The organism is Vulcanisaeta sp. (assembly GCF_049966235.1).
Classification (GTDB): domain Archaea; phylum Thermoproteota; class Thermoprotei; order Thermoproteales; family Thermocladiaceae; genus Vulcanisaeta; species Vulcanisaeta moutnovskia.
The window spans coordinates 1-45,702 of record NZ_JBMFVA010000016.1 but is presented as its reverse complement, the minus strand read 5'-3'; the positions used below and the strand labels follow the sequence as shown (position 1 = coordinate 45,702).

Genomic DNA, 45,702 nt, shown 5'->3' with positions numbered 1-45,702 from the left:
GGTAGGTTATTATCTCACGCCTTTGCTCGGGTGTGATTTGTTCGATGTCTATCAACGTGCAGTCCGCCGTAGCCCTTTCAATTGAGTTACAGACAGGCAGGTATTTAAGCCTTCTGTAAATGGGTAATCACATGTACTGTAAACGATGTGGGCACGACCTATTGAGGGATAGAACACAAAACTGGCGGGCCCGGTGGGATTTGAACCCACGACCTACGGGTCTGGAGCCCGCCGCTCTGGCCTTGCTGAGCTACGGGCCCAATAATTATTTTCATGCCTTGATTTTTAAGTTTTTTGCGTTATTTGTGATATATCGTTTAGGATTTTTAATTAGGTGGTTGTTTCTTAGTCATTATGGTGAATGCACTGTCTTCTCTAATGCGTATTTTAGGTCTGGCGTTATGAATGCACTCCTCACGCCATATATGTGTATTAATATTCCAATTATTATGGCTATTATCGTGTCATATGGCCATGGTATTGGCGGATTTGCAAATACTCCAAATTGTCCGAAGAATGATAGTGGTAATACTGTGAATAATGTGGCTACGATCCACCAACCAGCCTTTATATGAATCCTCTGATCACCTGGTATATCTCTGGAAAGCCAGAGTGTTAAACCAACGGTTAGGGCTAAGATTATTACGTAGTATGACAGGAATAATACGGCATAGTGACTCAGTAGTGGTAGCTTACCGCTTTTTTCATATGGAAGAATAATTGGTTCATAAAGCATGAAGTAGGTTGTCAATGCTAATACAATCCAGTAGGTAATGCCTGCAATAATTCCCTTGGTTTTACTTACACTAAATTTTGTTGGCATTACGTACATGTAGAATATCGGGAGGCCGGCGAGTATGAATACGATAACGCCCCATAGTATGTCAAATGTTGACCAATAGACGATTAGGTATACGGAAATTGTAGCCAGTGCAGAGAAGATGGAAATTGCTGGTATCCTATAATATCTGGGAGCATTTGGTGCTAGTCTCCTAAGGGCTAATGATAATGGACCTGATACAATGAATGTTAAGTAACCAGCGCTAGTTATGAAGGTAACTATCAAGCCCCAGGCGGGGAATTTGTAGAGGAAGAAGAAGCCGATTATTAATGCAGCTATTGTACCCCACTTAGGAACTCTATGCTTATTAAGGTACAGGAACCACTCAGGAAGTTGTCCATTGGCTGCCATACCATATAATGATCTAGCGGTGCCACCCACGTAAATCCAACCTGTACCTGATGGTGAAATAACAGCATCTATTATGAATAGCACGGCGAATGCTGCGAGAATGGCAATTCCAGATAACGTGAGTAATTGATAGAGCGGACCTCTTGATAATATCGATGATGTTAAGCCACGCCAATCTCCAGGCGATACGGAAATCTTGTTCCACTCCACAGCACCTATGAATGCCGTTTCCAATAGTACATAGATAATAACCACTAGTGAGAAGCCAAGTATGGCGCCTTTAGCTATTTCCTTAGGTCTTATGACTTCGCCTGAAAATTCAACACTCTGTCTAAAGCCGAGGTATGCAAAGGCGATACCCGTAGTGGGTATTGCCAGGAAAATCGTGGAAAGTCCATATGGCATGAAGCCGCCAGGTAATCCGCCGTAATTAATTGGATGAAGTAAAAATACGAGTAATAATATTATCGTGAAGGTTGGTATCAATAACTTATACCAACCAACAGCGGTATTTGTCTTACCCATTACATGCACACCGAACCAGTTAAGCAAGAAATAGAAAATAAGTAGAACCGCAGCTACCAGGTAACCAAGTGGGCTTAGTTCCATAGTTCTGGGTATTAATAGCCCAGGTACAAGTGCTGATAAGTATGTCGTCGTTGCTAATGCTTCAGCTGGCGCAACTGCAATTACGTACAATAACGTTGTCCATGCTATCCAATAAGACGCAAATAAACCGTGGGTATATTGCGGAAATCTAACGAGACCCCCAGACCTTGGAAACATACTAGCGACTTCGGTATATGTCTCAGCAATAAAATAGACGAGTATCCCGGCAACTATCCACGAAATTATTGATGCGGGACCCACAACTGAAGCAGCAAGTAATGGTGCAAACATCCAGCCACTACCAATCATTGAGCCAATCTCTAAGTAAGCAATGTCCCAGAAATTCAAAGCCCTCCTTAATTGTGCATCATATCTTGAAGCTTTTTCTTCTCCAAAACTTGAAGTAGACATCGAAATAAATTAAAGTATAATTATTATAAAAATATTATTGATATATAACTATGAGATTAAAGGATTTTATAAAAGTAATATCTATCTGTTTTTTCTCTTAAAAATGAGAATACATTAACTTTTACTGTTCATTTTTAGTTTCATAAGCATTGGGCATCTTGAATCGAGCGTATAACCCCTGACCCTACACTTCAAGGCAATTACCTTATCACTCACTGTAACGGCTCTACAGCCATCATTTAAGGTCGTAATTGGCAATAATGACATTAAAGCTTTAGCAATTATACCCTGCGCCATCATAATTAATTCCCTATTACCCATCTCTTCGATTAATAATTCCAGCATTGTTTTACTATTCATGTAATGAAAATTATTTGGTAATAACAATAGTACAGATCTGGGAAAATTAAGACTCGGCAATACTTGTAACGGATCTAACCCTTCACTTAATGCTCTAATAGTGAGTAACTTTAAGTAGGCCTTTATGTTTTCATCGCCAAATTCGTCCAGGTTCCACTCATGCTTTAACAGTAATATGGTGTCATGGCAGATTTCATCATCATTTATATTTTTATTTACGCATAATAATGACATTATAACCAAGCCTTTAGTTGTTATTAAGTAATGGTTCTTATTGACTCTAACAATATAGCCCCACGTTATTAAGTCAGTTATTTTTCTATATATAGTCGCAATGCTTACATCCGCGTAACCTGTGAGCAATTTATATAATGATAATTCATTTACGGCACTTTGATCCCTCACTATTCGTAGAGTCATTTTTAGGAGCAATTTTAGTATTAGTAAATGAATAACATCCATATCTACCAGTTATTATTTGCTTGCTTTTTATTTTTATTTATTCAACCCGGTAACCCTGTTTTAATACTTCTTAATACTTAATACTTATTATAGAATGCCTGTCTTAGTGTTGTCCCTATTAGTCCTATCGCTGCTTTTGCGTGTGGTATTGGGAATCCGTAGAATCCATGGGTTACTCCGTTGAATCTTACGACTATTGTTGGTACGCCAGACTCGGCAAGTTTTGCGGCGTAGGTTTCTGCCGAATCTCTTAGTGGGTCATACTCCGAGGTTATTATTAGGGCTGGTGATAGGTTGCTTAGGTTGTCGATGAGTATTGGTGAGAATCTTGGGTCGAAGGCGTCGGCTGGGCTCCTTAGGTAAGCTTTGTTGAAGAATGCCATTGCCTCACGTTCTAGGAATAGTCCCGTTGAGTATTCCCTGATCGTGTATGATGCTAGATCAACTCCGACGAATGGGTTTATTAGTACTTGGTACTTAAGGCTTGGCTTTAGTCCCTGATCCCTAGCCATTATAGCTACCACAGCGGCTAAATTACCACCGGCGCTATCGCCACCGACAGCCACCTTCTCTGGGTCACCATTGATTTCCCTGGCATGCTCAAGAACCCACTTCGTCGAGTCGAAGGAGTCAATAACTGCTGCTGGGAACTTATGTTCGGGAGCCAGTCTATAATCCACGGAAACAACTACACAGTCGCAGGCAACCGCTAATTCTCTGCATAATGGGTCGTAGGTTTCAACATCGCCAAGTACGAAACCACCGCCGTGGAAGTAAACGAGTATACCGAGATCAGTGCCTTCTCTGGGAACGTAAATCCTAACCGGTATCTTAGCTTCTGTACCTGGTATCGTTATATCATATACCCTGTAGATGGGTCTTCTTGATTGCGATGCGAAGAATGCCCTAAACATTTTCCTGAACTCACTAAGGGATATCTTCGTCATTTGTGGCATTACCTTGTTTAGCTCCTCAAGGACTCTCCTAACCGCGGGGTCCAGAGGCATATTGTCAATGCGTGCTGGGTCTCTAAAGTATTTGTTCTATATAGGTATTAAATTAACGTATTAATGCTTCCATCCCCACCTCCATCTGTGTCTATGCTTAACTCCCTGTGGTGCCATTACTATTGACACTAGGGTATTTGATGCGGCATCTGAATCAAGAACTATTACTGATCCATCTTCCCTCTGGATGAGCGCTGGACCACATGGTGTGCTTATTAGCACCCTTACGATGGATCCATCCATCAGCCCTAAATCTCTAAGCCTCTCACTACTCACCTTAACAATCTTAACTATTGAATTGTTAGGTACGTTATTTATTGATAAATAATCATTACTACTCATAATGCCATCACCATGAATAGTGTCAGGTAATATGCGATGTATGCCAATGTCAATGCTAGTGTGAATTGTAAAATGGTATTTATTATGGTGAGCTTTACACTAACGATTCTACTTTCGGTAATGAGGGTTGCGATACACGGTGAATAGAAAGTTATGAATACGATTAAGGCTATGGCAGACGGCAGGGTAATAAATGACTTAATGGCATAGGCAAGCCCTCCCTCCTCAACACCGTACAATAAAGCCAATGTGCTCAGCACAACCTCCTTAAATATATAGCCATAAACAAGCGATGCGGATACCTGCCAGGGTATACCAATGGGGCCTAATAGTGGTGACATTGCATTACCTATTATTCCAAGCCAGGTCCGTTTAAGTAGTGCTGGATTTTTCAGGGCTGCTGGACCTATTATACCACCTGGCCCGGTTATTGATAGAAGCCACATTATTATTATGAACACTATTATTAAAACGCCAGCCCTCAGTATGAATTCATACGTATAGTACCAAACCTTCTTGATGAAGGATTTATGCAATGGTATTGTTAATGGAGGCAATTCATAGGCATACGGTACACCTTTACCTATGAACCTGAGGCGTATCTTTGCGGTATTTGATATCATAATTACACCAATTAATGCTACAGCGTAGGGTAATACAACAATTAGGCCCATTAAATGTGGTATTACGGCAGCTGCTATTAAAGATATTATCACGAATCTAGCGGTACACGGTATGTACGGTATCATGAGCGCTGTAAGTACCCTATCCCTAGTGCTTGGCATGGCCCTTGTGGCCGTTATAGCGGGTATGTTACAACCGGAACCAGCGATTAGGTATATTAAACCTCTCGAAGGGATGCCAATCCTTCTCAACCACCTCTCTATTGGGAAGGAAATTCTTGTAATCAAGCCTGAATCCTCAATAAATGCTATAAGAAGCGCTACTCCAAAAACGTAAGGTATGAAGTCAATTAAGGTCGCAAGACCATTCCATACCCCATCTAGAAGTAGTGATCTTAAAATATCATTACCTACGTAATACTCAACGAGACTACTGACAGGTAACGAGTCGAGGGCCGTTGATAGTAAATCTACAAGTGGTTCGAGGGCTAGGAATATTGTTTCGGCAATGGCAAATAGAATTAATAACGACAATAATGGTCCATATTTCGGATTTAGGAATAGTTCGTCATACTTACTTATGGTTACCTTAGCACTTTTTATAACAAATTTATTAACAAGTAATTTAACGGTTTTCCAACGCATCTCTGCCACGTAACTATCTATATTAGGTATTTCCTTACGCGCGTTCTCGATTATCTGCCTTATGTCATCATTTATGAGACCTCTCGTTATTGGATTACCACTGAGGATCTCTATGGCGAGCCCTCGTGATACCCTAAGATTATTAACTAAGGTATCTATATACTTCTCAAGCACATCATAATTAATTAACTTTGCATTACCCGGCCCTATTTCATGGATCCTCAATACCATGTTTTTAATATCCCTTAATCCATAACCCCTGACTGCCACTGTAGGTATTATACGTATTCCTAATACCTTCTCTAGACCATCAATGTCATATCGAATACCCCTCCTCATGGCTAGGTCCATCATATTGAGGATCAGGATTGTCGGTTTACCAAGTTCTAGGACTTGAACCAATAAGTAGAGTGTTTGTTCGGGGCTTAAGGCCGATCCAACGATAATAATACCGTCATAATCACCAAGAAGCAGCTCCCTAGCCGCTACAGCTTCATCGATCATGTCAGCCTTGAGACTATAAGTACCTGGTAGGTCTTTCATCAACACCCTTGTTCCTTTGACACTATAGCTAACTTCGTTAATTGAGACGGTAGTGCCTGGGTAATTAGCCGTTCTAATGAAGGCGCCGCTGAGCCCACTAACTAGGGTGGACTTACCGCTATTTGGAACCCCAGCAACAATTACCTTAATGGTTTTATTTCGTAATGAGTCCATCTACAGCACTATCGTATAACTTTATACTATGTTAAAAATATTTCGCGTAACCTTAATTAGGGTTACCCTAACAATAAGGTTTATAAATTCCATTAGGATAACCCTAATAGTATGCAAACACAGAGGCAGAGAACAAGCACTAAGGTATGGTTACTGGCTGGTGTTATATCAACAGCCATAGTTATAGCGATATTATCAATGCCCGAGATACTTGAGCCGCTTGCTAAATATATCGTTAGATCAATGGGTCCTTATTGGTTGTTGGCGGTTTTAATTGTCGGTGTGATACATGGCTTGAAGCCTGATGAGCATACCTGGCCGATCACGGTATCCTACGGCCTAATGCAGAGAAGCATAAAGGGTGTTGCTGCCGCCGTTTCCGTGTTTGCTGGTGCCCTGACCTTGGTATGGACGTTAATGAGCGCCTTAGTCGGAGAACTAATGGGCCTACTTAATATCTCAGTCCTTGATCCATACGTGGATATAATCGTTGGATTAACAATGATGGGTGTCGCTGCATATCTTGTTTTTGGGAAGCATGAAGATCATCATGGTGTTAGGACCGCGGATTATAAACTCATATGGATACACGGCTTAGCCGCTGCGTTTGGTGGTGATTTCTTCATTGTTCTAATATTAACTATTGCCATCGTTCCCATGATTACGGCCGAGTTATCCTTCATGGTTGGTTTTATGTTTGGATTTGGCTCGTGGCTAGCTCAGTCAATTATCGTATTAGCGATTTACAAGGGTATTGTCAAAAGTGTTGGCGATTGGAGTGTTGTTGCTGATGCCGGTAGGATTGCCCTCGGCATGCTGGGCTTATTTATGATTGGGCTTGGCATTTACTCATTCTTCACTCCCAGTGGCTAGGGAAGCATTGTTTTTAAACTAGTGCTTAGTGCCTCAGGGTGTGGTTACCACTGAAAGTATTAGACTAAGGAATTATTTGTTTAATTACCCTGTTAATAGGCCCAGGAGACTTAGATCAAATGTTCTCATTAGGAATATGATAGCAGAGACTACGCTTAAACCTGATGACTTCATAATGCCAATATTCGTTAGGGAGGATATCAGCGAACCTGAACCCATTAAGTCATTACCTGGGCAATATAGGTGGCCACTTAATGATAAGTTGATTAACTTTGTTGATCAATTGGTTAGTTCCGGCGTTAGGTCGGTTATTTTGTTTGGCATACCTGAGCATAAGGATGAGTGGGGTAGTTCGGCGTATGATGAGCATGGTATAATACAGAGAACCATTAGGTTCTTGAAGGATTCCTTTGAGGATAAGCTCATTGTAATGGCTGACGTATGTCTTTGTGAATATACAGACCATGGTCATTGCGGCATTATTAAGAAACTGCCTGATGGTAGGTACATAATTGATAATGACTCAACAATAGAGCTCTATGCAAAGACTGCAGTAACCTATGCGGAGTCTGGTGTTGATGTTGTTGCGCCGTCGGGTATGATGGATGGGCAGGTTAAGGCGATTAGGGAGGCCTTGGATAGGGCTAGCTTCAACGATGTGGTAATCATGGCTTATAGCGCTAAGTACGCGAGTTCATTCTATGGCCCATTTAGGGAGGCTGCGGCCAGTGCACCTAAGTTTGGTGATAGGCGTAGCTACCAGATGGACCCACGGAATGCGCATGAGGCCCTTAAGGAGGTTGCCATGGACATTAACGAGGGCGCCGACATAGTCATGGTCAAACCGGCAATGCTCTTTCTCGACGTTATTAGACTTGTTAAACAGAATTTTCCAGAGATACCGCTGGCTGCTTATCAGGTCAGTGGTGAGTATGCCATGCTCAAGGCAGCCATAATGAATGGTTGGCTTGATGAGAAGAAGGCTATTCTCGAGTCCTTAATCGCCATTAGGAGGGCTGGAGCAGATTTAATAATCACGTACTTTGCAAAGGATGTTGTTGCTTACCTTGATGAAATTGAGCGACTCTTTTAATCATTATTATGATCTAAAAATAAATATTTATTCAATATACTTATTTTTATTCTAGAGAAAACAATATAAATTCCTCTTAATCACAACATGACGACTGGCTATGGACCTCAATCAATTCTTGTCGGATAGGTCAAAACTAATGAAAGCTTCTGAAATCAGGGAATTATTGAAGTGGGTTACTGAAAACGTGATATCCTTTGGAGGTGGGATGCCTGACCCATCATCTTTCCCTGTTAAGGAAATAATAGAAATAACGAGAGATGTGCTATCCACAAAAGCTGAGAAGGCTCTTCAATATGGAACAACAGGTGGCATTTTAGAATTGAGGGAGGAATTGATAAGGTTCATGAAAAAGGAGGAGATTAAGATTGATGGACCTGAGAATATAATAATTACAGTTGGTAGTCAGGAGGCACTTGATATAATTGGCAGGTTATTCATTAATCCAGGGGATTACATAATAACCGAGAGCCCCACGTACTTAGCTGCCTTACAGGCTTTTAGGATTTATGGACCTAGGATAATCGGTATACCCATGGATAATAAGGGCATCAAAATAGATGCTCTCGAGGATACTATTAGGAAGATAATTGATAATGGTACTAAGCCGAAGTTTATATACGTAGTGCCTACTGGGCAGAATCCAACGGGCATTACAATGAGTATGGAAAGGAGAAAGGCATTACTAGATATAGCCAGTAGGTATGACCTATTAATAATTGAAGATGACCCATATGGCTATATCTACTTTGGTGATGACCACCCACCAGCAAGGCTTAAGGCAATGGATAGTGAGGACAGGGTGATTTACTTATCTACATTTAGTAAGATAGCCGCACCTGGACTTAGGCTTGGTTGGGTCGCGGCAAGCAGTGAGGTAATTAGGTGGTTTGAACTTGCTAAGCAGTCCATTGACCTGCACACATCAACACTTAATCAGTACATTGCTGTTGAATTACTAAGGAGAGGTATTATTGAGAGGAATATACCGAGAATAAAGGAGATCTATAGGTCGAAGAGAGACCTAATGCTTCAGGCATTGAGTGAGTACATGCCTGATGGTGTCACTTGGACCAGGCCATCGGCTGGCATGTTCATTTGGTTAACAACACCTGAGAAGATTGATACTGGTGAAATGCTTGGCATGGCTGTTAAGAAGTATGGCGTGGCTTACGTACCTGGTAAGTCATTTTACCCAAGTGAGGATAGGCATAATGATATGAGACTTAACTTCACATACCCAACACCACAGCAGATCTTTGAGGGTATAAAGAGACTAGCATTAACCATTAGGGAGTACTTGTCTCAGTAGTTTCAGTATTTTCTATGGGTTTTCATTTTGTTTCACGTGGAGTTCATCGTAATTACTGCGGGGTAATACTTCACGAATCCTTATAAGCTACTTTATAACTCCTATCTTAATGCAGAGAGGTGATTCTGAGGATAGCGCCATTGATAGGTTGGGCATTAATAAATTGGGCGATATATTAGGAACTGTTGAGAGAAGCATTAATGAAAATAGTAGATTAATATTAACGATAAGTTCAAGACTTAGTCATAATGAACTGATTAGTAAGCTCTTCATTGGATCGTACATAGTCGTTATCGATTCCTCAACAAACAATGAGATCTTGCTTAAAGTTAGTAAAGTCGAGAGCACTATCAACCCACCACTTTCAATAAGGGGTACAAACTCAACATATATTAAGGTCATTAGTGACTTCGTTATTTCACGAATTAAGAATAACGGATCCTACAGATACACAACATTACTCATAATACCTGTTAACGGCAGTTTAGTTATTTACCCAAGTGGTGATGTTATTAGGGAATTTATAGGGTTAGTAGGTAATTTAATGTTCGGTAAGACAATGATTAATGGCTATGATATACCAATAATGCTTAATGAAAGTGCATTGAGTAAGGGATTATTAATAATGGGTCAGCCAGGTTGCGGTAAGTCATTCTTCATTAAAAAATTGATTAAGGGATTACATTCAATAGGTGATTATGAAAACATAATAATACTTGATAGGACTGGTGAGTATTCAAAGGGCCTTATTGAGGATGGCATAGATGCCTCAGTATTAGTACCACTGGATCTTATGAAGTTGAGTAGGCCAATAGATATTGATGAGTTGAAGAAGTACATTGTTGATAAGTTACGTATTTTAGGCTTTCGGAGTAAGAGGGCTAGAATTACAATGAGCATGTCCAAGAATGACGGTATTGAATTTAACGTTGATTTCCAGAGGAAGGATTTTGGGAAGTTGAGTATTATGCCATTATCGATTAGGTTTAGGTGGTTCATTGAGAGAGCTATTAATTATTTAGATCCTGAGATTAAGTATGTAATTACTACGTTGATGATGGAAAATGAGAAGGCCCTTAATACGGCTCAGAGTTTCATTAGCGCCATCAAGGATCCCGAACTACTTAATACTATCGGTCGATCACCAATAAATAAAGCCATCGATCTTGCATACTCATTAAAGGATACTGGTTACTTTGATGCATTGATAAATGTAGGCGGTGATAACATTGACATCTCTATCTTTAGTCCAATAAGGATATTGAAGAATAGGGTTGCCGTAATTGATCTCCATGAATTGCCTGATTCATTAATGAATATATATGAGACCATACTCATTGAAGACATTACCAAGTGGTTCATGGGTTCTAAGGATAACAGGGTTATCATGATTGTTGATAATGCTGAAGGCCTCATGAGCAATAAGGACCTGCTGAATTCATTAATTAATAGTATGAGGATTGGCAGAACTCATGGTGTATTCTTCATAATTGCTACAAGGCTATTCTCACGGAAACTGTATAGGGAATTTGGGAATCTGGTCATTATGAGGATGAATAGTTCACTAAAGCTTAGTAATTGTTCTGAAGGTATGAACCTACTTAATGATGAGTTCATTCTCATATCTCCATGGTTAAACATTAACTGTATAAAGGGTTCAATAGCGTAATTCTTAATTATAGTTATAATCACCACCTAGTAATGGTAATAATAGCTGAATTACCACCGCTGAGAAGGATTGATAACGTAAATAATTACTTAGATATGGTGGGTAATATTGTTGATTATGTAACGCACGTAGACATACCTGACTCCACATTTGCAAATCCATCAGCCAATGCAGTACTTGTGGGTGCGTTAATTAAACGCAGGTATGGTAATGTTGAAGTTATGGCAAATGTCAGGGTGGCTGATCATAATAAGGTTGGACTTGTTGCATTAATAATGGGTGGTCTAGCAAATGGTGTTAAGGATTATTTGTTAATGAGGGGAGACTTGGGACCTGGTGTTACTGCGGTTACTGATTTAACACCAATAAGTGCCATTGATTATTTAAGAGGCGTTGAACAAATAGATGGTGCAAGGCTTGGGATCTCCATATCGAACTTTGATGAGGGTTACATAAAGGAAAGACTAAGTGCTAAACCTAACTTTGCTATGCTTCAATATACCTTATCAATGGATGATTTAATAAGGGTTATTACGGTAAATAGGGAATTCAATGTTGATGTTTATCCTCCCTTATTAATAATTACTAATAAATCATCAAGGATAATAAGCAGAATACTTAATGCTGAAGTTCCAGTAAAGCGGGACCCAATAGATGATGCTGTTAAGAGAGCTCGTGAATTATTACAGTACTTCCCCGGTATTTACCTGTCAGCGCCTGGGGATTTTGATGCGGTAATAGAGACCGCTAAGGCATTGAGGAGGTACTTATGACTCTCCCTCGCCTTCCTCCTCGCCTGGCAATTTAAGCAATGACTTTATTTGTTTCTTAGTTGGTGTCTCAGTCTTAGCTTCAAGCTTATCTTTATACATTGCTATTACTGTATCAACAATGCTAAATATAGCCCTAGCAGTATCTGAGGTGGAGTACTTCATTAGGAAGGGTTCACCTAAGTCATTTGATTCACCGATCCTTGGGTCAAGTGGTACCATGCCAAGGTACGGCACGCCATACTTATCAGCCATTTCCTTACCAATTAATCTACCAAACACATAGTAAGTCTTACCAGATTCAGGACAATAGAAACAACACATGTTCTCAATTATGCCAACTATCGGTATTTTCACCTTCCTTGAGAAATCAATAGCCTTCTGCACAATCCTCTTTGAGACATCACTTGGCGCAGTGACTATTATGCTACCTGTCATTTCATTAGCAAGGGTTTGAGCTATTGTTAATGGAGCATCACCTGTGCCCGGCGGTAAATCTATGAATAACGCGTCTAAATCGCCCCAAAGAACACTACCCAGGAAGTCCTTAATGGCTCTATCAACTAATGGGCCCCTCCAAATTACGGCAGTATCTTCGGTTGGTAATAGGAAGTCCATGGAAACTACCTTTATGCCAAATGGGCCTTCGGCAGGTATTATCTTCTCATCCTCACTAAGGTAAAGGTTAGCACCAACTAGGCCGAGTAACTTTGGTACTGTTGGACCGTAAACATCAGCATCAAGCACACCAACCCTATAACCCCTCATTGCAAAACCCAGCGCTAGACTCGCAGTAACGAAGCTCTTACCAACACCACCCTTACCACTCATTATTGCAAATTTTGTTTTAATGGTCTTCATGGTTTGCGCAATTTCACCAGTGTCTAATGGACCTGCCTTCTGCACGGATACCTTTATCTTACCCCCGCCTTGACTACCTTGTGATGACATGTGTATTACAACTACACTTGATGTATTTAAAAATCAAACTCCTTAAGTTATTATTTTAGTACTGTGATATGAAGTCCTCAACCTTCGGAATCTCCTTAGGCAACCCCTTCCTCTCCCTAATCTTCATTACCATATCAACAAGCATGTTCTCAGGAACTGGCGACCACCTTGAGAACTGAAGGCTCCAGAACACTCTACCTGCGGTGGCACTTCTCAACTCGTCGCTTAGGGTAAATGATTCAATGACGGGTATCTCACCCTTAATCGTAACCATGTACTCAGACTGCACCATATCAATAACCTTACCCCTATGCCTATTCAACACGCCAATTACTGAGCCAATGTTTTCCTGGGTCGTCTTAGCCTCTATGGAAAGCACAGGTTCAAGCAGTGTTGGTCTTGCTGCGAGTATTCCAGCCATTATGGCGTTCTTCGTTGCTGGCATTATCTGGGCTGGACCTCTATGTGCTGGATCCTCGTGAACGACGGCATCATGGAGTATTACCTTTATTCCTCTAACTGGTTCCTGAGCTAATGGGCCTGTTTGTATTGACCACCTAAAGCCCTGCACTATGTAGTCCCGAATCTCCCTAAGGTACTGAATACCTGTTGTTTTATCAACAAGGACATTAATGTACTGCTCGTCAACGGTCCAAATGCCCCTAGCCTCATCAGTATCCCAACCAGCCTTCTCCCTAAGTATCTTGGCTCTCTCCCTTGGATCCTGGTCATCAGTAACCTCACCGTATTGAATTAACCTAATGGTCTCCTCATCAAGCGGCTCAACACTTATGTATAGCCTATTGTGCTTATTTGGTGACTTGCCCTCGAAGGTAGGCGATGTAGTCCTAACGGTCTCCCTAAACCTGACCAATGGTTGTGATACTGCGAAATCAAGCCTAGTCCTCTCCTTAAGCAACCACGTGGCAATTTCGAGATGAAGTGTACCAACGCCACTAAGTAATATCTGTCCAGTCTCCTCATCAATCTTTAAGCTAAGTGTTGGATCTTCAATAGTTAACTCCTTAAGACCTTCAACAAGCTTTGCAAGGTCATTTGGATTCTTGGGTTCTATTGCGACTGTGACTACGGGCTCGCTTATATACTTCATTCTCTCAAATGGTGCAGCCACGTCCTTAATTGATGAAGCTACAATGGTCTCACCAGCCCTCGCATCATCAACACCCAATAAAGCAACTATGTTGCCAGCAGGTACCTCAGGTATCACTATTCTATTTGGACCCATGTATAGGTATGTCTGTAAGACCCTCTTGGAAGTCTTGGCATTTATTAGGTAGACCTCGTCACCCTCCCTAATAGTGCCACTAAACACCCTGCCAGTAGCTATCAAACCTGCATGTGGGTCCTTATTCATCTTACTAACAGCTATTACGGTTGGTCCATCTGGGTCAGCCTCAAGCAATGCCTTACCAAGTGGTGAGTTTATGTCACCTCTCCAAATCTTTGGTATCCTATATCTCTGAGCAACGTTTGGTGGTGGTACATGCTCAACAATCATGTTTAGGATAGCCCTATACAGTGGAAATTCCTGGGCTAATTCATCAACGTAATTCTTCTCATAGGCATCAACAATATTACTGAATTTAAGACCTGCCTTTGCAGCTTGCGGTATCGTTACTCCCCACTTATTCAGTGCCGAACCCAGCGCTACCTGACCTTTTGATGGATCAACCTTCCACTTATCCTTGAAATTCGGATCAGCATACATATCTATTAAATTATTGAAGTCCTTAACTATCTCAATAATCCTTTCCTGGATCTCATTTGGATTAAGCCTAAGCTCCTTGATTAACCTATCAATCTTATTAATAAAGAGCACAGGCCTAACCATCTCCTCCATTGCCTGCCTAACCACAGTCTCTGTCTGTGTCATGACACCCTCAACAGCATCAACGACGACTAAGGCGCCATCCATAACCCTGAGAGACCTCGTAACATGACCCGTGAAGTCAACATGCCCTGGCGTATCAACAAAGTTGATTATATATGGCTTACCCTCATACTCAAAGTATAGACTTATATTAGCAGACTTAACAGTCATTTGTCGTAATTGCTCTATCTCAACATAATCCATAGCAAGGGCCTTACCAGCAACCTTAGGGCTTAGTAAACCAGCACCCATTAGTAATGAGTCTGTTGTGGTTGTCTTACCATGATCAACATGCGCCAGGGTACCTGCATTTCTAACCTGGGCAGGATTTCGCATCATTGATAGTATATCCTCGATTTTCTTCTCGATAATCCTAACTGCCATCGATAATCAAAACCCAGCGTTAAGTAGTCCTAATAAACCTTTCTAATAACGATACGAGAAGTGACTAATACAATTCATGAAAAGTCGTCCCTGCTCTCCTTCATGTGCTTACTGCACGTGTTCATCAATGATAATAAACGATCTGAACAATTAATGTAATACCCTGGATTAATCGAATAATCACCAACTAACCTATCTAGTTCATCAATAACGAGTCTCCTTGAAACTGAGGAATAACCTCTCTTACAATCGCCCAATGAGTAGTCAATTAGTAGGTAATAAGTTGATGGGATGGCGATTTCCGTAGGTAATGATCCCAGTAACAATTCCTTAGCAACATTGAGGTGAACATTCCCATGCCTGAGGTAATGTCCACCACCAATACCCACCAAATGAGCAAATTCATGGGCAAGCACCTGCCAGCCCCAATAATTAGCACAGTTACCAAAGTCATGCTTAATATGACTAACTCCAACATGAATACTAACGGATCTGTATCTCCTAATGTACATTACATAACCATAGACACGTCTATAACCAACATTGCCATGAATATAAACACTACGTATATCCTCAGGAACCCCAAATGAATAAGCATTATTAAACATGGTAATTATAAAATTAATAATACTATTATCCTTAAAATCCTTGGTACTAAGCAGGTTAATAATGGAATGACTAATGCTATACCTAACTCCATTATTCAATACCTTGACCCACAGATCCAAAAACATGCCATTAATTTATAAGCAAAATCCTCCAGGGAGATTCAGTTCCAGGCTAATCTCCTCATTAATCGGTGGAGGTGCATATCATCACTGAGACTAAAATATTACACTATACTTATAAAGTATTATATTAAGTAACAATCATGGTAAAGTGGATTAAGTTAACTGTAATTAATGATAATAAGCCAAACTCATCACTACTGAATGATTGGGGATGGAGCATACTCATTGAGACAGATAAATGGGTGCTTCTTTATGATGCTGATACGGAACCGAGGATTATGGAGAATAACATTAAGGCCTTGGGCATAGACCTCAATAGAATCGATGCAGCCTTTCTTAGTCATTATCACGCAGATCACTACGGCGGATTTAAATATATTGGTGAAATTAGGAGAGGATTGGTTGTCTATGTTCCTGATGTGGATGACGTACTGCGTAGGTGGGGCCTCAACCCAGTTACAGTTAGGGATTCGAAGGAGGTACTTGAGGATGCCGTTACGACGGGTGTCATGAGTGGTATGGGTGTTTATGAACATTCATTAATTATTAAATTGAGCGGTTATGGTTCTGTTGTTGTAGTTGGTTGTTCCCACCCTGGCATTGACAATATCGTGAAGAGAAGCCATGAGTTGCTCGGTGATGTTTACCTGGTAATTGGTGGTTTCCACGGCCCATCTAGGCAACAACTTGATGTTGTCGCTAAGTACTCAAGGTATGTATGCCCAGCACATTGCTCTGGCGATGAGGCTAGACACTACGTGAGCGTGGCTTATAGGGATAAGTATTGCGATGTTAAGACCGGTACTGTAATTATCCTACCAATGAGTTGATTCAACTAGAATGGTTCTTAAATTAGTGGGTAATATCGTTGATTAATAATGGTTAGTAAGGACGTGATCTTCGATGAGGTTAGGAGGGTTGGTAGGGAGTGGGTGATTAGGGGTAGAGTTAGGAGTAGGTCTAGACCAAATACCTGGCATAGTGTTGAGGTTAGGATTAGGAGGTTGAGGAATGGTGAGGTTGCCATGGTTGGTAGGTGTGATTGTGAGGCGTTTACTAAGGGCCACATGGTTTGCTGGCACATGCTCCACCTGACCAATGCCTTTATTAAGAATAGGCATAGGTTGGTTAGTGGCCTTGGGTTTTCTGTTAATTAGTGATTGAAAGAAAGATTTTTAACACAGCACTAGGTCAATAGTTGTGCTTGAACTACTATCAATAATGGTATTCATATACCTAGCAGGAAATAACTCATTGGTAACCATAAACGCAACGTTATATACACCAGCACTGCTAATGAACATAACACTTCCTGTGCAGCCCCTGAGCCCCGTAACTGTGGTAAATAGTACAGGACAATCAATACCCTACTACATATCGAATAACGAGGTATACCTATCTATGGTTAATCCAGGAAATGTAACAATAATATATACGCCATACATAAACGTCCTTAACAATGGAACACTACAAATAAGGATAAGCACTGACTACGAAACTCAAGTCTACATGGCAAGTAATGTATTGCCAACAACAATACCAAGCAATATACAGGGCTTTCAGGAAACGAGCAATGGAATTGTACTGGCACTAGCGCCAGGTAATTACGTGATAAACTTCATAACAACAGGACCTGTAATAACCACAAAGACCACAACCACACAACATGCAATGAAGACGAACATGGCGCAGTCCGCTCTTTACTCATCATTAGGCTACATAATAGTAATAATTGCGATCGTGCTGATACTATCGGTATTACTCATCATGAGACACCGGAAGTGATTAGTAAGACCCGGGTAAACGTTAATAATTGAATTACTAATTAAGGTTGTGAGCCTAAAATTACCACCATACACATTTGACGACTTCCAGATAGGCATGAAAATGAGGTCACAGGGATTAACAGTCACTGAGACCCATATCATCCAGTTTTCTGGATTAACGGGAGATTACAACCCATTACACGTTGATGATGTGTTTGCAAAAGAGACCATATTTGAGGGTAGGGTCGCCCATGGACTACTGATCCAAGCCCTCGCCGTTGGTCTATTCGCACCGTTAGTTGCTGGGACAACGATAGCATTAATTGAGGTTAGCTCGAAATTTTTAAGGCCCGTTAAGATTGGTGACACGATATACGTCGAGTCCGAGGTCGTTGATAAGAAACCAAGCGAGAAGTACAATGGTGGTATAATAACATTCAGGCATGAAGTTAAGAATCAAAGAGGAGAGACAGTAGCTACAATAGAGACGAAGCTCCTAATAGCAAGGGGATTAGCAATAAGGAAGAATGCATTAAAGGCGTAAAGCCGTAGATCACGACGAGTAGCGCTTTTAAACTGGGTCCTTTATTATCATTATTAGCCGGGTCGTCTAGCGGCCAAGGATGGCGGGCTTTGGACCCGTTGACCCCGGTTCGAATCCGGGCCCGGCTACCAGTTAGAGCATTCGTTTTTGTTCATTCTGCCTGGTGTCCTCCTTAACCTGTACTTACTCACCGTCTTTTCATGTATCTTTTTCAATACCTCATAGACCTTGTGAGCTTTAGATTCTCTTAATTCCATTCATGGTTATGTATGCGTCAAAAGCTGTTATTGTGGCCTTACTTCCTCGCATGTTGCAAATGAGTTATTTTGCGCTACTGTGTTAATTAGGTGATTAAGGGAATAGATATAGAGCTAAGCAATCATATCGCCCTGTGATTAAAGTCTCGGATATAGTACAACCACTCTACTGGATCTTCCGATTTTTTCATGGGTCATTACCCTGACATACCTACCTGCCCTACTCATTGCATCATTTAATTCCTCCTGAGTTGGTCTTCTCCAGGGTGTGCCTGGTATTGGTATTAATGGATCAATTATTAGAGTTGGGTCCTTTGCAATACCTGCTAGGTATTTCGCTATTTCCTCAATGTCATTAATATCGTTTAGCCCAGGTATTAACACGGTCTCAAAAATAACCTTAATACCACTCTCCAGTAACCGCCCCGTATTCCTTAGTACAGGTTCAAGGGGTTTGCCCGTATACTTGATGTGCTTTTTTGGATCAAGGGTCTTGATCCCAATGACGACTTCACAATCATCGCACAATTTTAACTCATTGAGTAATTCATTGTTTATTTCGTAGGCGTTGGTTAGTAATCTTATTCTTAGTTTCCTATTGCTCAACTCCTTAATTATCATAGGTAAAGCTGGATCAATTGTTGGTTCTTCGCCACCGAGAACAGCCTCCTCTAGGCCATATTTAGCTATTGCATCATTGATTATTCTCAGGAATTCATCCGTGCCTAACAATCCCTGAAACCTCAGTCTAGTCAATTCGTTATTACTTAGGTGATGATCCCATGGCGTTAGTTTCCTTATGCACCATGGACAGTGGAAATTACAACCCATGTATTGTACATAGGCTGATTTTATATCGATGTAATACGTTATGTGACTTATCCTTGTTATCACGAGATAGGATAAATAACCTACTTATAAAACTGGTGTGACAAAAATTTAAAAACTGTTTAGACACTACGGTATTAATATGGGGATTTTTAGGAAGGAGTTTACGTATAATAAGCAGGTAAATCTCAATGATGTTGTGCAGAAGTTCTCGAGTTATCTAGTTAATGATGGTTGGAGAGTGCAACAGAAGGTTGAGGGTAGTAGGGCTTTAGTGCAGGCCCAGAAGGGCGGTATATTGAGGGATCTAATTGCTGCTGATAGGGCCTTAACATTCACGTTTGAGCAATCTTCAGATAAGTTAAGGGTTACTGTTGGTGTTGGTAAGTGGTTGCAGAATCTTGCTGTAACGGCCCTTGAGACCCTCTTTCTTGGTGAATTATTCCTTGCCGTTGATGTTGCTGAGATGCTTTGGAATGAGCATGTGGAGAAAACCCTAGTTAAGAAGCTTGAGGAGATCATTCATACCTCATAGGCGCTCTTTAGCATTAAGGTTAAAATATGTCTTTATTAATGGTTTATTTGATGCTGATGACTTGCCCATCTGATTATGTGATGTGGCTTTAGGGGCTGGGCTTAGGCTGGTAATTCTACCCCTGTACTCTTTAGTACTGAAATCGCTATTTCCTTATCCTCCTGTGGTTTATTACCCGCAATGCCAATTGCAAATAATAATCCCTGTAATCTAAAGGGTACACCACCTGCTGATGTATTTAGTCTCTCGTTCCATTCGCTACCATGCTCAGTACCTGTATAGTTAGGAACTTCGTCAGATGGCAATTTAAAGGCTGCGGCGGTCCATGCTCTGTCACGAGAAACCTCCAAATAACCGTATGATGCATCATCCATTCTATATATTAATACTGGCCATCCCCATTCATCAACTATTGTTATGACTACTGGGTGTAACTTCTTCTCCATGACGTGATTGATCACGGCGTCTGCTACCTTCCTTAATGACCTAAGTCTATCCTCGCCAATGAAGTCTATGTGATCCTCCCTATAAAATGTACTTAACCCTGCCTGCGCTATTGCCTCATCCTCCTCAGCAGAGCCGCCACTATGCCCTATACCGCCAATAACCCTATTGCCTGAGATCACGGGCACTGAGCCGGGAATTATTGTGAGCCTACCATTGTACTTAACATTGAGTCTCCAACCCTGCCCCCTCGTGATAACCTCAAGAACCCTAGCCGATGTCTTCATTGTTGCTGCTGTCCAGGCCTTGTCAATTGCAATATCAAAGGTTGCAGGTAAGCCATTGTCCCTACGTTCAGCCGCAATCACATGACCACCCTCATCAACCACGGCGAAGCTGCCTGGTAATACCCTATTGTCCTGGGCATATTTAATCATTGCATCAATCATCTTCCTAGCAATATCGAGGGTTAAGAACCTTGGTGCGCTCATGACGATACACCCCTCCTAGCCCTTGGGTCAAAGCCCTTTTTAGGCTCGAGCCTAAGCCCTGACTGCATCAACAATTCAACAACTTTCTTACCAAGCATTGGTGATGCAGATACACCGGCAGGTCCAAGCACTATGTTGACCCAGTTAGGTACGTAGTCGGGTATGTCAACCACGAAGTCATGCCAACCAGTATCCGCGTTTGTATACGCCATGAAGCCTATGAACGACTTAACCACATGTCTTTCAAAGGGTATTTCCGGGAATAATTCCTTGGCAACCTTAATATTGTGATTAACAGCCTCCTCATGAACAGCCCTATTGCTCCTATATGTGAGTTCTAGGTAAATACCTGATCTGGCGAGCCCATATATGTTAGGTAGTACGGCCTTTACATGGGGTAGGTCTTCCATCCTAGGTAATACGTGTACCTCATGACTTATTAATTTACCAACCTCTTCATCGAAGTCTGTTAATGTACCCTTCAACGGAACTATTGAGAAATTCCTCGCGCCAACCATCTCGGCAATTCTATCGACCTCAATACCAGAAGCATTAATGACGAAGGCTGACTTAATGATTAATCCCTGCTTCGTATAGATACTATACGTTATACCCTGCCTTTCAACCTTAGTAACCTCCTGTTTAAGTAAGAACTCAACACCGTTAGCCTTAGCATTCTCAGCAAGAGCCTTGGCAACCTTAACTGGGTCTGTAATGCATAGGTTTGGGTCATGTAGTGCGCCCAGGGCGTTTGGCATAATGTACGGCTCCATATCCAGAAGCCGTTTTCTATCCACAAACTCGAGTGGTTGAAAGCTACCTTCAGGAATATAATAAGGCGCATTTGGCTCAAGTGAGGACTTAAACGCCCTTGAGTAAAGCCTTAGGTACCTCTTGAAATCGGCCTTATCCCTAATTAGCCAAAGACCACCAATTCTCTTCAATGGAAAATTCAACTCTTCAGCGAGTTTCGGCCAAAGTGGTATGCTCTTAATATTCAATTCAGCATGGAGTGTACCTGGCCTGAATGACAAAGAATCACCACCCTGGCAGACCAAGTTATGGTTTGTTGATGTACTTTCTAGACCAATATCATCATGCATATCAATAACAACAACATTAACATTATATTGAGACAATTCACGAGCTATGGACACACCGGCAATACCACCACCAATAATGGCAATATCAAAATTAAGTGGTTCTGGCATATGTATTTGTGCTTATTATGGTTATTAAATAATGCGAATAAAGGAACTATATATTTAATGAAGCTCACACACCGGAATAAACTAAGTACTTAATGCCGTTAAACACAACCTCCTTTGTGGAGTTCCTTATTTCATCAAGAGTCGACATATCCAGGTTATTCCTCTTAATAACATCCATTATCTGATCGATAGTCATTGGTTGAATCTTAAGAATACTTAGCAAACTATTTACTGGATCATCCCTATCTATATGAAACTCCCCTCTCTCAATATAATCTATTATGAATATCCTATTACTATTCACATACCTCGAAAGCACCCTAGCGAGGTTCATTAATACATCGGATGTTGGTGGCTTAACCCAGGACTCAGCGGGTGGTCTTGTGGGCACCATCATGTAGACTCTATCCGGTCTGTACCTACTTAGGGCATCACCAATACGTTCTATTTCATCCTCATTATCATTCACCCCCTGCACAAGCATTATCTCAGTCCATATCTGCCCACTAAACACCTCACGGAATCTCTCAATACCCTCTACGAACCTATCGAAGGTTATTTCCCTATGCGGTCTATTGATTAGCCTAAACGTTTTCTCGTTCCCTGCATCTGTACTAACCTTAACCACGTCTAATTCACTTAACCAAGCCCTGATTCCTTCATCAATTAACTTAGCCCCATTAGTCAGTATTGCCAATGGCTTATCCTGATTATTCCTAGCCCATTGTATTAGCTTTCCAAGTCCAGCATATAGTGTTGGTTCTCCATCACCAATAAATGTTAAATAATCATAATTCCTGGTCCTCGTAGCTATCTCTAACTCCTTAATTATATCCTCTGGTGGATAAAACATTCTTAAGTTATTTATTACATGCCTAGTCCTACCGAGTTGGCAGTATATGCAGTTGAAATTGCAGTACTTAAGCGGGACAATGTTGACGCCCAATGATCTGCCTAATCTACGTGAAGGTACAGGCCCAAAGACGTAACGAGACATTTAACATCCAGGGTACTAGCATCGTATTTATTAAAATACTTTATTAAATGTTGTATTTCTATTTCTAATAAATTAGTAATTGAATATAAAAATAAAAATTAATTAATAAAACCTCTTTCTATACCTGTATACATAGTAAAGTATCACATATTGGAGAGAATAATGGTATTATATGTATAATATTCAGTTATTAGAAAGGGGATTCACTAATTAATGATTATTGCTTAAAGAGTTTTCGTAAGTTTTTAGGATAGTTCTCTAGGTTAAAATACCGTGATTAGTCAAAAAGTTGAGTACTCAAGGAGAATCTATCAAGAGGCTATGGTACAGTGCCTAAAGCCATGGTACACCGATGATTGCCATAAATGTAGATCAGAATTTAATAGGTGCATGTCTATTTATCTATCATCATTAAATTAAGGGAATACTTAAAACATATTATTAAAAACCATCACGTGACATACATATTTCCAAGCAGGGAATGGGTTAACGCCCTATGCTCAAACCTTAATAATGATAAGGATTTCCTCAATGCAATTAATGGTTGGAAAATAGATGTACTACTCATTGGTAAGAACCTTAGCAATAATGTAATTAAGTACCTACAAAAAACCTATGGAGCTAATGATATTAAATACATAGGTATCCTGCTTAAATTCAACAATTCATGCAATGAGGCATCCTTCCTAGTAAATCCTAGTGTCGATTCATATCAATACGTCGTTATGGCTGACTATGATGTATGGCTTAAAGTACTTGAGAACCTAGACGATCCTATAACGGCAATGCTCAGTGTATTTAGGAAACTGGAGGTTAGGGGCAATATGGTAACGCTTGTAAGGCTTGCTGCAAACATTGTTTCACCAATGGCAAGAGTCATCATGAAGATACCAACAGAAATAATAAAATAATTTTAATTTTTAATGAACCAAGTTATTGTATTACCACCACCAATGCCACCAGCGTCTTCCACCATGCCATCCTCCGTAGAACCAACCCCAACCTGGACCCCATGGAGCGGCAGGCGGTGGGTATGGATAGCTTGTGTACCAGCTCTTGAAACTCTTGCCCAGATCTGTCAATTCCACGTACTCCTCATTACCCTCCCTAACAACCCTTATTAAACCGGCCATTTGTAGTGCGCTTATTGCATAGTCAAAGGCAGCGCCATAGAGAGGTACTTTACTTCTTAAATCGCTTATCTTAATCTTATCCGTTATTTGATTCAGTATTAACCATGTACCCCATCTTGTCGTACCGAACATTTTCTCACCAATATCGCTTCTGATATCGAATTTAAAAACCTTACTCAACAATTATTTTCATCGGTACATAATACATATGCATACATTTAAATTAAGATGATTATCCCTTCAACCCACCAATATTGAATCCCTCAAGTAATCTACCCATTATTATATAACTGAGTATCATGACTGGTAATGCAACAACAAGTGCTGATGAGGCTAACAAGCCCCAATCAACTGCCCTACTCCTTATCGCCTCTATTGCGAATATAGTAACTGTCTGTGCACCCGTTGGTGGGAAGTTGAATTGCCATGGAGTCTCCGTGAGTATTAACGGGTAAAATAGTAATTGCCAACTTATTATGAATGAGAGTATCATAGCCATGAACCAACTACTCCTGGTTATTGGCGCTATTATCCTAAATAGAATATAGGTCGAAGACGCACCCTCAACCTCGGCCAACTCCTGATACTCATTTGGCAGGTCCCTATATATATTGAAGAGGAGCCAGGCAGATAGCGTTACCGTGAATATCGGCTCAGTAAGAATTAATGCCCACCATGTATTTAAAAACCCTGAATTCATGAATAATATGTATATTGGGAATATGAAGCTCGTTGATGGTAATGAGTATAGGTATATTGTAATGAGCAATAACCAATAAATGTTCTGCTTAGACATTATGTATGAGGCCGTACCAGCCAGCACTGCTGAGATCAATGCCACGAATGCACCAACTATAAGGTTTGTGGATATGTACGGCACAGAACTCGAAAGAGCGCTCACAAAATACTTAACAGTGGGGGCTATTGGGTAAAGTATCGGTGGTGTTATGAAGTCATATATATTAGGCCTAAAGGCAAGTATAACCATCCAATAAACTGGAAATAATAAGAAAAGGAGTATTATTATTGTCGATAGCCATAGTAATGAATCATAAACCTTATCCGGAATTTTAACAACAGGAAGCCTGACATAAAACCCACTACTACGCATAACATATAGTAATGCAGCAGCTGGTAAGGTAGCCATTGCAGCAAGCAATGCAGCTGCGGCTTCACCGCCAGAGAAATTTCCAATGAAATATAACAGGTCAAATATAAGTAGGGGTAGTGTGGTTGATGAATAGCCAGGTCCCCCTTCAGTCAATACGTATGGTATATCGAAATTACCTAATTGGAGCACGAAAATGACCAAAAATGCTGTAAGCAGTATTTTGAATATGTAGGGTAATGCAACACCACTATAATACTGGGATATAGAGGCACCATCCACTTGGGAAACCTCCTTAAGCTCCTTACTTATTGATTTAAGACCACCAATAATCACCAAGTACGCGAAAGACGTGCTGCTCCATATTCCTACGATTATTACTGCCCATATTGATAGGCCAGGTATCGTAGTCATGTTTAACATCGGTATATGAAATACCTTAAAGAGATAGTAAAATGGTCCATACATGGGGTCAAAGAGTGTGTACCATATCATTGATGATGAGATAAATGGTATTGTATATGGTATAAGTATTATTAATGACATCGGTACTTGCCACCTCATGGGCAAACTATCAACCCTAATTGCCAATATCAATGCTAATAATGTTGATATTAAGGCCGTGACAGCCGCAAATAATAGGGTATTATTAAGCGCCAGGTTAAAGGTACCCGGTGGAAAATCAAGTATCAGGCCCTTTATTGATTCTGGGTTAAAGCCAACGAAGTAGAATGTTGTTATTAATGGAATTAGGCCAAAGGCTAGTATATAAATCAGGTATGGAAATAACCATGATCTCCTCGTGATGATCACCAACGATTTACTGCGAAAATTAATTTTTAATTTTTAACATTTTAGTATAACTACGTATTAGCCTGAACAGGAGCCATACGTTTGGACCAGGGCATTTACCCAAGAGGCTGCTGCAGTGTTCATTGCCTCCTGTGCACCTATTTGACCAAGTAAGTATGAGTATACCTCCTGGTTAAAGCTTGGTATTAATTCCGTATATGTTGGCGGTATGTTTGGCGGATTTGCCCATGCATTCTGAGCAGCATTATAAACAGCATCTAGTAACTCCTTATCATGCGGACTAAGAGTGCTATTACTCAGTAACATTTGAAATGCTTCCTTTGATATGGGGAACTTATGGAAGTCTACGTACTCATGTACCTGTACTTGTGGTGATACTAGGAATGCCAGGAATTCAAGGGCTAACTGCTTATGAGTCGAGTATTTACTAACGGCCAAGAAGTTTGTACCAGTCTCAGCATAGCCACCAGGTAATGGCGCTAGGCATGTATCATTATATATATTGGATGGTAAATATGATAATTGACTAACGAATAACATAGCAGCAGGCGCATATTCGGAATATAACTCAGGTAAATTATCATAAGTTACTGGGGTAACATTTGGAGGTGGTTCGTATGATACAAGTTCTTTATAGACCTCAAGCGCCTCAATACCATCAGTCGTATTAAAGTCAGGTAATGGATACGGGCAACCAGGCGCTGGTGCTCCATAAAACAATATGTTAAAGTTCGGCAAGCCTCCTATCCTTCCCTTATTGAGATTTGGGTCATTCATATACCACCAACCAAATATTGCCGGATACGCATCTATTATACCATGAGATACGTGATCATCTACCAAAACACCGTACTTAGTAATTCCATTACTCACAAGAAACTGATCAACATCAAGCACTGTTGTCCAGTTCTGCCACGTTAATGGATTAAACTCAACACCATACTCATTATAGAATTCCTGGGCCAGTGTCTGATTGTTAAATATTGAACATCTATACGCTAGCATGTAGGTTACTGTCTCATAGGCTATACCGATATACTCAATCTGACCGGTCGTTGTATTATAGAATTCACCGCCAAAGGCCTCCTGAGGAGCCATTAAGTCACTTTAATTAAATAGCGTATTCATGTATTGATTAAGTGGAAGTACATAAGGTACAAATCTTAATGATGATGTTGATGTGAATTCAATAATATCATACTCAGTAGAATGAGCCTCGAGAGCCGTTAATTCATTCGTAACATACTGACTAAACGGATATGTTATAACTTCAACATATACATTTGGATGCTCCTCATGGAATAATTGACCTGCGTATTGTATGAAATTAGCTGTAGTTCCTGAGTAGGCAACAACAACTATGGTTACAGGCTTAGGTGCGGTTACTGTCTTAACGTAATAATAAGCACCAACTGCAATTATTATCACAATTATGATACTAATTATCACCCAAACAGTGCGTGAGATACCCCTTCTCACATTGATTTAATCACTACCTTAATTATTAAGCATTTCCTTGAATCAATAAAGTTGCTATATATTAGTATAATATTAATGCATCACTTCAGTTTCTGTATATCAATTGGTGTGCACGGTACAGGTATTACTATGTTAATACCCTGGGTACCACTTAATATAGGGGATTCCACGTAATAATGCACTGGCATTAAGTACTTAACACCAGCCTCCCTAGCCACTTGAATGGCTTCACTTGTTGTTGAATGACCATGCAAATGAGACGCCTCTTCAGTACCTGGATTTCCCGAGACCTCATGTATAAGTAATGTACAATCCCTAGATAAATTCACAATACTTTTAGACGGCCTTGTATCACCACTATACGCTATACATGAACCATCAGAATCCTCAATTCTATACGCAAGTGCTGGTACTGTGTGATCAGCAGAGACAGCAGTTACTCTATAATCACGTCCTATTACCACCGTTGAAGGCTCTGGACTTGGGTCTATTGAATGAAAATCTACTGCAGATAGATACTGCGGTATACCCAACGCATTAAAGAGTCCTTGTAAATCTACATCCCTGGGACCATAAACCCTAAGTGTTATGCCCATGGATCTTGCAAACAATGCGAGTGTTGAAAGTCCCATTATATGATCCCCATGCCTATGCGTTATGAGTATTAAATCCACCTTGTTTACATCAAAACCGCAGGTCCTTAATGCCCTGTAAGTTCCCTCACCAGTATCTATCAAAATCCTTGAGTTATTAATCTCCACGAGCAGTGATACATTGCCGAGTAATGGATTTGATACCCAACCACCAATTCCGAGTGGTATAACCCTCACAGTATGCCCTAGGTATTACAATTATTAAGGAATACTTCAATATTAATTTTACATTAAAAATGCCAATTCAAGAATCGCAAATACAGCACCTATTATTGTCCACCAAGTGAATACTAGATTTAGGGCTGCAACAACGATCCCCAATGTCCTGGTCTCTGAATCGCTTGGTCGTGATAATAACAACGCACCAGCACCTATGTTCATCATAGCAAGTGCAATTATTACTAGTGTTAATGCCCACATAATTGTCGCTGTTATATTGGGTATTGGCACAAGCATTATCGAGACAATACCAAAAAGAAGAGCTGGTACTAGTAGGAATGCTCCTGTGATTAGCATTAATATGCCAGCAACCCTGGGCTCGCTCATCAAGACAGGTAATGCTAATAATTTAAATACTTAATACCCATAAATCCTCTTAATCCAATCAACAATTTCCTTAACGCCAATATCAATTGCAGGCTTAATACTTCCTAAAACTTTTCTTGTACTCTCACAATCATACTGCACATTAACATACTTAAGCAATGACCTAGCACCACTGGGTAAAAATAGACCAACAAGGCCTGGCGTTAATGGTATCCTAATCCCACTGGTACCTATATACCTAGCCATTAATTCCGCAAAGTCTCCGAGACTATACATTGTGCATTCAGTTGCATAAAGGAACGTGTTCTTATACTCCTCACTAACCGCAACCTTCTCAAGTAATTGTACTAAGTAACCCACATAAATCGCACTCACCAAACCTCTAATCTGTGGTATTAATCCAATCTTTGCCAACCTATATAAGCTTAGAAACTCGTTATGATCATTATAATAACCATAAACTAATGTCGGTCTAATAATAACATAATTAAGCCCTTCATTGCTAATTTCCTTAATCGTTCTCTCACCATCGCATTTGGACCTTTCATAGTCACTCCTTGGATTCACGTATGAATAATCACAATGATTAGGCTCCTCTCTTATGAATTTACCGATCTTCCCCGAGGCGGCTGATGCACTTATGTGTATTAATTTTATTGACTTATTAATGCTCAATATTGCCTTTGCGATATTACGGGGAATCTCTACATGGGCATTCCATAACTCATTCCATGAACCACCTAATAAACCAACGGTGTTAAATATGTAGTTGGGTTTCACATCATTAATGAGCTTCAATAGGTTTTCGTAATTACTTGGATCAAGTCTATATGGCTTTATATTTAGTTTAAGCAGGTCCTTCATCATCATGGCTTTACTTCCATGAACAGATCTATATGTTATATATACATCAAAACCCTTTTCAACTAAGTACTTAGCTAAGTTCGTTGATATGAAGCCTAGTCCAATAACTAGGGCCTTTTCCACAATGTCCTATTTATGACAGTTGGTAATTAAGTCTTTCCCTAAATAGAGAAAATATCCGATATCACTAACAAAGAAGGTTTTATAAATACTAGGTATCCGCATGTCATAATCGTATGCAGAAAGAATTGTGGGCTTCAATAAGTGAGGGTCAGAGAAGGTCTGTATTAATAAATGCGTTCCTTGGAGCGCTGCTGGGATCAATAAATGTTTCATCAGTTGTAATTGCGCTACCCGCGATACTCAGGGGTATTGGACTCGGTATTAATACGTCAATAGGCTTCATGATAATGGCATGGATAATGTTCGCATATCCATTGGTTATGGCTATAACAGTAGCTCTCATTGGTAGATTATCAGACATGTATGGTAGAGGTAGAGTATTTACAATAGGCGATGTAGTGTTTACAGTCTCATCATTGCTCCTGGGCTTAACGCCAGGCTATGGAACAATTGCAGGATTTCAGTTAGTTGCCTATAGGTTTATCCAGGGTTTGGGTGGCGCAATGATGTTCGGCAATAGCGCCGCATTAATAACTGATGTCTTTCCACCAGAACGCAGAGGTGTGGCTCAGGGCATAGTTGGTATTTCATTTAGTGCAGGTAGTGTGTTGGGTTTAGTGATTGGTGGTTTATTAGCCACAATAAATTGGAGGTGGGTATTCCTATTCAATGCACCGATAGGCATTGTAAGCATTATATGGGCATATAAAAGTGTGTACAAGTTACCCGCAGGCTTCACTAGGACTAAGATTGACTGGATCGGTGCATCATTACTAACACTGTCATTAGTATTACTGCTTATGGGATTAATGCTGTCAATGACGCCTTATGAAAATTCATCACTTGGATGGGGTAATCCAATGGTCTGGACATTACTAGGCACTGGTGGTGCCTTATTCATAGTATTATTCATCATTGAAGCCAGGATTACTGAGCCAATGCTTAGGGTTAAATTATTCAGGATTAGGCAGTTCACATACGGCGTAGTGAGCAGTTTATTCCTATTCCTAGCTCAGGGAGCCAACGTATTCGTACTATCACTACTCTTGCAGGCAATTTACCTACCACTCCATGGAATACCCTATGCAGATACACCATTGTGGGCTGGTATATACCTAATACCCAGTAGTGTAGCTAATGCAATCTTTGCCCCAATAGGTGGTAAATTATTGAATAAATTTGGTGCTAGGGTCGTATCTACACTGGGTGCGGTAATCCTCGCTGTCAGCTTTGAATTACTAACACTACTGCCAATAACGAACTTCAGCTATGTCTGGTTCGCAGTGATACTATTCATAATGGGTACAGGTTCAGGTTTATTCCAATCACCAAACCTAGTATCAATACTGAGCGCCGTGCCACCAACAGAGAGGTCAGCTGCGTCAGGTCTAAGGTCAGCAATGCAGAACATAGGTCTACTAATGAGCTTCGCAATATTCCTAACCCTAGTATTAACTGGTGCATCATCAACATTAGTTAGGTCAATATATAATGCATTAGTGAGTGCTGGCGTACCAGTAAGTGACGCAGTTAGGCTCACATCAATACCACCAGTTTATGCCCTATTCGCTGCATTTCTGGGTTATGACCCAATAAGGACCATGATAACACAGGCCAGTATTTCACTACCAGCCAATGTACTCAGTAGCATAGATCAATTATCGTTCTTTCCAAGTGCCATAGCACCAGCAATGGCTGTAGGATTTTATTACGCATACCATGCAGCGGCGATATTGGCTGTTATAGCGGCAGTATTCTCATACCTAAGGGGTAGGGAGGTATTTCACCATAATACTGTGGAGACTACACAGGTAGCAGCTATAACTAATGTGCCTGAGGGTATTAATGATCCTGATCCCAACTACAACAACAATGGTAATCCAAACATTGACATAAAGTCTGACTCGGTACTACGTAAGACCTATGCAGCATACCTACTAATGAACACTGAACTGGGCAAGACAGTACTAAGTAATATAACTAGTAAGGATTTAATCTATGCAATAGCCATTACATCAAAGTTACCGAATTGGTTCATCGAATTCATAAACAATATCAATGAATGCAACATAAATATGTCAGTGATAGAGTCATTAACGAAATACGTAAATGTACCGGATTGGTTAATGGAAGTTATTAATGGTTGGTTAAAAATTAATTCATTAAATTCAAACAATAAATAAAATTTTTACCCATTTTCAATTTTAACGTTTTAAATACATCATTTAACTAAAAAAGAATTCATAGGCGCAATGTATATGCTTTATTACCACTCCAAACTATCGCTTTACCATCCCTTAGATACTCAATTACAGTATATCCCTTATAGATTCTCTTCTCATTATTTACTTGCTTATTTTGCGATCTTTCTTTAACCATGAACATTTTCTTATCACCGAATCAATCAATGTCTCTTCTGTTAATAAATTTATATAGTGAACTGAGTTTAATCAATATATTAGCTCTTAATTACTATATAATCTATATAGTATTTAAAGAGCTAGGATAAGTTTTTATTCCGTTATTTAACGTATGCTTGAATGATTGAGAATAGGAAGGATGATCACATTAGGATTGCCTCAGAGCAAAATGTGGAGGAGGGTAACAACCTATTTAATGAAGTGCATTTTATTCATATTGCGTTACCTGAGATTGACTTTGACGAGGTTAATACTTCAATTACTATATTCAACAAGAAATTATCCTTTCCCTTCATTATTGGTGCAATGACTGGCGGTACAGAAACTGCTGAAAAAATAAACACCACACTTGCCAAGTGTGCTGAGGAGTTTAATATTGGCATGTATGTCGGTTCCCAAAGAATTGCTATTGTTAAGCCAGAAACCGCTAGGAGCTTTAGGGTTGTTGCTGAAAATGCACCAACTGCCCTTAAAATAGCAAATCTAGGAGCTCCACAGGTCTCTAGGCTTGATGAGAAGATACTCGTTGATTGGGTTTCCCAGGCCATAGACATGATTAATGCCGACGCAATAGCCATCCACCTAAACCCAGCACAGGAGGTTTTTCAGCCTGAGGGTGAGCCTTGGTTTAGGGGTGTTATTGATAAGCTTAGATTCATTAAGAAGATAGCCAATAGACCATTGATAGTTAAGGAGGTTGGTAATGGAATATCCATGGAGGTTGCTAGAATCCTTGCCTCAAGGGTTAATCCGGATGCCATTGACGTGGCAGGTATTGGCGGTACATCATTCATAAGGATAGAGAGCATAAGAGCCGGGGCGATTGATGAGGCCAATGTATTCAGTGGTTGGGGTATACCAACGGCAATAGCCATATGCGAGGTTAGGAACGTTTATGATGGGGTAATAATAGCGTCTGGTGGTATTAGGAGTGGCCTTGATGGAGCTAAGGCAATGGCTATTGGTGCAAATGCATTCTCAATGTCGAGACCACTCCTATTAGCTGCACTTAAGGGATTTGATGAAACAAAGAAGTTCATAGGTAAATTACTCAGGGAGTTTAAGATAGCAATGTTTCTCACAGGATCGAGAAATGTCAATGAACTTAACAATGCGCCTGTGGTTTTTGGTCAAACAATAATTTCCTGGCTAGGCCAGAGAAATGTTTCATGTAAGCACGTAAGTGCTAGTAAGTAATATAATCAACATGGTGATTAAGAATTAACATAAGCATTTTATAGCCGTGAATTAATTATATAATGGGATTATGGCGCTTCAGGGAGTTTCATGTCCAAAATGCGGTTCAAGGAGAATAACAATTGTTGTTTCAGATATACTGACATTTAAATGCATTGATTGTGGTTATACTTGGTCACCAAACCTACCAGCTCAGGGCTTAGTACATACTAAGGTGGGTGATATTCATTGGACTGAGATTAAGAAGATTATGGAGGATGCCATGAACTACGTCATTAAGATACTTAGCGAGAATGTTATTAGTTGTAATGACATTATTAATAAGGTGCAGGAGAAGTATGGGAATTACCTAACTTCACGCGAGATCCTTAGGACCATAATAAATGGCATTAAGAGATACCTCGAGGAGATCAGGTACAAGGACCAAAATAAGTACTCAACCCTTAGCACAGAGCTTAATAGGTGCAGAGAATTAATTAGTAGGAAGGAGTGATTTACTCAGATGGCATTGCGCTTGACCTCTTATTCTTAAGTCTGGTCTTCTTTGAGTAACCTGAGGCCCAAACTCTCCTACTCCTTGGAACTATCTGTGGACATCTCCTACCCGTACATCTTGGTGCTATGAAACCAATCTTCTGACCAGGTGGTGCAGTCCTTGAAACAGGTGTCTCACCCTTCTGATGGCTACCACCGCCATGCGGATGCGCATATGGATTCATAGCCTTACCCCTAACTAATGGGTACTTCCAAGACTTGGCAAGGGCCTTATAGTACTTGACGCCGGCCTTAAGCATGGGTTTCTCAATCCTACCGCCACCAGCCACAATACCGACGGTAGCCCTAGCCCTTGAATCAATCTCCATAACCTTACCACTGGGTAACTGAACGACTGTCGTTTCACCCTTATGTATCAGAACGACTGCATAGGTCCCGCTGGATCTAACGAATTTACCACCATCATTAGGCCTTTTCTCAATGTTATATATCATGGAACCCTCAGGAATCCTACTAAGTGGTAATATATTACCTGGCATTGGCCTTGCTGATGCGCCAATCTCAATTATTTGACCGATATACATGCCCTCAGCCGCGTAGTTCAAGAACTCCCTACCATCTTCAAGCGCTATCCTAGCCACAGGTGCATTAAGACCCGGCACATGCATTAACTCCTTAACAACGCCCCTAACAACGCCATTAAGCTCAGTCTCACCCATTGACAGGTACTTAACGGGACCCTCCCTAATCCAGCTAGGGCTTCTGAACTGCGAACCACCTCTCCCTCGTCTCTGCACTAGTATTTTCTTGCCCACGATTAATCCCGTTAATGGTGATGGATAGTGGGTTTTTAAATATTTACATTGATGGGTTATGCATAGTGAAGGAAATGAAGAATCAGGAAAAGGTAGTAATCGTTAAGAGGATAGGGTCTGATGAGTACAGCCTTGTTAAGATTGATAATGGAGATTTACATGAACTCGAGGATAGAGGTATTGGTGAGGTAAAAAATGATACCTTCGTTCTAAAGCCTATAGAGCTCATATACCTGTCCATAATTGGGTACAGGGTGATGATTAATGACAATGAGGTGGGTGTGGATGAGTTAATAAGGGAGGCGAAGAATCCGCATGTCTTAACGGTGTACCTGGATATGAGGAAGAGGGGTTACTTCATAAAACCCGTGGTTAATGGACCGGTGGACTTCCTGGTATGGGATAAGGGTAAGAGCCCGGTGAGTTCGAGCCCCAGGTACATGATTAAGATAGTCACTGAGGGGTTGGGTATACAGGTAATGGAATTACTAAATGTGCTAAAGTACAGTGAGAGTATGGGTGCGCAGTTAGTCCTTGCACTCGTGAGCTCCGAGGGGGTTATCACTTATTATAAGGCATTCACATTTAAGCCTGTTAAGGGTGGTTAATTCATGGTCACGATTAAGGACATAGAGCAGGTATTAACTATGGTTAGAAACAAGGGACTCAGGGTCATCATTAGGCTGAGAAAGTCGAGGAACATGATCGCCCTTGAGAGGGAGATTAGGGCCTTGAGCCCCGAGGGTAATTACGTGGCCTGGGCCTCGGCATTTCCAGCACCACCTCATCAAATAATTGATGCGTATGGGATAGCCTCAATAGAGATTTACTGCAGGAATGAATTAATTAAGCAGTTAAGTGATTGGAGGGAACTTGTCAAGGAGCTCCAGATACTAAACGAGTGCCATTAACCACTCTCTACGTCGTACTCCCTATTGCCTATTCTCAACTTAATGACAACACCACCCTCGCCCCTGCTCTCCACCGTACCGTCATCAAGCACTACCTCATCTCCGCCACTAACCCTCATATTAATCCTAAACAGCCTAGCGCCAATTTGTGCAAGGTCCTTATAGCGGGATGTGCATACGTTGACGCTTATCCAGGGCCACCTCCTCCTAATCTCAGTGGCTATTTTAATGCCGGCATCAATACTGCCTATGACATTACCGTCGGGCCCCGGTTTATAGCCCATGCTTATTAAATTATTTATGTTTGCAGGGCTTACGTCAAGTTCGTTTAGGTTCACAAAGCTTATCAAGCCATTATTAATGAGTAGTTCAGCAACCTTAACAATATCATTCTCGAACCGAGGCAGGGCAGGCACCTCAAGACCAAGCTCAATGTCCGCGTCCTTTAACATCTTGAGTAAACCAAGCTTACCGCTTAACTGAGCTGGGTTTATTGCGTGTATCCTAACCTCATCAATACCGCTGCCAGCCAATTTCTTAATGGCATCCTCATTAATATTGAGGACGTGGGTATACATGTGTATATGGAAGCCCCGTCCATACGTATCCTTGAGTAGTCTCACCAGTTCAACGACCCTATCAACAACCATTATTGGGTCACCACCAGTGATGGCGAGACCATTAGACCCAGCCCTATCCAGCTCATCAATTATGTCGTCCGGGAACTTGCTGATTTGCCTATCATTGATGAACATCACGTCCTTACCAAACCTATCCCTACTGACCGGGCAGTAGAAGCAGTTCAGTGGACATATTCCCGTTATGAAGAGCACACTCTTAATACCCAATTGGCACTGCCTACATCCCCTTGCAAACTCCCCAAACACTATATTGAGTCGTTTCATTACTCAGGAGGCTATAGCGTACCCCCTTATAAATGCATGTGCGTTAAGCATTTTAATGAATTTAAAGACGCAGCAACACGATGTATAAGTTTAGAAATACATTGATAGCGTTTTTAATATCCACGGCATTCACAATACCCATATTCATAGCCATGAACATAAACCAAACCGCCTATGAAGCAATAGTTGCACTATTGGGCAGCACATGGCCTCCAATAACGCCCTGGGGCTTCATAACCGCGATCTTTGCTCACCCTACGGTTGAGGATTACGTATTCGACATGCTGACCCTATGGATGATAGGCCCATACTTCGAAACCATGTTTGGAACAAGAAACTTCTGGCTAACCTTCATGCTTAGCGGTATAGCTTCCGCACTCTCGCCAATACTCTACTACGCAATGGGAACTCCAGTCCTCGTTGGCGGCTCATCAGGCGCGTTATTCGGGATAATCGGCTTCATAATAGCCACGCCACACAGGGGCGTGATACTGGCAAATCCAATAAACATAATAGCAATAATATTCCTACTATCACCACTGGCCTTCGCCTTCGGCATAGCCTACCTAGGCCACCTACTCGGTTTTATTGTGGGTATTATAATTGGTTACTTATATATAAAAAGACGCAATACTTTAGTAAATTATCTCCTATAACTTTGTTTAGTTAAGAGAACAACATAGATAATACATATATGGAAAAATATAAACGACGTCGTAGTACCTTATTAATCAGACAGCAGAGTTTACTTATGGAGATTATATGGCACCTAAAGTCTTAGACACAATAATGATTTATTATAGCAAATGTAAATCGGGTAAGGGATGTATACCCACCGAACCTGTGACTAATCCCGAGAAAAGACAGAAAGTTATTGAATTATTAAATGAGGCTATTAATCGAATCAAAGAATGGAACATCTGGAGTACTCAATGGATAGATGAAACGCTTACAATAATCATGGAAAATCTAATGGAAATATTTAAACAGTTCAAAGATAATGACAAGTATTCTAAGAAAATTATTAATGTAATTAACGAGATATCTAGATTTTTATTAAATCATTTAGGGAATGAATTTAAAGAATATTGGTTTAATAACGTAAGTAATGAAATTAAGGAATTGATCAACAATTTAACGAATAATAAATCAGAGATATTAATAAACGAGACAGGGAAGTCCTTAATGGTACATATATATGGGAAAAGAATTGGGCTTAACATTAATAAGATCTTTCCAAGTGGTAGTATAGTTGTTCAATTAATAATAAAAGGTTTAGGTGGCTTTTATATTGATGTTCCTGACGTATTCAGGAAATTAATGGGCGAGAAAGAATATAGAAAATTCGTAGAGGAGGTCCTTATTCCAATGAGACTTGGTTGGGCAGCCACTGATGAAAGTAAGCGTGAGAATAATAAACCAGCAATAGCTACAACACAGCTGTGGCAAGCATTGCTATGGCTTTTGCTATATCCAGGTAGGGTTTATGTGATTACGCCCATCATTAATATAAATAAAAGTAACATAACAATGATATGGCAGTTGAGAGCTTATGACCATGAATCACTCAAACTTACCGCTTTGAGTGATGCTATTAAGCTTGATAGTGTAGCGTTTTTGATTTTTATGCTGGCCGTAATTCTTGGCGATGGTGATGTGACCATTGAACCGCTTAATAATGGTGTTAAACCGATGATAAGACTTACCATTGGCTCTCTTGAGTTTGAGAATTGGAGATTAATTCTCAATAGACTTAAAACCATGGGTATTCAATGGAGTAAGATTGAGAGTGGTGGTAAGATTGATGTCGTAATTAGTACTAATTATGCCATTGATTTAGCTAAGTTAATAATCAGTGCTTTACCGCCATTAATGAGAGCTTTTCTCGATATTCTAGAGAATCTGGGGCTTAAAAAATGGAGTAGCTTAAAGCTAATCGCTAATATGGAATTAAATCGTCGAAAAGGTAATGCACAAATTGAGATTGCCGGTGTAAAATTTTCAGTACGCGTTACAAGATCTGCAGTGGAACTGCAGGTTTTAAGAAAGAATGAGACTGAGACAGATAAAATTATTGAGCAAGTAAAGAACATGTATGGTAAGGATTTTGATATTAGGAAAAGAAAATACAATAATAAAGTAAAAATTACAATTCCATGGGTTGAGATAATAAGACATGATGATATTAAGGTCAAGGTCGTAGTTAAACTTTATGAAATGTTAAATCGAGTTAAAGACGATAAAAGAAGAAAGTGGATAATTAATAACATACGAAAACTCACTATGAATGAATCACAACATAGTAAGTAAAGAACTTACGTATTTACTTAACGGAAAGCATTATGGCGTTGACTTATTCACATTAAGTCTCGCTTATAAGTATCCAATCGTGTTTAATGTAACGGCATACGTAACGCCACTAGCACCACCAACCTCATACCCATACCCAGCCGCGTATATTCAGTACGCCACGGTGAACCTAGGAATGAACGCTCATGAGCACTATTCATTGCCGGGAATGGACTATAAGACTGACGTACTCGAGTCCCTCAATTCCTACGGATTCATGAACCTAACGCTAGAAATCATTAATCCATACGGTGGTGCCGTAGTCACTGGAATATCCGGTAACTACGCGAGAACTAGTAAAGACTTGGCGGCAGTACATACCTACTCGTACCCAACAGGAATACCTGGCTACCTAGAGAAGTTCGGTGCATTGGCAATATCGCCAAACGCCACAGACCTAATTGGCTACTACCAATACGTAATGCTGAGACTGATGAGAATAGGCAGTGGCTGATGAATTAGTTAGGGCTCTAGAATCTCAAAATCACCAAATAATTTTAATTTGAAACCTGGTTAATTAACATATATAAAGACATTGTTGTATGAGTGTGATGGAGTATGAATAGGACATTGGTCATTATGATCATGTTAGTTGCGATATTGACAGTAATACTGATCATGCTCACGCTCATTTATGGTATACCCGTAAAAACACTAAAATTACTCTTTATTGCCTTATTACCAGAAATAGAACGAATATACACACCTACCACATGTCCCTATTACAATGGTTATTGGTTCACAAACAATTATAACATTGCCATGATATTGAGATTAGGAAACAACTCAATAACTGTTGGTAAGAACTCGATTATATACATAGGTGTTGATTACTCCTCTAAAGATACGTACATTTTCATAATAAATAAGCCAAGAGGGATATTAATATTCACGTACTTCCCAGGAATACCCTCACCAATCATAATGCCCAATGCCAGTGGCACTATAAAAATTATGATCACAAACTCAACCCTATACCTAACAGTAAATTCAAGCAAACCATTGAAACTCAACTCCTACCCGCCATACCCATCGAGTAATAACGCAAATATACACATAGACTCTCTAGCATGTGTACCGGCGCATAATGTGTATGATGGATATGTGTATGTCTACGTATTCTTCATAGAGCAACCACTAGGTTGGAGCCCAACATTAGGTATATACCTTATGTCGAACTGCACACTTTACGAACTAAGCAATTGTAACTATCACAGCGAGACTGTCTACATATACTTCAGTAGGGGTAGTTAAGGTCATTCGTGACCCCATCATCATTAGATTCAGTGGCGGCACAACCTAATCATCCTTATAAGGTAATAAATATGGTGAGTACTTAACCCTTACCAATGATTAGATCTCAGTGTTATTTAATCAATTCAGCCCTCCAGGTGATCATCACCGATCTGGTGTCCCGACAGCCATCATCACACGAGATTACTTGGGCATCAACCTTTAAACCTTTAATTACGTCACTTTAACTCTGTTGGTTCTGCGAGATTGTCCTTAACTTAATGCTTCTTACCTCCCTCATTAATGTTATAAACAGGAATATGATTACGGTCATGAAAAACAGCATTATTGCGAATAACGACGCAAGAATATGTACATTGCTTAAACCTGCCAAACCCAGGAACAGGGTTAAAATATCGATTATGAAGAATAAAATGAATGTGAATCTTAGTGTAATTAATCTCTCGATTTGTTCAACCTGGGTCGAAATTGACCAGTGAAGTATGACGAACATAAGCATCAAGGTCACTATTATGCCAGAAGATACCTGTGCGTACATTCTCTCGGCTATGATACCAGCGCCGATGAAAAATCCAGTAATAGCTGATTGTATGAGCAGCGGTACCAGGAAGTAATTTCCGAATAATTTCGTAAGGGTCTTATCATCACCTTTAATAACCGAGCTCCTAATGGCTATGATCCACAGTAATATACTGATGAAGATGAGAATTAACGAGAGGGCTTGGACATACGTAAATGATGAAGTTACGTACAAAACTGCGAAAAGGGTGAACTGTATTATTGTGATTAAGTATATGGTGTAGAATATGGGGGCCGCCGTATTAAGATCCTCCTCAGACATTAGATCTCTGTAAGTCTTTATTAGGTCAGTCTATTTTAACTTATTGTGGGCGTTTTCGTTGGTACAAGCGGCTGGCTATATGATTGGAATCCTGAGTCGTCCCTTGATTGGTATGTTCGTAATTCAGGATTGAATGCCGTTGAGCTTAACGCTTCCTTCTATAGATTCCCATTTAGGAATCAGGTGGTTTCCTGGGCTAGGAAGGGTTCTGGGCTTAGGTGGGCCGTTAAGGTTCATAGGTACATAACCCACGTTAAGAGGCTCAGGGAGGACGCCTTGAACACTTGGCATAGGTTCAGGGAATTGTTTCAGCCACTCGATCAATACGTAGATTTTTACCTATTTCAAATGCCCCCATCCTTCACCTACAATGATGAGAGTATGGAGAGGGTTAGAACATTCACCAGGGAGACAGGGCTTGGTGCCAGGCTTGCAATTGAGTTTCGCCACGAGAGCTGGTTCAACAGTGAGGATGCCATTAATGAATTAAGGGACTTAGGCATCACCGTAGTGTCTGTTGACGAGCCTGGGGTTACGTGGGTCAGGAGCACAAGCAGCATTGTTTATTTGAGGCTTCACGGTAGGACTGATTGGTATATGTATGACTATGGTGAGGATGAGCTTAGGGACCTAGCGATTAAGGCTGTTTCCCTTAATCCTAATGCGATTTATGTATTCTTCAACAATGATCACTGGATGCTTGAAAATGCCAGGAAGATGCTGGAGGTATTAAAGAGTTTAATAGGGGAGTGAGTTACCTAACCGTCCTTGACAGCATTAATAGCCCAGTGATCGTTAAGGCCACGCCGACAGCCATCATAATCACCATGCCCAAGCCCATGGGGCTTATAAAACCAACGATCATCGGCGCCCAACCACCAATCAACAGGCCCCAGTTATAGGAGACGCCCAATCCACTCGCCCTGTATTGAACGTCGAATTTATCGATTAGTACATATGGTACGAGTCCCATTGCGAAGTTCTCGATAAACGCTAATATCACTAGGTTTGTAAAGCTTGGGTATATCATTAAGGTGATTGGTGCGTAGGCAAGCGATATAATTAATGTGCCTATTATGAGCCACCTATAATTAATTGCCAGGGCCAACGGACCAGCGAGGAGCACCGCTATGACCGCTGCTATTGTTGAAATAAGCATTACACTGGGTATTATGCTAGCCTCACCAATTACCTTTAGGAAGTCTGAGTATATTAGGTATGTGGAGTAGTAAATAGTCAATAACCCACCCGTAAACAATACGCCAAGCCCAAGCCAAGCACCACCATACCTAAACAATAGTGTTAATGGGTTTGCCTTCGGCTTCGACCATAGTGGCGACTCTATTAACCTGCTCCTTATTATGAAGGCTAGTACTGCCACTATGGCTCCAGTGCCCATGTAAATCCTCCATCCATAGGCATTGAATGAGATTGGACCCATGTATGTTAGGAATAATACGTTAACAATAGTGGCTATGACAACACCTATTGGGTAACCACTCTGCACAAATGCCGAGGTTACCTCTTTCCTCCACCTACTCCACTCCATAATCATTGCAGTTCCTGGACCCCACTCACCGCCCAGGAATATTCCCTGGAGAAACCTGAAAGTTAGTAGTGCTAATGGCGCTAATGCACCAATTGTGGCGTAGATTGGCAGTAGGGCTATAATGAGAGCTGATAGGCTATAACCAAGCACTGTTGTTAGTAAACCAATCCTCCTACCAAACCTATCACCTACGTAACCCATAGCCACAGAACCCAGGGGCCTACCAACAAGTGTAGCCACAAGCGTTGATAAACCACCAAGTAATGAGAATGGACCTGGGAAGAATAACTCACCAAGTAATGGCATTATTGGCGTAACGAGAAGCGCATCATAACCATCCATTATCCAACCCAAGTATGCGCTAAACATTGCCCTAGCCCTCATTTTCTCTAGAATGTTTGTAGGATCCACGAAATACTCGTATTATTACCAACCCTATTAAGTTATACCCTGGATTAAATCGATAGTGGTGGGTATATTCGTGCAATGATCATTGAGATTATGAATATTATGAGAATCAACAATCTCACACTGAATGGTCCAGCCCATAAATTCCTAAGTTCCCTCCACCTACTCCTAACAACGGCCTCATCACCGCTGAGTAATGGACCTGCCAACCTCAATGTGCGTGGAATAAGCAGCAGAGCCACTAGGGATGTGTAGGGTAGGTAGTGCAGTATTGCCGAGACTATGATTGCCAGGTACATTAGTACTATCGATGTGTAGACGACATACTTCGTATTCTTAACACCCACAAGTAATACCAGGGTTATTTTACCAACAGCCTTACATGCATCAATCTCCAGCGCGCCCGAGCCGAGGAGTATCAACAATGTAAATAGCCCATTCGGTATGCCAACAATCAACGGTGCCGGATTCATGTAAATACCCGTCTGGACAATATATGAACCCCAGACAACGAGCGGACCCATTGCCGTCGCGGCGAGTATTTCGCCGTAGCCCCTATAGTGGAATTTCAGCGGTGGTATGCTATAGCCAATCCCAATTATTAGGCCGGCAATTGCCAGTATTAATACGGGCCAACCAACAAGAATTACCAGGTAAATACCTGCCGCAAAGGCTATTGCGAGAAATACGTAACCAACAGTAATGACGTCCTTAGGTCTCAACTTAAGGTCTATTATTGGGTGCGGCCTATGCGAGAAGCCACTAGCCCTATACAGTATGTCTACACCGCTTAAGTAGTCGTAGTAGTCATGTACTAGGTTAACACCTGCCTGAGCCAGTAGAAGGGCTATTAGGGTTATTACGTAGATCACCAAACTGAGTTTGTTGTTTAGGTACCAGGCCAATGCGGTGCCTAGAGTAACAGATGAGAATGCACTCGTAAGCGTCGTTGGACTGAATGAAACTAACCAGGTCCTAATACTCATTGACCATGAGCATCACTAGGGCATTTTAAGAATTTCCGTAGGAGGAAACCGTTATTTGCCTAGTAAGTACTGATATTTCGTGGCAATTAAGGACCTTAGATCCTTCATTAAGGTGCTGGAGGATAGGAATGAGTTAATTAGGATTAGTGAATCGCTTAGTGTTGATCTTGAGGTCGCTGCATTACTTAGGGAGCTAATGTATAGGGGTGGGCCGGCCGTAATCATCGAGAGGATTAGGGAGGGTACACTGCCAATAATTGGTAACCTCTTTGGTAAGTGGGATAGAGTGATACTTGCCATGGAGGGTAATGACCCGGAGACCGCTGTCTCGAAGCTGGTGGATTTATTGAATTTGAGGATTCCTCAGGGCTTTATTGATTCCCTGAAATCACTTAATGAGTTGAGGAGGTTCTCCCAATACTTCCCAAGGAGTGTTGGTGACGGACCAGTTAAGGAGATGGAGTGGGATCTCATTGATTTGACGAGAATACCAGCAATCAGGCAGTGGATCCATGAACCTGCCAGGTTCATTACCTTTGGAATAACGTTTGTTAAGTACGGTAATTATAGGAACTTCGGTTACTATAGGTTACAGGTGATTGGTAGGGATAAGTTCGTGATGCATTGGCAACCCTGGCGCAGGAGCGCCATGTATGGTGAACTTAATGAGAGACCTGAGGTTGCCATTGTTTTTGGTCCTGATCCCATAACCATGCTTATGGCTGGTGTCTCAATACCGCACCCATTGGATAAGTTACTGATCACCGGCGTGCTTAGGGATGAGGGTATTGAGCTAGTCAGAGGTTCCACAATCGACGTTGAATATCCAGCCAATGCCGAGTTGGTTATTGAGGGTGAATTGACCGGTGAGTACGTTAGGGAGGGACCCTTCGGTGATCATGTTGGTGTTTACTCAATAGCCAAGGAGTACCCTGTGGTTAAGGTTAAGGCTATTTACTCAAGGAGAGACCCTGTAATACCAGTCACAGTAACCGGGAAGCCGGTCCTCGAGGATGGGAATATAATAAGGTTTGGAACGAAGGTAGTAAAGTCACCGCTTAAGTTATTATTGCCAGAGCTTGTGGACCTGGAGATACCTCCTGAGGGTTTGGGGTTCGTAATAATCGTATCCATTAGGAAGAGGTATCCAGGGCATGCGAGGAGGATCATGACGGCACTATGGGGCCTAGTACCAGTACTAGGTAAGGTGGTAATAATCGTTGATGATGATATTAATGTCAGGGATTGGGGCCAGGTAATGTATGCCGTAGCCACTCACGTTAACCCATCTAGGGACATACTCATAATCGATAACTACCCAGTGGAGGAACTCGATCCATCAACACCAATACCAAACCTGGGCAGTAAGGTTGGTATTGACGCAACTAGGAAGCTTCCCGAGGAATATGGCGGTAAGGAGTATCCGATGGACGTTACAATACCAAGCGATGTTGCGGATAGGGTTAGGAAGATCGTGGACTCTATAATGGGTAAGTCAGAAAATTGACGAGAATGCATATTTATGGTTTAACTCGCTAATTAGGGCAATGAGGGCATGTATAGTTGGCCTGGGTAGGATGGGTAGGGGAATGGCAATTAACCTCGTTAACAAAGGCAACGTGGTCTACGGCTACGACGTCAATAAATCCATATACTCTACATTGAGCAGTGCTGGTGTAAAGACCGTAGATAGCTTAAGTCAATGCAGCGATACAGATTATGTATTACTTGCGCTACC

46 protein-coding genes, 2 tRNA genes and 1 pseudogene are annotated in these 45,702 nt (G+C 40.9%); 24 read left to right on the top strand and 25 right to left on the bottom strand.

Annotated elements, in window-relative coordinates; translation table 11 throughout:
- Positions 1-182: 182 nt before the first annotated feature.
- The 6 genes from ACP5L5_RS08965 to feoB all read right to left on the bottom strand — a co-directional run bounded on the left by ACP5L5_RS08965 (position 183) and on the right by feoB (position 6,368).
- A tRNA-Trp gene (locus ACP5L5_RS08965) sits at positions 183-260 on the bottom strand.
- A gap of 92 nt (positions 261-352) precedes the next feature.
- A complete protein-coding gene (locus tag ACP5L5_RS08960) occupies positions 353-2,212 on the bottom strand; it encodes an APC family permease (protein WP_428763196.1) in 1,860 nt (619 codons plus the stop codon).
- A gap of 114 nt (positions 2,213-2,326) precedes the next feature.
- Positions 2,327-2,977 carry a hypothetical protein gene (locus ACP5L5_RS08955; RefSeq protein WP_428763194.1) on the bottom strand — a complete coding sequence of 217 codons (651 nt, stop codon included), beginning with the start codon at positions 2,975-2,977 and terminating at the stop codon, positions 2,327-2,329.
- A 134-nt stretch (positions 2,978-3,111) separates the two neighbouring features.
- Positions 3,112-4,041, bottom strand: a complete 930-nt coding sequence (locus ACP5L5_RS08950) for an alpha/beta hydrolase (protein WP_428763192.1) — start codon at positions 4,039-4,041, stop codon at positions 3,112-3,114.
- A gap of 60 nt (positions 4,042-4,101) precedes the next feature.
- Positions 4,102-4,383: a FeoA family protein gene (locus ACP5L5_RS08945; protein WP_428763190.1), complete on the bottom strand. Its 282-nt coding sequence runs from the start codon at positions 4,381-4,383 to the stop codon at positions 4,102-4,104.
- Complete coding sequence (gene feoB / locus ACP5L5_RS08940) at positions 4,380-6,368, bottom strand: ferrous iron transport protein B (RefSeq protein ID WP_428763189.1); 1,989 nt, start codon at positions 6,366-6,368, stop codon at positions 4,380-4,382. Before feoB ends, ACP5L5_RS08945 begins: the two co-directional genes overlap by 4 nt.
- 111 nt (positions 6,369-6,479) lie before the next feature.
- Between feoB and ACP5L5_RS08935 the strand changes: the two genes are divergently transcribed.
- The 5 genes from ACP5L5_RS08935 (at position 6,480) to ACP5L5_RS08915 (ending at position 12,088) form a co-directional block, all read left to right on the top strand.
- Positions 6,480-7,241 carry a hypothetical protein gene (locus ACP5L5_RS08935; RefSeq protein ID WP_428763188.1) on the top strand — a complete coding sequence of 254 codons (762 nt, stop codon included), beginning with the start codon at positions 6,480-6,482 and terminating at the stop codon, positions 7,239-7,241.
- A 40-nt stretch (positions 7,242-7,281) separates the two neighbouring features.
- Complete coding sequence (gene hemB / locus ACP5L5_RS08930; protein WP_428763186.1) at positions 7,282-8,334, top strand: porphobilinogen synthase; 1,053 nt, start codon at positions 7,282-7,284, stop codon at positions 8,332-8,334.
- A 139-nt stretch (positions 8,335-8,473) separates the two neighbouring features.
- Complete coding sequence (locus tag ACP5L5_RS08925; RefSeq protein WP_428763184.1) at positions 8,474-9,646, top strand: PLP-dependent aminotransferase family protein; 1,173 nt, start codon at positions 8,474-8,476, stop codon at positions 9,644-9,646.
- Between the two features lie 109 nt (positions 9,647-9,755).
- Positions 9,756-11,315: a helicase HerA domain-containing protein gene (locus ACP5L5_RS08920; protein ID WP_428763182.1), complete on the top strand. Its 1,560-nt coding sequence runs from the start codon at positions 9,756-9,758 to the stop codon at positions 11,313-11,315.
- 32 nt (positions 11,316-11,347) lie between these two features.
- Entirely contained in the window at positions 11,348-12,088 is a 741-nt protein-coding gene (locus ACP5L5_RS08915) for a hypothetical protein (RefSeq protein ID WP_428763180.1), read from the top strand.
- On the opposite strand, the gene ACP5L5_RS08910 is transcribed toward ACP5L5_RS08915, so the two are convergent.
- The 3 genes from ACP5L5_RS08910 to ACP5L5_RS08900 form a co-directional block, all read right to left on the bottom strand.
- Entirely contained in the window at positions 12,083-13,036 is a 954-nt protein-coding gene (locus ACP5L5_RS08910) for an Mrp/NBP35 family ATP-binding protein (protein WP_428763178.1), read from the bottom strand. The two genes, ACP5L5_RS08915 and ACP5L5_RS08910, sit on opposite strands and share 6 nt — an antisense overlap.
- A 55-nt stretch (positions 13,037-13,091) precedes the next feature.
- Positions 13,092-15,311 carry an elongation factor EF-2 gene (locus ACP5L5_RS08905; protein WP_428763176.1) on the bottom strand — a complete coding sequence of 740 codons (2,220 nt, stop codon included), beginning with the start codon at positions 15,309-15,311 and terminating at the stop codon, positions 13,092-13,094.
- A gap of 74 nt (positions 15,312-15,385) precedes the next feature.
- A complete protein-coding gene (locus ACP5L5_RS08900; protein WP_428763174.1) occupies positions 15,386-16,045 on the bottom strand; it encodes a hypothetical protein in 660 nt (219 codons plus the stop codon).
- A gap of 137 nt (positions 16,046-16,182) precedes the next feature.
- On the opposite strand from ACP5L5_RS08900, the gene ACP5L5_RS08895 reads away from it, so the two are divergent.
- The 5 genes from ACP5L5_RS08895 to ACP5L5_RS08875 all read left to right on the top strand — a co-directional run bounded on the left by ACP5L5_RS08895 (position 16,183) and on the right by ACP5L5_RS08875 (position 18,483).
- A complete protein-coding gene (locus ACP5L5_RS08895) occupies positions 16,183-16,872 on the top strand; it encodes an MBL fold metallo-hydrolase (RefSeq protein WP_428763172.1) in 690 nt (229 codons plus the stop codon).
- A 48-nt stretch (positions 16,873-16,920) separates the two neighbouring features.
- Positions 16,921-17,199, top strand: coding sequence for a hypothetical protein (locus ACP5L5_RS08890; protein ID WP_273302800.1), 279 nt, complete (start codon positions 16,921-16,923; stop codon positions 17,197-17,199).
- A gap of 43 nt (positions 17,200-17,242) precedes the next feature.
- A complete protein-coding gene (locus tag ACP5L5_RS08885) occupies positions 17,243-17,827 on the top strand; it encodes a hypothetical protein (RefSeq protein WP_428763170.1) in 585 nt (194 codons plus the stop codon).
- A gap of 96 nt (positions 17,828-17,923) precedes the next feature.
- The gene (locus ACP5L5_RS08880) at positions 17,924-18,352 is read left to right on the top strand and encodes a MaoC family dehydratase (protein ID WP_048057316.1); all 429 of its coding nucleotides are present in this window, start codon (positions 17,924-17,926) and stop codon (positions 18,350-18,352) included.
- Positions 18,353-18,407: 55 nt separating this feature from the next.
- Positions 18,408-18,483 (top strand) — tRNA-Gln (locus ACP5L5_RS08875).
- Between the two features lie 264 nt (positions 18,484-18,747).
- Here the strand turns inward: ACP5L5_RS08875 and ACP5L5_RS08870 are convergent.
- Positions 18,748-19,503: a radical SAM protein gene (locus ACP5L5_RS08870; protein WP_428763168.1), complete on the bottom strand. Its 756-nt coding sequence runs from the start codon at positions 19,501-19,503 to the stop codon at positions 18,748-18,750.
- Between the two features lie 76 nt (positions 19,504-19,579).
- Between ACP5L5_RS08870 and ACP5L5_RS08865 the strand changes: the two genes are divergently transcribed.
- Positions 19,580-19,972, top strand: a complete 393-nt coding sequence (locus tag ACP5L5_RS08865) for a hypothetical protein (protein ID WP_428763166.1) — start codon at positions 19,580-19,582, stop codon at positions 19,970-19,972.
- Positions 19,973-20,073: 101 nt separating this feature from the next.
- Here ACP5L5_RS08865 and ACP5L5_RS08860 read toward each other — a convergent pair whose 3' ends face one another.
- From ACP5L5_RS08860 to ACP5L5_RS08850, 3 genes are all read right to left on the bottom strand, one after another.
- Positions 20,074-20,907: a GlcG/HbpS family heme-binding protein gene (locus tag ACP5L5_RS08860; RefSeq protein ID WP_428763164.1), complete on the bottom strand. Its 834-nt coding sequence runs from the start codon at positions 20,905-20,907 to the stop codon at positions 20,074-20,076.
- Positions 20,904-22,118 carry an NAD(P)/FAD-dependent oxidoreductase gene (locus ACP5L5_RS08855; protein ID WP_428763162.1) on the bottom strand — a complete coding sequence of 405 codons (1,215 nt, stop codon included), beginning with the start codon at positions 22,116-22,118 and terminating at the stop codon, positions 20,904-20,906. Before ACP5L5_RS08855 ends, ACP5L5_RS08860 begins: the two co-directional genes overlap by 4 nt.
- Positions 22,119-22,182: 64 nt before the next feature.
- Complete coding sequence (locus ACP5L5_RS08850) at positions 22,183-23,115, bottom strand: radical SAM protein (RefSeq protein WP_428763161.1); 933 nt, start codon at positions 23,113-23,115, stop codon at positions 22,183-22,185.
- A 455-nt stretch (positions 23,116-23,570) separates the two neighbouring features.
- Between ACP5L5_RS08850 and ACP5L5_RS08845 the strand changes: the two genes are divergently transcribed.
- Positions 23,571-24,026 (top strand): hypothetical protein, encoded by a 456-nt coding sequence (locus tag ACP5L5_RS08845; RefSeq protein WP_428763159.1) that lies wholly within the window; start codon positions 23,571-23,573, stop codon positions 24,024-24,026.
- A gap of 30 nt (positions 24,027-24,056) precedes the next feature.
- On the opposite strand, the gene ACP5L5_RS08840 is transcribed toward ACP5L5_RS08845, so the two are convergent.
- From ACP5L5_RS08840 to ACP5L5_RS08815, 6 genes and pseudogenes are all read right to left on the bottom strand, one after another.
- Complete coding sequence (locus tag ACP5L5_RS08840) at positions 24,057-24,428, bottom strand: hypothetical protein (RefSeq protein ID WP_428763157.1); 372 nt, start codon at positions 24,426-24,428, stop codon at positions 24,057-24,059.
- Between the two features lie 52 nt (positions 24,429-24,480).
- A complete protein-coding gene (locus ACP5L5_RS08835; protein ID WP_428763155.1) occupies positions 24,481-26,169 on the bottom strand; it encodes an ABC transporter permease subunit in 1,689 nt (562 codons plus the stop codon).
- 57 nt (positions 26,170-26,226) lie between these two features.
- Positions 26,227-27,618 (bottom strand): annotated as a pseudogene (locus tag ACP5L5_RS08830) (ABC transporter substrate-binding protein).
- Positions 27,619-27,728: 110 nt separating this feature from the next.
- The gene (locus tag ACP5L5_RS08825) at positions 27,729-28,478 is read right to left on the bottom strand and encodes an MBL fold metallo-hydrolase (protein ID WP_013605575.1); all 750 of its coding nucleotides are present in this window, start codon (positions 28,476-28,478) and stop codon (positions 27,729-27,731) included.
- 48 nt (positions 28,479-28,526) lie between these two features.
- A complete protein-coding gene (locus ACP5L5_RS08820; RefSeq protein WP_428763153.1) occupies positions 28,527-28,847 on the bottom strand; it encodes a hypothetical protein in 321 nt (106 codons plus the stop codon).
- 30 nt (positions 28,848-28,877) lie between these two features.
- Positions 28,878-29,834 (bottom strand): NAD-dependent epimerase/dehydratase family protein, encoded by a 957-nt coding sequence (locus ACP5L5_RS08815; protein ID WP_428763151.1) that lies wholly within the window; start codon positions 29,832-29,834, stop codon positions 28,878-28,880.
- A gap of 113 nt (positions 29,835-29,947) precedes the next feature.
- On the opposite strand from ACP5L5_RS08815, the gene ACP5L5_RS08810 reads away from it, so the two are divergent.
- Positions 29,948-32,017 (top strand): MFS transporter, encoded by a 2,070-nt coding sequence (locus ACP5L5_RS08810; protein ID WP_428763149.1) that lies wholly within the window; start codon positions 29,948-29,950, stop codon positions 32,015-32,017.
- A gap of 58 nt (positions 32,018-32,075) precedes the next feature.
- On the opposite strand, the gene ACP5L5_RS08805 is transcribed toward ACP5L5_RS08810, so the two are convergent.
- Positions 32,076-32,219, bottom strand: a complete 144-nt coding sequence (locus ACP5L5_RS08805; RefSeq protein WP_013605579.1) for a hypothetical protein — start codon at positions 32,217-32,219, stop codon at positions 32,076-32,078.
- A gap of 155 nt (positions 32,220-32,374) precedes the next feature.
- On the opposite strand from ACP5L5_RS08805, the gene fni reads away from it, so the two are divergent.
- Together fni and ACP5L5_RS08795 are read left to right on the top strand one after the other, a co-directional pair.
- Positions 32,375-33,451 (top strand): type 2 isopentenyl-diphosphate Delta-isomerase, encoded by a 1,077-nt coding sequence (gene fni, locus ACP5L5_RS08800; RefSeq protein ID WP_428763147.1) that lies wholly within the window; start codon positions 32,375-32,377, stop codon positions 33,449-33,451.
- A 70-nt stretch (positions 33,452-33,521) separates the two neighbouring features.
- The gene (locus ACP5L5_RS08795; protein ID WP_428763145.1) at positions 33,522-33,944 is read left to right on the top strand and encodes a hypothetical protein; all 423 of its coding nucleotides are present in this window, start codon (positions 33,522-33,524) and stop codon (positions 33,942-33,944) included.
- 1 nt (position 33,945) lies between these two features.
- Here the strand turns inward: ACP5L5_RS08795 and ACP5L5_RS08790 are convergent, their stop codons facing one another.
- Positions 33,946-34,761 carry a 50S ribosomal protein L2 gene (locus ACP5L5_RS08790; protein ID WP_428763144.1) on the bottom strand — a complete coding sequence of 272 codons (816 nt, stop codon included), beginning with the start codon at positions 34,759-34,761 and terminating at the stop codon, positions 33,946-33,948.
- 20 nt (positions 34,762-34,781) lie between these two features.
- Here ACP5L5_RS08790 and ACP5L5_RS08785 point away from each other — a divergent pair, with 20 nt between their 5' ends.
- Complete coding sequence (locus ACP5L5_RS08785; protein WP_428763142.1) at positions 34,782-35,369, top strand: endonuclease; 588 nt, start codon at positions 34,782-34,784, stop codon at positions 35,367-35,369.
- 3 nt (positions 35,370-35,372) lie between these two features.
- Positions 35,373-35,672, top strand: coding sequence for a hypothetical protein (locus ACP5L5_RS08780; RefSeq protein ID WP_013605584.1), 300 nt, complete (start codon positions 35,373-35,375; stop codon positions 35,670-35,672).
- Here ACP5L5_RS08780 and ACP5L5_RS08775 read toward each other — a convergent pair.
- Positions 35,669-36,577 carry a radical SAM protein gene (locus ACP5L5_RS08775; RefSeq protein ID WP_428763140.1) on the bottom strand — a complete coding sequence of 303 codons (909 nt, stop codon included), beginning with the start codon at positions 36,575-36,577 and terminating at the stop codon, positions 35,669-35,671. The genes ACP5L5_RS08780 and ACP5L5_RS08775 overlap by 4 nt on opposite strands.
- Positions 36,578-36,657: 80 nt before the next feature.
- Here ACP5L5_RS08775 and ACP5L5_RS08770 point away from each other — a divergent pair, with 80 nt between their 5' ends.
- From ACP5L5_RS08770 to ACP5L5_RS08755, 4 genes are all read left to right on the top strand, one after another.
- A complete protein-coding gene (locus ACP5L5_RS08770; protein ID WP_428763138.1) occupies positions 36,658-37,233 on the top strand; it encodes a rhomboid family intramembrane serine protease in 576 nt (191 codons plus the stop codon).
- A gap of 106 nt (positions 37,234-37,339) precedes the next feature.
- Complete coding sequence (locus ACP5L5_RS08765; protein WP_428763136.1) at positions 37,340-38,887, top strand: hypothetical protein; 1,548 nt, start codon at positions 37,340-37,342, stop codon at positions 38,885-38,887.
- Positions 38,865-39,380, top strand: a complete 516-nt coding sequence (locus tag ACP5L5_RS08760; RefSeq protein ID WP_428763135.1) for a hypothetical protein — start codon at positions 38,865-38,867, stop codon at positions 39,378-39,380. The genes ACP5L5_RS08765 and ACP5L5_RS08760 overlap by 23 nt, the downstream gene beginning before the upstream one ends.
- Before the next feature lie 104 nt (positions 39,381-39,484).
- Entirely contained in the window at positions 39,485-40,180 is a 696-nt protein-coding gene (locus tag ACP5L5_RS08755) for a hypothetical protein (protein ID WP_428763133.1), read from the top strand.
- A 223-nt stretch (positions 40,181-40,403) separates the two neighbouring features.
- On the opposite strand, the gene ACP5L5_RS08750 is transcribed toward ACP5L5_RS08755, so the two are convergent.
- The gene (locus tag ACP5L5_RS08750) at positions 40,404-41,021 is read right to left on the bottom strand and encodes a hypothetical protein (RefSeq protein ID WP_428763131.1); all 618 of its coding nucleotides are present in this window, start codon (positions 41,019-41,021) and stop codon (positions 40,404-40,406) included.
- Between the two features lie 45 nt (positions 41,022-41,066).
- On the opposite strand from ACP5L5_RS08750, the gene ACP5L5_RS08745 reads away from it, so the two are divergent.
- On the top strand, positions 41,067-41,774 hold the full coding sequence (locus tag ACP5L5_RS08745) for a DUF72 domain-containing protein (RefSeq protein WP_428763130.1): 708 nt from the start codon (positions 41,067-41,069) through the stop codon (positions 41,772-41,774).
- A gap of 1 nt (position 41,775) precedes the next feature.
- Here the strand turns inward: ACP5L5_RS08745 and ACP5L5_RS08740 are convergent, their stop codons facing one another.
- Together ACP5L5_RS08740 and ACP5L5_RS08735 are read right to left on the bottom strand one after the other, a co-directional pair.
- A complete protein-coding gene (locus ACP5L5_RS08740) occupies positions 41,776-42,981 on the bottom strand; it encodes an MFS transporter (RefSeq protein ID WP_428763128.1) in 1,206 nt (401 codons plus the stop codon).
- A 44-nt stretch (positions 42,982-43,025) separates the two neighbouring features.
- A complete protein-coding gene (locus tag ACP5L5_RS08735) occupies positions 43,026-43,964 on the bottom strand; it encodes a prenyltransferase (protein ID WP_428763126.1) in 939 nt (312 codons plus the stop codon).
- Between the two features lie 79 nt (positions 43,965-44,043).
- Here ACP5L5_RS08735 and ACP5L5_RS08730 point away from each other — a divergent pair, with 79 nt between their 5' ends.
- On the top strand, positions 44,044-45,471 hold the full coding sequence (locus tag ACP5L5_RS08730) for a UbiD family decarboxylase (RefSeq protein WP_428763124.1): 1,428 nt from the start codon (positions 44,044-44,046) through the stop codon (positions 45,469-45,471).
- A 40-nt stretch (positions 45,472-45,511) separates the two neighbouring features.
- The coding region (locus ACP5L5_RS08725; protein ID WP_428763123.1) for an NAD(P)-binding domain-containing protein at positions 45,512-45,702 on the top strand (191 nt) is incomplete at its 3' end.

Excerpts from the sequence above, each read along its gene's own strand:
- ACP5L5_RS08770 (WP_428763138.1), top strand. The coding sequence starts at position 36,658 with ATGTATAAGTTTAGAAATACATTGATAGCGTTTTTAATATCCACGGCA.
- ACP5L5_RS08755 (WP_428763133.1), top strand. The coding sequence starts at position 39,485 with ATGAATAGGACATTGGTCATTATGATCATGTTAGTTGCGATATTGACA.
- ACP5L5_RS08880 (WP_048057316.1), top strand. The coding sequence starts at position 17,924 with ATGAAAATGAGGTCACAGGGATTAACAGTCACTGAGACCCATATCATC.
- ACP5L5_RS08920 (WP_428763182.1), top strand. The coding sequence starts at position 9,756 with ATGCAGAGAGGTGATTCTGAGGATAGCGCCATTGATAGGTTGGGCATT.
- fni (WP_428763147.1), top strand. The coding sequence starts at position 32,375 with ATGATTGAGAATAGGAAGGATGATCACATTAGGATTGCCTCAGAGCAA.
- ACP5L5_RS08780 (WP_013605584.1), top strand. The coding sequence starts at position 35,373 with ATGGTCACGATTAAGGACATAGAGCAGGTATTAACTATGGTTAGAAAC.
- ACP5L5_RS08785 (WP_428763142.1), top strand. The coding sequence starts at position 34,782 with ATGGATAGTGGGTTTTTAAATATTTACATTGATGGGTTATGCATAGTG.
- ACP5L5_RS08935 (WP_428763188.1), top strand. The coding sequence starts at position 6,480 with ATGCAAACACAGAGGCAGAGAACAAGCACTAAGGTATGGTTACTGGCT.
- ACP5L5_RS08860 (WP_428763164.1), bottom strand. The coding sequence starts at position 20,907 with ATGAGCGCACCAAGGTTCTTAACCCTCGATATTGCTAGGAAGATGATT.
- ACP5L5_RS08890 (WP_273302800.1), top strand. The coding sequence starts at position 16,921 with ATGGTTAGTAAGGACGTGATCTTCGATGAGGTTAGGAGGGTTGGTAGG.
- ACP5L5_RS08950 (WP_428763192.1), bottom strand. The coding sequence starts at position 4,041 with ATGCCTCTGGACCCCGCGGTTAGGAGAGTCCTTGAGGAGCTAAACAAG.
- ACP5L5_RS08960 (WP_428763196.1), bottom strand. The coding sequence starts at position 2,212 with ATGTCTACTTCAAGTTTTGGAGAAGAAAAAGCTTCAAGATATGATGCA.
- ACP5L5_RS08905 (WP_428763176.1), bottom strand. The coding sequence starts at position 15,311 with ATGGCAGTTAGGATTATCGAGAAGAAAATCGAGGATATACTATCAATG.
- ACP5L5_RS08915 (WP_428763180.1), top strand. The coding sequence starts at position 11,348 with ATGGTAATAATAGCTGAATTACCACCGCTGAGAAGGATTGATAACGTA.
- ACP5L5_RS08895 (WP_428763172.1), top strand. The coding sequence starts at position 16,183 with ATGGTAAAGTGGATTAAGTTAACTGTAATTAATGATAATAAGCCAAAC.
- ACP5L5_RS08910 (WP_428763178.1), bottom strand. The coding sequence starts at position 13,036 with ATGTCATCACAAGGTAGTCAAGGCGGGGGTAAGATAAAGGTATCCGTG.
- ACP5L5_RS08775 (WP_428763140.1), bottom strand. The coding sequence starts at position 36,577 with ATGAAACGACTCAATATAGTGTTTGGGGAGTTTGCAAGGGGATGTAGG.
- ACP5L5_RS08735 (WP_428763126.1), bottom strand. The coding sequence starts at position 43,964 with ATGAGTATTAGGACCTGGTTAGTTTCATTCAGTCCAACGACGCTTACG.
- ACP5L5_RS08820 (WP_428763153.1), bottom strand. The coding sequence starts at position 28,847 with ATGAGCGAGCCCAGGGTTGCTGGCATATTAATGCTAATCACAGGAGCA.
- feoB (WP_428763189.1), bottom strand. The coding sequence starts at position 6,368 with ATGGACTCATTACGAAATAAAACCATTAAGGTAATTGTTGCTGGGGTT.
- ACP5L5_RS08855 (WP_428763162.1), bottom strand. The coding sequence starts at position 22,118 with ATGCCAGAACCACTTAATTTTGATATTGCCATTATTGGTGGTGGTATT.
- ACP5L5_RS08945 (WP_428763190.1), bottom strand. The coding sequence starts at position 4,383 with ATGAGTAGTAATGATTATTTATCAATAAATAACGTACCTAACAATTCA.
- ACP5L5_RS08765 (WP_428763136.1), top strand. The coding sequence starts at position 37,340 with ATGGCACCTAAAGTCTTAGACACAATAATGATTTATTATAGCAAATGT.
- ACP5L5_RS08760 (WP_428763135.1), top strand. The coding sequence starts at position 38,865 with ATGAATCACAACATAGTAAGTAAAGAACTTACGTATTTACTTAACGGA.
- ACP5L5_RS08795 (WP_428763145.1), top strand. The coding sequence starts at position 33,522 with ATGGCGCTTCAGGGAGTTTCATGTCCAAAATGCGGTTCAAGGAGAATA.
- ACP5L5_RS08850 (WP_428763161.1), bottom strand. The coding sequence starts at position 23,115 with ATGTCTCGTTACGTCTTTGGGCCTGTACCTTCACGTAGATTAGGCAGA.
- ACP5L5_RS08805 (WP_013605579.1), bottom strand. The coding sequence starts at position 32,219 with ATGTTCATGGTTAAAGAAAGATCGCAAAATAAGCAAGTAAATAATGAG.
- ACP5L5_RS08865 (WP_428763166.1), top strand. The coding sequence starts at position 19,580 with ATGGGGATTTTTAGGAAGGAGTTTACGTATAATAAGCAGGTAAATCTC.
- ACP5L5_RS08750 (WP_428763131.1), bottom strand. The coding sequence starts at position 41,021 with ATGTCTGAGGAGGATCTTAATACGGCGGCCCCCATATTCTACACCATA.
- ACP5L5_RS08810 (WP_428763149.1), top strand. The coding sequence starts at position 29,948 with ATGCAGAAAGAATTGTGGGCTTCAATAAGTGAGGGTCAGAGAAGGTCT.
- ACP5L5_RS08925 (WP_428763184.1), top strand. The coding sequence starts at position 8,474 with ATGAAAGCTTCTGAAATCAGGGAATTATTGAAGTGGGTTACTGAAAAC.
- ACP5L5_RS08900 (WP_428763174.1), bottom strand. The coding sequence starts at position 16,045 with ATGTTTTTGGATCTGTGGGTCAAGGTATTGAATAATGGAGTTAGGTAT.